Raw genomic sequence first — 57,671 nt, 5'->3', positions numbered from 1 at the left:
GGGTTTAATTCAAGCACAGGGGTAATTGTGCCAACATTGCATGGCTACATCGTGGATGCAGAGGCCCAACCAGAAAAAACTGCCGCAGCCCAAACTATGCTAGGCAAAACTATTTCAGCATGCCCTTGGCCTCCAGGTTGTAGTTAATGTAGTTACTTTGTACAATTAAAAACAACAAGGTTTTGAATTTTCTCGATTACCTCGACTCCATTGCCCCCTTCTCCGTTTTGGTTTACCTTATCTTTAGGAAATCCAAAATGGAAGGGGCTTTTTTATGGTTTATTTTCTTTATTGTGGCATTGCTTTTTTTTAATGTTACTGCAAACTTGCTGGTGAAAGTGCAGTTCTATTTTAAAAAAGAAAGGAACAACTTAATTGTTTACCACATAGCATGTATTGCCTATTTCCTGTTGCTATTAAAATTTTTTTCTTTTTTGCTCAGGTCGGTGTATTCGAGGATAGTTGATGGGCTTTTTATTGTACTATTTTTTATTGCTGTTGCATTCGATTTTAGCAACTGGATTAAAACGCCCACATTCAACAGCGATACATTTGGGCTGGCATCGCTTTGGGTTATTATCAAATGCTTGTCTTACTACGCACAGAAACTTATAGGGCCTGCCTATGAGGACATATTGAAAAACAGGATGTTCTGGATAATATCTGGCTTGTTTTTGTATTTTTCAGTGTCATTTTTCATTTTTATTTCCTATAGTTTGTTAAGCAATAGCTATAATCCAAATTATAATGCGCCTATTTCTTATTTATGGTATTTGCAAAATATAATTCTTGCCTTATCTTGTAGCTTTTTCATTAAGGCTATAAGATGCAAACCATAAGTCAGGACATAAAAATAGTATTTGCGGGTACCGCACTGCTGCTGTGCATATTTGGCTTTGTTTTTTTCTTTGTTATTGCCTACAACAGGCGCTACAGGAAATACGAGGCAGAAAAAGCCGACATTTTAAAAAGGTTTGCCATGGAAAAATTGCAGGCACAACTAGAAATAAGGGAACAAACCTTGAAAAATATAAGCGGCGAGATACACGACAATATAGGGCAGATACTAAGCCTTGCCGGCTTGCAGCTAAGCACCATACCTACAACCGAAAAAGAAAGGCTAGACCAAGGCATTGATTTGATAGACAAAGCGATTGAAGATTTAAGGGACATCAGCAAAAGCCTAGACCCAGACAGGGTGCAGGCCGTAGGTATTATAGAATCTATTGGCCATGAACTAAATCTTTTGGAAAAAACAGGGAAATACACAACTGAATTTAGCGCAGAGGCAGATTTTATTTATCTGTCGGCAGACAAAACCATTATCCTTTACCGGATAGTACAGGAAACACTGAACAATATTATTAAACATGCACAGGCAAACCATATTAACATTACTGTAACTGGATCAGAGCAAGAGAATATATTGGCCATACATGACAATGGTTGTGGTTTTGAGTTGAGCACAGATAGTAAAAAAGGCCTCGGATTGAAAAACATAACCAATCGTGCGGCAATGATTGGCGGCAAAGCCGCTATAACAAGCATATTGAACAAAGGCACATCCATTGTGCTAAACATACCAAGGCAATAACCAAAAAAATAAAAAACATGTACAGCGTAGTTTTAGTAGATGACCATTCATTGCTTAGAAGTGGGCTAGCCACTTTGATAAATACTTATGATGATTACAAAGTGATGTTTGAAGCAGATCATGGCAAAGATTTTATACAGCTACTGATGCACCAGAAAAAGCTGCCAGACTTGGTTTTACTAGATATAACCATGCCTGTGATGGATGGTTTTTTAACTGCCCGGTGGATTAAAGAAAACCACCCCGAGATTAAAATACTTGCACTTAGCATGATGGACGATGAAACCACCATTATTAAAATGCTAAGGAGCGGTGCCACCGGATATATATTAAAGAATACAAAAGGGAAAGAGCTGCTTGCAGCCTTGGACTCAATAATGGCAAAAGGGGTGTATTACAACGAGCAGGTAACCAATAATGTTTTTAAATATGCGCTACGAAGCAATGAGGGCGAAGAAACGTTGCCCAGCCTCACTATTAAAGAAACAGAATTTTTGATATTGGCCTGCAGCGAAAAAACATACAAGCAAATAGCCGAGGAAATGCACATAAGCATCAGGACTATTGAAGACTACCGAGGTTCGGTATGTGCAAAGCTCGGTATTAAAACCAGGGTAGAACTTGCTTTGTATGCAATAAAACAGGGGTATGTGAAATGGTGAGTGGGCTTATTCCCTATTGGCGCAAGCCGCAAGCACTTCATAAAATTCCTCGCCATATTTTCTTATTATGGGTTCTTTTAGAAAAACATACACAGGTATTTTCAATTTTTGGCCAAAGGTGCAGGCGGCTGCACATAAATCTTGCCTAGGTTCGTAATTTATATATTCCATGTCAGGATCCAACGTGCTTTTGCTAACCCTTATAGGGAAAAGGTGGCAGCTCAATGGCTTTTTCCAGCCAATTTTTCCTTCATTGTATGCTTTTTCAAAACTGCATTGTATCACGCCCGTTTTGTCTTTAAAGCCGTAAGCGCACAGGGCATTGTTTATGGTGGGGGTTACCCAGCCAAATTCATTGTCGTATGTATAGTTGCCTTGGTTTTTTATTGCTTTCAACCCTTTTGGTGTTAGGTATGGCTTCACTATTTCCAGGGCGTTGTCCACCTCTGCTTTTTCCCAGTCTTCCAGTGGGGCACCAGCATCGCCGTCTTCGCAGCAGCCGCCCTTGCAACTGTGCAGGTCGCACACAAATTGCTCTTCCAGCACTTCGTCGCTTATTAATTTATTGTCAATTACTATCATAAAATTATACCCCAATACCCTAAACGGGGCTATTTCCATTTAAAACTATTAATAATATGCTTCATATCTAGCAATAAATAATCATCTACAATGCCTAATGAATCGGCATTGGGCGTGGCATCAAAATACAATGCCCCCCGCAAGAAATTTTTTACCGAGTCTGTTACAAAAAACTGGTTGGCTGTAGCTACATTGCCGCCTACCTTAAACAACATGCCATGCACATTATTGGGTGTATTAATCAAAGAGTCGTCAATAGAACTTGCCTTGCTGGTATGCTTGTTGGTGAGTGTAAAAGCATCGTTGATCAGCTTGTCCAATTTCCTTTTTTCACTAATTTGTATATAGCTTACATAAATGCGGCTATTGAACTGCGGGAAGTTGATATTTATCCACCAAGGGTTCTCGGTTGTGCCGCCAAAAAAAGTAGTGTCTTTTACAATGCTGGCATACACTGGGTATTCAAATGTGTAAGGGTAGCCCGGCTGGTCAAATACCTGGTATTCTTTTTTTGGTAAATCTATTGCAAAATAGCCTTTGGGTTTAGGTACAAAATTACTGTTGCACGATAAACAAGCAATGAATGCTAATGTAAAATACCAATTCCTTTTTATTTGTTTGTTTATCCCTGTACCTTCCATTGTCCTTGTATCGTTCACGCAATCCTTCATTTCCTTTACTCGCTTTGTGGCTTGATGGTTACTTTTATTTTTATAAGGCGGTTTTTTTCTACTTGCAAAATTGTAAACTCAAAATCGCCACTGCTGATAACTTGCTGGGTATTGGGTATTGCTCCTGTAATTTCCAAAACCAGCCCAGCAAGCGAGTCGCTTTCGCCTTTTACATCATCAAAAGTATCGGCATTTAGCGACATTGCCTTGCAAACATCGTTTAGCATTGTTTTGCCATCAAAAATATAGTTGTTGTCGTCTATTTTTTCATAATTGGTTTCTTCCTCGTCAAACTCATCTTTTATTTCGCCTATTACTTCTTCTAGGATGTCTTCCATGGTTACAATGCCGCTTGTACCGCCAAACTCATCCACCACTATGGCAAAATGGATATGCTTGTTTTGAAATTCTTTTAGCAAGTCTTCTATCAGCCTTTGCTCATGCACAAAAAATGCAACACGAAGCAATTGGTGCCAGTTGAAATCGTCGCCTTTTTCTAAATGCGGTATCAAATCTTTGGTGTGCACCATGCCTATTACCTTGTCTAAGTCTTCCTCATACACAGGCAGGCGGCTATAGTGAAAGTCGCCTAGCTGGCTAATAAGGCTTGTGAAGCTGGTAGTAGAGTCTATGCCATCCACATCAATCCTAGTTTTCATCACCTGTTTCACGGTAATGTTGCCAAACTTAATGATGCCTTTTAGTATGTTTTTTTCTTCTATCGATGCGCTATTATCGGTAGTAAGGTCTATTGCATGGTCTAGTTCTTCCAAGCTATAGCTACTTTTTCGGCTTAGTTTTTTTTCTATAACATCGCTGTATTTCACCAGCCAAATACTAGATCTTTTGCATACTAGGAATACAAATTCTATGATGGGACCTGCATCTTTGGCAAAACGGATATTGTTTTGTGCGGCCAGTACCTTGGGCATTACTTCGCAAAAAAGTAGCAGCACCGCCGTTACAATTATTATTTTCAGTAAAAATTCAAGCCACAAAGCATTTATTTTTTCTAGGCTAAACAAATCGCCCAGTAAAATATTAGAGATAATAATAATGGCAATATTGATAAAGCTATTGGCAATCAATAGGCAGCCTAGCAGTACTTTGGGCTCTTCTGTCAGGTTGATAATGCGTTTGTAGGCGGGCTGCTGCTTGGTTTTAAGCAGGTTAATGTCTTTATGGGTAAGTGAAAAATAAGCTACCTCGGCACCGCTGATAACAAATGAAAAGAACAATAAGCAGCATAGGACAATCATTAACACGGTAGTGCCTTGCGTGTTGATAGCTGCTAGGCTATGCACCTGCAAAAACAATAGATGTGTAAAGCCCGAGTGGTATTCCAAGGTTGTTGGTTTAAGTGAACAATTGCATTTCGATGCCTTACAAAATTATCCGTTATGTGATAAAAATAAACAATCAATATTTATTTTTTCACCACGAAGACACAAAGGCTCAAAGTGGCATAAAGGAAATAAAGAAGAAGTAAAGAAAAAAGTATCTACTTTATGTTATATAAATACCTTTTAAACTTCTTCTTCTTTGTGCTTATATGTGGTGAAATTATATTTGAGTAGTGGAATGTAATTAAAACGGGAACCCTTCCTCGACATCGTTTACAGGGGGCAGCGCATCGCCATTAAAATTGCCAAACCCCTCAGGTTGTTGGAAACTACTCCCCTCGCCTTTTTTGTCAAGCATCACTAGGTTGTCACCCACAATTTCGGTGGCAAACTTACGGTTGCCATCTTTGTCTTGCCAGCTCCGGGTGCGCAGCTTGCCTTCTATATATACAAGGCTGCCCTTGTGCAGGTATTTGCTGGCAAGCTCTGCTAATCCACGCCACAAAACTACGGTGTGCCACTCGGTCTGTGCTATCAGCTTGCCCGTTTTGTCTTTGTACGATTCTGTAGTGGCCAATGGAAACTTTGCTACGCCAATATTGCCTTCTAAATATTGCATATCTGGGTCTTTCCCTAAATTTCCAATCAGCATTACTTTATTAATCCCGCGCATATAAAACGATTTTAGGTTAGCCTGCCCATATTTATCTATTTACCTGCCTAAAAATAGTTTTTTTTAAATAAAGAAATGAAATATCGGCAAAAAATATAGTTTTTGAGTGTTTATAACACTGATTAGATGATTTTTTATTGCACACTACTTATTTTTCCACAAAGGCACGAAAGCTTGAAATAGCACCATAATAAGGGGTGCATAAAAGTTTTTAGCTTTTTTATTCAAAAATCAACCTAGCCCAACCTCAACCCTCACAAAAGACGGGGACAAGTTACCCAAAGGAAAAGGTAAAAGGAACACCGCAAGGAGACAATGTTTGCATTTTTTTAATAATATTAATATTTCCTAGTGTTATATTAAAATAGTTTCAGTTTTGCCATGTTTGTGGGATTTTTACGCTGTTTCTTTTTTTGAAAAATCTTAACCACCCTTGTAAGTCATTGATTATCAACAAAAAACATCAAATTTTTGTGCGTAATTCGTGCTTATTTTGTGCTTATTTTTTGAGTGATTTATGCGTATTTTATGCTTATTTTTCAGTGATTTGTGCGCATTTTACAGCCATAAATACAAGATCAAATTTTGAGATTACAACTATCTTAATATTAGTAAAAAAAGAGCTACGATTAGAATGCCAAGACGCTAGTTTTGTAAATTGTTTGTATCACGTGCATTTCTAACACAAAGATAAAGTTTTTATAGATTGGGGGGGGGGGTATCAGGACAAAGCGAAAAAGTTTTATTCACCCCCCTTTATAGGCTGTTCAGCATAGGCTCACATATCTTCGTTCCCTTTCCCATGGGTTTCAACCCTTTGTTTTCACGGTGCTAAAACCCCATGGAGTATCTGAGAACTGGACGTAAATGCCCCCTTATTCTGAACAACCTAGCAACAAGAGTATAAGGAAAAATGAGTATATGCTGTTAATTGTTTCACCTCCTTTAAAACTTTGTGCCTCTTTGTGTTTTTGTGCCTTTGTGGCAACATAAGCCCTATGCACAAAATTTTTTTCTCCCCGTTTCCAACCTTTTAGCCAACTTGTACTCTTTTATATAGCAACAACATTATTTGGAAACAACGCAACACTCGCTTACGGTAATTATTATGCAAGCCCAAAAGGGAGACAGTGCTGCCATGCAGGCATTGTACCAGCAATATAGCAAGGCGATGTTCAGCACCTGCACAAGGATGATGGGTACAAAGGAGGATGCGGAAGATGTGTTGCAAGAGGCGTTCATTATGACTTTTAAAAACCTGCACCAGTTGAAAGAAGCCGCACAGTTTGGCGGGTGGCTAAAAAGGATAGTGGTTAACGAGTGCATCAGGCATTGCAAAAAGAAGATAGCCACAAGCGGATGGGAGGAATATGGTGAGCAACATGAACAACCAATGGACGATAGCATTCATTGGTGGGAGCAAGTAGGCATGGAACAGATACATACCCAGATAAAAACCTTGCCCGATGGCTGCCGGCAAATATTTACGCTGTATGCAGTAGAAAATTACAGCCATAGGGACATTGCAGAAAGCCTTGGCGTGTCGGAAAGCACAAGCAAAAGCCAATACCACAGGGCAAAACAATTGCTTCGGGAAAGGATTTTATTAGTCGTAAGTGGTAAGTCGTAAGTCATCCGTGGTCAGTAGGGGTAGCCGCAAAGCTACCATTGTACAAAATGCTTAATAATAAAAGTATAAAGTTTGCTAAAATCATTTAATCAGTGGTGTATGGACGAGTTTAAAAAATATATCCAGCAAAAAGCCTCGGAAATGGACGTGGACGAGCCAAGTGGCCGTGTTTGGGAACAAATAGCAAAGCAAACCAGCAAACCCAAGGCACGTGTTTTCAGCATGGCAGCACGCTGGGCAGTAGCAGCCTGTGTTATATTCCTAGCAGGAATTGGCTTTTTGTTATTGCAAGGCGGGAAGGAAACGCCTATTGCCAAAATTGCTAGACCCGTAAAAAAAGAGATAAAAGCAATCACTGCTCCCCGTATAGACAGCCCCACTATTGCTACTATAGTGCCGCAGAAAGAAAAAGCTATTGAGGCAATTGCAACAACTAGGAAACTGCTACCCTCAAGCCATAATAATAATAAAGCGAAGCTAAAGCCGCAAACAAAGGCTGCCGACAATACAGGCCTAGCGGAGCTTGAAAATATAGAAAGCAGCTTTACGCAGTTCATCAACCTGCAAAAAGCTAGGGTAAATACCATGCCCCTGAATGCAGAAAGCCCTGCCTTTTTTGTAGAATTTAGCCAGCAAATGCATAGGATGGAAAAAGACGAAGTCACCGTGAAAAAAGAAATTAAAAAACACGGCATCAACAATGAACTATTAGGCCAACTAATTAATGTTTACCAGCAAAAGCTAAACGTGTTGAAGCAATTGCAAAACGAAATGCAAAAAACAAACAACCGCTACAAGCAAGGCCGTAGCCCTGTGGATCCATCTAAAATTTATTTTTTAAACATTTAACAAGCATATACAATGAAAACAAGTAACAGTAAAACAATAGCAACGGGCATTTTAGCGATAGCTTTATTATCAACAGGCATAATAGCTCCACGGGTAATTGCTCAGCCAATGCCTGTACCACCCCCACTGCCAGCCCTTGCCCCCTTGGCTCCTACAGAACCAGTAGAAATGAGGAACAATTTGAAAGACGACGACCCCAACCTGAAAAGCAAAGAAGTAAGCGTGGAAGTAAAAGCTGGTCGTGGGGGCGATGTATATATAGACAATACCAGCCGCACGCTGGAAATAAAAACTTGGGACCAACCGAAGGTAAAAGTAGTAACGACTATTTTTTATGAAGGGGACGCAAGCAAGCTAACCGACGAGGAATGGTTTGAAAAATTAAACTTAAGCGTAAAAACCCTTGGCAGTTCCGTGCGCATCAGGTCTGGCACTGTAAGCAGTGGTGGTTCTTACGAAGTATTGGGCAATACTTATAGCTGGAGTAGCGGCATGGGGGGGGCAAGCAGTGTAGCCATTTTTAATGGCGATGGCGAAACCATCCGCACAAAGGGCAATACCAAGCGGCTGGTTACCATTTACCTCCCCAAAGACAACAAAGTAGATCTGGAAAGCAAATATTCAGACATTACCGTAACAGATAACCTGAATAAGCTTTCTGCCGACATTACCAATGGCAATATGGAGATGCAGGATGTAAACACTTTTACGTTGCGTTCTAAATATGCCAACGTTACTACAGGCAACATGCAAACCGCTGAAATTGATTTTATCAATGGCCGCTTTAGCACAAAAGATATTGAAGACTTGGATATTGATACCAAGTACAGCACCGTGGAAATAGGCTCGGTAAAAAAAATAAACATGATTAGCACCAATGATGAATACGAGATAGAAGAAGCAGGTAGCCTGCAAGGCCGCAAAAGCTATGGTAATATACGTATAAACAAGCTAAACAAGCGCATAGAAATGGATGGTACCAATGCAGACGTAAAAATCCGCAATATTGCACCCGGTGTAGAAGTGATAAAATTTGACAACAAATATGCCGACATGCGGCTTCCTTTGCGTAGCGTGAAAAGCTATACTGTAAACTACAATGGGCCATATAGCACCATTTATGCAAGTTTTGACAAGAAGCCATTTACAGGCAAAGAACAGAAAAGTACTGTTAAGGATGGGCTTGCCGATCAAATACGGGCTATAAACCTATCTGTAGAACGCTCGGCTAGCAGTGACAACTGCAATTGCAACGATAAGTTCACCGCCATCGTAGGCGATGGCAAGGGTGCAGCCATAGACATTAAATGCCAAAATTGCACGGTTGATTTTAAATAGTTGACAGTTAACGGTCGACCGTCAACTGTCAACAGGTCTTGCGAGTAAGGGTTGAGAGGGATTTAACTCAAATAGATAGCTGCAAGGGAAATTTATCATAAAATCTCTTGCTTTTTGTCAAGCTTTGGCTCCCCCTCGCCTTCGGAGAGGGGGTTGGGGGGGGTGAGGTTTACATGCGGCTATTAACGGGATTTTGAAATGCATCCAAGAAGGGTGCATTTCAAATTCTCGTTTTTTGTTGTTTTATATTTAGCAGAAACAGGTTGTTTTTAAAAGAAAGTCCCTTGGGGTTTGCGGTTAAACAAGCATCCTATATGGGGGAATTTTGGGCTACTCATGGGGGCATATTTCCCCCATATAGGATTTTTATTTTGGCCTATATAGCTATTCATATCAATTTTACAATAAAACAGGAACTAGGGTATCTTTACCTTGCCTCCCGTATCGGATATTAGTTGGCTTAGGAAAATGATAATCCACCATCAAAATCTTATCAGTTTCTTATCAATAAATTATTATTCCATTATCAATAAACTATCATTTTACTATCAATAAACTATCATAAAATTTACTTAAATTATAATAAAAAATGAGGCCAAAAAAAACATAAACAACTGAATATCAATTAATTACAAACAAAAAAATGGACTCTATAAAAAATAAATCACGGAAAAAGAAGAAAAAAATTCATTTCAAATCTTCACTTAGTTCTTCAATTTCCTTTGCCTGTTAGGGTTTGTGGGGCTATTAGCAGCAACCTATCAACTCCTTAAAACCTTATTGATTTCCTCTTGGAGTGAAAGCTTTTTGCGGTAGTGCTAAAAAAATGGTTTGTGAAAATTATTTCAATAAAATCCTTTATAGGCAAAAGGGATTTAATCAGGAGAATCATCCTAATCATTTAATCAGTGGTCTAAAATCAATTGGTAAATTATTCCTGCCAATAGCTACATTTGTGCATTGCTTTGCCTATTTCTATAGTCCGGAAAAATAAATGATGCCATGTTACAAAAGAATAAGGCCACCCTTACTAATTATGACGAAGCAAAACAACTGGAATGGCTGGAAACCAATGGCCTTGGCGGTTGGGCTAGTTCTAGTATTATAGGCTGCAACACACGCCGCTACCATGGGTTGCTGGTTGCTGCCACCAAGCCGCCAACTGGGCGGATGGTGATGGTGTCTAAAATAGACGAGAAAATTATTTACAACGGCCAAGTAGCCGAGCTGGGCACCAACAATTTTGGCGATGCAATAAACCCAGCAGGATACCATTTCCTTGCCCAATTTACAAAAGATTTATTTCCAGAGTGGGTATATGAGGTAAATGGCATTACCCTGAAAAAAACCATTGCCATGGTGCATGGCGAAAACACTACACTTATTGTTTATACTGCCGTGAAAGCCGCTAAAGCATTCACGCTGCAACTGCAACCATTTATTGCTGCGAGGGATTATCACCAACTGCAAAACAACGAAAGCGGGCTTTGGTGGGATGTTGACTTTGAAAATGGCATTTTTAAAAACCAACCTTTTGCACATTCACCTTTTGTTTACATATCCGTGCCAGGCAGCACTTACGAGCATGAACCCAATTGGTTCAACCATTTTAACTATGACGAGGAAAAAGGCCGTGGGCTAGACTATAAAGAAGATTTGCTAAACCATGGCACTATTTCAGTAACCCTGAAAAAGGGGCAGTCAATAGGCATAATTGTATCTACCGAAAACCCAGCAGGAAAAGACGCCTTTGCATTGCTGGAAAAAGAAACAGCACTCCGAAAAGCCCTGCTGCACAAACAACCAGAAAATGAAACGATAAAACAACTGCTACTAGCGGCAGACCAGTTTATTGTTCAGCGGGGCGACAATTTAAAAACAGTAATTGCGGGTTACCATTGGTTTACCGATTGGGGCAGGGATACCATGATTTCGCTTCCTGGCTTGTGTTTGTGTACCGGTAGGTTTGACGATGCAAAAAAAATTATTGCTGCTTTTGCAAACTCGGTAAGCGAAGGCATGTTGCCCAACCGTTTTCAAGACCATGACGAACCGCCACAGTACAACAACGTGGATGGTACACTTTGGTTTTTTATTGCTGTATATAAATATTTAGCAGCCACAAAAGACACTGCTTTTGTTTTTGAAGAAATATTACCTATGTTGGCTGATATAATGGATTGGCACTTTAAAGGCACGCGCTACCAGATACATGCTACAGCAGACGGCCTTTTGTATGCAGGTGAGCAAGGGCAGCAGCTAACATGGATGGATGCCAAAATAGCCGATTGGGTGGTTACGCCCCGCATGGGCAAGCCAGTAGAAGTGCAGGCGTTGTGGTATAATGCACTGCGCATATACAGCGAATTGCTGCATTCGTCCCACCAAATGGAAGCAGCAGCCCACTTTGCTGCCCAGGCCACATTGGCGAAGGTGAGCTTTAAAAAATTGTTTTGGTACGCAGAAGGCAAGTATTTGTACGATGTGATAGACAAAAACAATGTGCCAGACACAAGCCTAAGACCTAATCAATTGTTTGCCATTTGCTTGCCCTTTCCATTATTAGAAGGCGAAGATGCAAAAGCTGTTTTAAAAATAGTAGAGGAAAAATTATACACGCCCATAGGGCTACGTACATTGCCCACTTCTGACTTGAGGTATGTAGGCGTTTATGCTGGCAGTGTTATTAAGCGAGACTCTTGTTACCATCAAGGAACTGCCTGGAGCTGGCTGCTAGGCGCATATATAGATGCCTTGATAAAAGTAAGGGGTACAAAAGGCAAGGCACAAGCAAAAGAAGTGGTAAAAGAATTTACCTATCACTTGGAAGAAGGCTGTATAGGCAGCGTGTCTGAGATTTTTGATGCCGACATTCCGCACCAGCCCAAAGGCTGCATTGCCCAGGCATGGGGCGTGGCTGAATGGCTTAGAGTAATGAAGGAATATAAATTGTATTAAATTGAGGAAAAAGGGGGATGCAATGATTGTGTCCTGAAGCTTTAGATAATCCCGATAATAAGAAGTATAAGAACAATAAAAATTGTTCTTCCCTTTGTGTTTTTTATTCTATGCAGCCACATAGTTTGCAAACAAAGCAAAAATAATTTACCAATAATAGCTTTTGGAGTTTTCATGGTTTATCATAATAAGGCCTAATAAGCCGTAAATATTTTTAGCAGTTTTTTTGCTTAAAATAATAAACCTGACCAAGCCTAGGCTTGGTTTTCTTTCCTCGCCTTGATTAGCAATACAGGCAGGTCGGTTAAGTTCAATACCTTTTCTGCAACATGCCCTATAAAGAAATGCTCATGGATATTGTGTCCTTTATTGCCCAAGACAACTAGGTCTGGCTTTAGGTAATTGATGGCCTCTAATATCTCGGTGTAAGGGATGCCAAATAAGATATCTTGTTTAATGGTAATTTTTTCAGGGTTCTTTGCTGCTACCCAATTCGATAATTCTTCCTCTAGTTGTTTAAACGAAGTGGAAGATATTTCCGCATTGGTATTAACAACATGTATTACCGTTAAAGATGCGTTTCGGGTAACTGCCGTGTCGTAGGCATATTCAAAAGCATACCAAGACGTACGAGAATAATCTACTGCGCAAAGGATGTGGTTTATTGGCAACATAAAATGTGTTTGTTAATTTGTTGAAAACAATAATATACCCAAAAGCTAATACCAAATGTATGGAGATATGTGCAGAAGTAGGAACGTAAACTAAAAATTAGCACTATAACTATATCTTGGTTTCATTACCTAGCTTTTTAGCTCCCATCCATCCATCAATTGCCTGAAATTGTGCGTTTTACCCTCCCGAAAAAGGCGGCAACAAAGCTACCACAGCCCCATCTTGCAAAACAGTATTGGTATTAACCAAATGCTTGTTTACGGCCAAAGCGTATTTCATCCCGGCAAGAGCAGGGTATTGCTGTTGAAGCCATTGGTTCAAACTGTGGGTATCGGGCAGGGCTTCCTGCAATGTAAGCTCAGCACCAGTAACCGGTGCAACCTGCCCAAATGCTTTAATGGTAATGCTCATGGTACTACTATTATATCAATGATTAAAGATATGAATAATCCTACTGCTAAAAGCACTTGGCTTTAAAGGTTTTTGGTGTAAACCATTTTACTTACTTTATAAATAAAACAAATCCCCCACCTAGCATTAAGCCACCTGGGGGATTTGTAATTTTGTGGCCTCGCCAAGAATCGAACTTGGATCTGGAGCTTCGGAAACTCTTATCCTATCCATTGGACTACGAGGCCATTTGCTGCAAAAGTAGAAAAAGCAATTGACAATTAATAATTGATAATTGACTTACCACTTTTAAACCTAAACCGTACAACTTACAAAGTATAATGTACTACTTACAACTTCTCCGGCCTCATCTGTGGGAACAACAGCACATCTTGGATAGATGGGCTATTGGTCATGAGCATACATAGCCTATCTATACCAATGCCGATGCCGCTTGTTGGTGGCATACCATACTCCAAAGAACGAAGGAAGTCGTTGTCTATAAACATGGCTTCATCGTCGCCACGCTCCATTAGCTGGGCTTGGTCCTCAAAGCGCTGGCGTTGGTCAATCGGGTCGTTTAGCTCGCTGTAGGCGTTAGCTATTTCCTTGCCGTTTACCATCAGTTCAAAACGCTCTACTAGGCCTTCCTTGCTGCGGTGCTTTTTGGTAAGTGGGCTCATTTCTACTGGGTAGTCTATGATGAACGTAGGCTGTATATAGGTATGCTCGCTTGTGGCACCAAAAATCTCGTCAATTAGTTTGCCCTTGCCAATATTTAGTGGCACACCTATTTCCAGTTGCTTGCACACTTCCCGCAGGCCAGCTTCGTCTTTGTCGCTCACATCAATGCCTGTGTTTTCCTTGATGGCATCCAATATGCTGATGCGTTTGAAGGGGGCTTTGAAGCTAATGGTTTTATCGCCCACCAATACTTCTGTAGTGCCGTGCAGGGCAATGGCTATCTGCTCAAACAACTGCTCGGTTATTTCCATCATCCAGAAATAATCCTTGTAGGCAGTGTACCATTCAAGCACAGTAAATTCTGGGTTGTGCGTCCTGTCCATCCCTTCGTTGCGGAAGTTGCGGCTAAACTCATATACCCAATCGAAGCCACCCACAATCAGACGTTTTAGGTATAACTCATTGGCAATACGCAGGTACAATGGTATATCCAGCGCATTGTGGTGGGTAATAAATGGCCTTGCCGCAGCACCGCCCGGTATGCTTTGCAGCACAGGGGTATCTACCTCCAATGCGCCTTGGTTATTTAGGAAAGTGCGTATAGTGTTCATCAGCGTAGTACGTTTTACAAACGTATCCCTAACGGATGGGTTAATGATTAAATCTACATAGCGCTGGCGATAGCGGAACTCTGGGTCTGTAACCTCGTCAAAGGCATTGCCCTCCTCGTCCCTTTTTACCACAGGCAAAGGTTTTAACGACTTTGCCAGTAAGGTAATGGTTTGGGTATGGATGGAGGTTTCACCTGTTTTGGTGATGAACACATAGCCTGTGGCACCAATAATATCTCCTAAATCAAGACCGTGCTTGATAAGATTATCCCAAAAAGATTTGTCTTCGCCGGGGCATATTTCATCACGCTTTACATATAACTGGATAATGCCTTTGCTGTCCTGCACTTTTATAAAAAAAACCTTGCCCTTATCGTTGATGCTCATAATGCGGCCTGCAATGCAAACTGCCGCAAAATCGTCCTTAGTTTCTTCTGTGTATGCCTCTTTTATAGGCGTGGAATAATGCGATACAGGGTATAGTGCCGCCGGGTAGGCATCAATGCCTGCAGCTTGTAGTTTAGCTAGTTTTTCCCTTCTTACTATTTCCTGTTCACTTAAATGTGTACTCATTCACCATTTTTTTGAGCGGCAAAGATATAGGGAAACACACTAAGGCAAAGGGGCAATGAGTGGGGTAAAATAGAGTGCGTTTCAAACCTTAGCTTTTTATTCCCCTTTTTTATTTATCAGCAACATGAATAATTGATGGCAATAGCCCTACAAACCCTTTTAGGCAAAGAAAATTGAAGAACTAAGCAAAGATTTGAAATGGATTTTTCTTCTTCTTTTTCCGTGATTTATTTTTTTTCTACATCCCTTTTTTGCTTCTAACTCATTGATATTCAGTTTTTTATGTTTTTTAGGTCTCATTTTTTATGATAATATAAGTAAATTTTATGATAGTTTACTGATAGGAAAATGATAGTTTTATTATAGTAGAATGATAATGTATTGATAAGAAACTGATAAGATTTTGATAGTGAATTATCATTTTCCTAAGCCAACCTTCCATTGCAGGAGGAAAGGGCAAGATGCCCTAGTTGCTCCTTTAATGTAAAATTCGTAAGCATAGCTATATAGCCCAAAATAAAAATCCTATATGGGAGAAATATGCCCCCATGAGCATCCAAAATTTCCCCCATATAGGATACTTGTTGAACCGCAAATAGCAACGCATTGACTTAGATTATTTACTGCTTCTGCCAAATAGAGAACAACAAAAAACGAAATTTTGTAATGCACCCGAGGCAATAAAACACAAAACAACAATCCTGAAAAAAGATTATTTTTGGGTTATAAAATTAAACATGGTAACAAAAGACTCCATCATCAATATACTAAAAATGCACAAGCCTGAATTATTGGAGTTGGGCGTGGAGGATATTGGGTTGTTTGGTTCCTATTTAAGGAACGAGGAATCTGCCAATAGCGATATTGATTTATTGATAACCTTTGCCCCCGATAAAGAGAACTTTGATAATTACAGGGCGGGGTATGATTTTTTAGAAGATATTTTTAACAATGAAAAGATAGAAGTGATAACTAGAAACGGTTTAAGCAAATATATTGACCCCAAAATACTAAAAGAGGTATTGTATGTATAAAGAGCCTTTTGAGTATTTAAGGCATATTGCTGACGAATAACTACCATAACTTGCTAGAAAATTTTTGTACAAAAGCAAGCATTAACGCTCTTCCTGTAACTTGCACCCCGAATATTAAACAATCCATTTATGACAATAGGCACTTTTGTATATCCAATACCAGCTAACGAACCCATTTTGCAATATGCACCCGGCAGCCCAGAAAAGCCATTGTTGAAAAAGACATTAGCAGAGCTAAAAAATACGCCTGTGGACATACCCATGTATATAGGCAACGAAACCATAACCACAGGCAAGAAAATAGCCATACACCCACCTTATGAAAAAGATTTTTTGTTGGGCTATTTCAACGAAGGGGAAGAAAAGCATGTGCAGCAAGCCATAGACACAGCCCTAGCCACAAAGGAAAGCTGGGAAGCAGTAAGCTGGGAAAACAAGGCGCATATATTTTTAAAAGCGGCCGAATTGTTGGCTACGAAGTACCGCCCGCATATAGTGGCGGCTACCATGCTGGGGCAGGGCAAAAATGTATATCAAGCAGAAATAGACGCGGCCTGCGAACTTATTGACTTCCTGCGGTTTAATGTGCATTTTCTTAGCGAAATATACAAGAACCAGCCTATTTCTTCACCCGGTATGAACAATCGCTCTGAATGGCGGCCTTTGGAAGGTTTTGTACTGGCTGTTAGCCCCTTCAACTTCACGGCTATTGGTGCCAACCTGCCCGCAAGTGCTGCCATGTGTGGCAATGTGGTGGTTTGGAAACCAGCCTACCCGCAAATATATTCTGCCAATATTTTTATGCAGGTAATGAAAGAAGCGGGTTTGCCAGATGGCGTTATCAACCTGATATATGTAGATGGCCCTGTGTTGGGCAAAGTTTGCTTTAGTCACCCAGATTTTGCGGGGGTGCACTTTACAGGTAGCACGGGCGTGTTCAACACAATGTGGAAGACGATTGGTGAGAATATTGGCAAATACAAAAGTTACCCTCGCATTGTGGGCGAAACGGGAGGGAAGGATTTTGTGATGATACATAAAAGTGCAGATGTGGATGTGGCAGTAACGGCATTGATCCGTGGGGCATTCGAATACCAAGGGCAAAAATGCAGTGCTGCATCAAGGGCTTATCTACCAAGCAATTTGGCTGCTGCCATTAAAGAAAAACTGATAGCTACCCTTTCTGCCATGAAAATGGGTTCGGCGGAAGACTTTACCAATTTCATTAATGCGGTGATAGACGAAAGGGCTTTTGATAAGATTGCAGGTTTTATTGATGGCATTAAAAATAGCCCCGATGCTAGCATCATTGTTGGGGGCAACTACGATAAATCCATAGGTTATTTTATAGAGCCTACGGTGGTAGAAACCACCAACCCTAAGTACAAAACCATGTGCGAGGAAATTTTTGGCCCAGTGCTCACCATCTATGTGTATGATGCAGAACAATTTGAAGAAGCATTGCATTTGGTAGATACCACTTCGCCGTATGCCTTAACGGGTGCGGTGATAGCCCAAGACCGTTTTGCCGTGGAACTGGCTACTAACAAGCTTCGCAACTCGGCTGGTAATTTTTATGTGAACGACAAGCCGACTGGTGCTGTGGTTGGCCAACAACCTTTTGGCGGTGCAAGGGGCAGCGGCACCAACGACAAGGCGGGCAGTATTTTAAACCTATACCGCTGGTTAAGCTCCAGGACTATCAAGGAAGTATATGTGCCTGCCACGGATTATAAATATGCTTTTTTGCAGGAAGCGTAATTTTAATTATGAGTTATGAATGGCTTTGTTTCGTGAATAAAAACAAAAAATAAAATATCCAAATGGCTAAATCGTTGATAATCAACAATATATTTTTTACTGCTAATGCAAATTATTGGATTAGCAGTAAAAAATGAAAAAAAGGAAGTCGATTTTCTCATCAAATGACGAATGAATTTGAAAATATTCAAAGTAAATATAAAATTATTGAATATTTTTCAATTTATACTTCTAAATATTTGATATATTCACGAAACAAAGCCGTTATGAATTATAAATTATGAGTTAAAAATTGCTTTCAGAATAGTATAGTTCAATTATTAAAAGTTAGAAAAGGGAAAATGGATGATTTAGTTTCACCAAGATACCAAATGCAGCTTGTAACTTCAGTTGAGAAAGCAATTTGGGAAGAATACAAATCGTATAAACTGGTTCGTCTTTATATAAATAAATGGCATAAGGACAATCTCGAATCCAAAGATTTTAATGATAATTATTGGGAGAATTTCAATATTGTTGAAAAACCAAACAAAGACATAGACTTGACAGCAACGCTTCATTCTATGACAGGGGAAGATTTGCTAAAAATTGCTATTGATTTAGGCGTTGATACTCCGGACTTTATCCCTTCAATTCCTACTTTTAAGAACGAGTTAAAATCAGACTATAAAACTGCTTATGACACTTTTACAAAAGCATATAAACAAATTGAGATAGATCCTAGTACAGCCATCGGACTAGCAAACTCTGCACTTGAAAGCATCATAAAGGAAATTTTAAAAGACGAGCGAATTTCAAGTAAAATGAGCGGTGGGGAAACTCTTTATAAACTCACTTTGATTATTTTAAAGGAATTCGGATTAATTGGGGAGGAACATCCAAAAGAAATAAAAACAATCGGTAATTCTCTGTTAGCAATTAATCAAGCTATAGAAAAAATAAGGAGCGAAAAGACGAACTTCCACGGAAAAACTGATGACGATTATTTAATCAACGATAGTATTTACACGTATTTTATAATAAACACAGTAACAACAGTTGGACTATTCCTAAATTCTTTTTATAGGACAAAGTGTCCCAAGAAGCCAGTTGAACAAGTTAATAATTATTATGATGACTTGCCATTTTAGAAAGTTAAGCTATAATTCATAATTCAAAACTCATAACTAAAACTCCAGCCTTTTCATTTGTATCTCGTCTATTTTTTTGTAGAGATGATAGGGCTTGTAGGTACGCCAGTCTTCTATTTCCATTAGTTCTATGTAGTAATTCAGTTTGCGTTTCCTAAAGTCATATTGGGTTTGCTCGGGCATATTCAGGGAAACAATCCAGCCGTTTTCGTCTGTTACGTTTTCAAACCATTCTTCGTAGTAATCTTTGTCGCCGCTGTGAAAATTAAGGACATTTTCTGTTATCAATATAAATTTGGAAATCCCCTGCCCAAGCAATAAATCAATCACATCCCTTTTCAGGGTCATGATGTCGTTTTCAATGGCATCGTTCCATTCGCCAATCATTTCTATAATGGCAAAGTTTAGTTCATAGTCAACATAAATGATTTTGAGGTAAAGGGTGTTGCTGCCAAAGTCTTCCCATTGGGGATGTATATAATAATTGTAAACAGTAGAGGTAAACTGAAACTCACTATGCACAACACCATAAAAAGGAGACTTTTTGTCTTCCTCGGCATTGTACATATACCGCCAATTGAAATGAGGCTCTAAATAATGCATGGCTTGTAAATGATTGGAGCTATAAATTCCTTCACCCAATCAATTACAAAAGTCGTGATTTATTGGTTTAAAAAACAACGAAAGTGATGGTAGGCGTATAAATTTTAGCTAATGGTACTAAATGCCGTAGGGATTTCAATGTGGAAATGCTCCTTTTCGTAGTTGTCAATTAAAATACCTAATATCTCCAATTCATCGCCTTCCGCAGAGCCAATTGTTGCATCAAATATTAATTCTAGCCTAGCTATTGCCAGTTGGTAATCATTTTCTGTTTTAATGGATTTTATTGTCATATTCAAATTTTTGTAGCATCAATTTTATCATATTCAGCATGAGTACCAAATTAAACAATAGTTCCCAATTCGGAATATTTATTTTAAGGTTTCTTCCAATACTTTTTTCACGCTGCCATATTGCTCTAGCAAGCCTTTTGCTTTTTCATAATCGTTTATATCCAGTGCTTCCACTATCATGCTTACCCCACGGTTGAGCAGTTTTTCATTGCTTATTTGCATATTAACCATGCGGTTACCCTCTACATTGCCTAGTAAAATCATGGCGGTGGTGGAAATCATGTTCAGCACCATTTTCTGTGCTGTGCCGCTTTTCATACGGGTGCTGCCTGAAACAAATTCAGGGCCTACTATTACTTCTACTGGGTATAAAGCTATTGAGCTAACAGGGCTATTAGGGTTGCAACAAATGCTGCCAGTAGCAATGCCTTTACTATTGCATTCTGCCAAGGCACCTAAAATGTATGGTGCTGTGCCACTAGCAGTTAAGCCAATTACAATGTCTTTTTCATTAACTGCATAGGCTTGCAGGTCTTTAAACCCTTGTTCCTTATCGTCCTCAGAAAACTCTACGGCTTGCCGCATGGCTTTTTCGCCCCCGGCAATAATGCCTATTACCTGCCCTTGAGGAATACCAAATGTTGGTGGGCATTCGCTTGCATCCACAATACCTAGCCTGCCGCTGGTGCCAGCACCTATATAAAACAAACGCCCGCCCGTTTTTAAGCTATTGGCCACGGCAATGGCTAGTTTTTCTATTTGAGGCAGGGCGAGCGATACGGCTGTGGCTACTTTCTGGTCTTCCTGGTTAATATGGTATAGGATTTCAGATGCCGTCATTTTTTCCAAATGGTTGTATAAAGATGCCTGCTCCGTAACCTTAATAAAATTATCCATGTAGCTTTTTTTTTGCCGCGAAGGCACTAAATTTTTCTCGCCACAAAGACACGAAGACTCAAAGTGGCACGAAGGAAAGAAGAAAATAAGTAAAACCTTTTGGTTACCTGATAACCTTGTTTTCTTTTTCTTTGTGCTTCTTCGTGTCTTCGAGACTTCGTGGCTAGCTGAAACTATGCAGTTTGCGTGTGGAAATCAACCAAGCCATCCATCGGGCTTTTGAATACGTTGCCCAGTTCCAATTCGTAGGTATCGCACAATTCTTGCAACACGTCTTTAAAGCCATAAGCAATGCTGCCTGTGAAATTGATGGGCAATGTCCAGCTTTGGGCGTATTTGTACAAATGGTTGAAAAAGAAATCATTTAGTCCGTCCTCTATAATATTCTCTATCATGTAATGCCCCCTGTTTTCTGCGAGGAAAATAGCATAGCTGGCCAAATATCGGTTTGCCAAGGGCTGCTTATACACACGGGTTAAAATATCGTCTTTGCTTACACCAAATTGCTTGTTGAACCTATGTGCCAAATCCTCGTCAAATGTGCCGTAGAGGTAATACTGTATTACTTTTTTGCCCAAGTATGCCCCACTGCCTTCATCGCCCAAAACATAACCAAGGGCAGGGCTATTTTTCAGGATTTTTTCACCATCATAGTAGCATGAATTAGACCCCGTACCCAATATGCAGGCAATGCCTTCCTTTTTGCCGCACAATGCACGGGCTGCGCCCAGCAAGTCATCGTTCAGCACTATTTCTGTATTAGGGAACAATTCTTTCAAAGCTATCCTCACAATTTTTACGTTGGCAGGGTTGGTAAGCCCAGTGCCATAAAAATGAAGGGTATCAATATCCGCATTTTTCAAATCGGGCATCAGTTCTTGCTGCAACAACGTTACAATCTGGTCTCGGGTCAAGAAATAAGGGCTGATACCTTGTGTAAGTATTATTTTCTTTTTGCCGTTACTTAGCAGGCACCATTGGCATTTCGTGGCGCCACTATCGGCAATTAATTGTACAGGCATGTTGTTTGTTTAACAATGACTTCTTGTAAGAAAAACTAAAAATAACAATAGTTTATTAATCGCTCATTTAAATTAAACTATTTTTTCGTGTCTCTGGTATAAATGCCTTTGTAGCAAAACAATATTTTAAATAAATTTTTGCAACAACGTTGTATTTTTTTAAAACAACGCGCAATACATTTGCAACAATGTATCATATTTTGAACATGAAAAAAAACATTTACACTTTTTTATTATTAGTAGCAAGTTGCATCACCATTGTTTTTGCACAGAATGGGAAGCCAAAAGCATCCTTTTCTGGCAAAATAACAGATAGCCACAACAAGCCGCTGGAAGGCGCAACCGTGTATATCCTAGACTTGAAGCTAGGCGCATCCAGCACGGCAAGCGGCAATTTCCAGTTTGCCAACCTGCCAGGTGGCAAGTATTTGGTAGAAGTGAAGCTGATTGGCTACAAATCGGTTTCGCAAACTATTGCTTTTAGTGCAGATACCAAATTCAACTTTCAATTAACAGAAAGCTATGCCGAGACTGGCGAAGTAGTAGTAACAGGCGTTTCTAAAGCCACGCTTATTAAAAGAAACCCTGTACCCATTGTTTCAGTAAGCCATGATTACCTAACGACCAACCTTTCCACAAACGCCATTGACGCTATTGCCAAAATACCTGGCGTGAGGGCAGTAACCACTGGGCCAAATGTATCTAAGCCATTTATCCGTGGGTTGGGCTACAACCGCATCCTTACCCTGTATGATGGCATCAGGCAGGAAGACCAGCAGTGGGGCGATGAGCATGGCATAGAAGTGGACCAATACAGCATCGACAAAATAGAAATCATCAAAGGGCCAGCGAGTTTAAGCTATGGTTCTGATGCCTTGGCGGGCGTAGTAAACATTATACCCACGCAGCCCGCCCCCGAAGGCAAGATTATTGGTGACGTGGTGATGGACTACCAAACCAACAACAAATACTTAGGCGGCTCTGCCATGCTGAGTGGCTCTAAAAATGGTATAGAATGGCTAGGCAGGTTTTCGCACAAGGAAGCAACCAACTACCAAAACAAATACGATGGAAGGGTGTTTGGTACTGCGTTTAAGGAAACCGATGCTGCAGCATCGGTAGGCATACACCGAAAATGGGGCTATTCGCACATCAACTTCCTCTTATACGATGATTTGCAGGAAATACCCGATGGCAGCAGGGATAGTGCCACGCACAAATTTACTAGACAAATAAATGAAGCAGACACAGTCAGGGAAATAGTATCGGACGCAGACCTTGGCTGCTATAAAATAGAAAAACTGCACCAGCACGTGCAGCACTATAGGATGTATTGGAGCAACAACTTTATAGTGGGCAACAGCAACCACCTAGCTGTGAACTTTGGCTACCAAAACAGTACTCGAAGGGAGTATAGCCATCCGGTTTTGTACACCATACCGGGTTTGTACTTGCAGCTTAGTTCCTTTACTTATGATATTAAATACTCTTTTCGTGAGTTTAACAACTGGGACATTACCGCAGGTATCAATGGTATGTACCAACAAAACAAAGTTACCAATGGTACGGAATTTATTATTCCCGATTACCATCAATTCGATATTGGACCTTTTGTAACGGCCAAGAAAACTTATGGGAAACTGGACATTGCCGGGGGGGTAAGGTTCGACACAAGGTCGTTTAAAAACGATGAGTTATATACCAAGCCCAACCCTGTTACAGGTTTTGACATGCCGGTATATGGTGCAGACACAGTGGGTGCAAGCAAGCCTTTCTCCAATTTCAGCAAAACGTTTTCTGGTTTTTCGGGCAGCGTAGGGGCTACTTACAATTTCTCTGACAAATTTTCCATGAAAGCCAATATTGGCCGTGGCTTCCGGGCACCAAACATTTCAGAAATTTCTGCCAATGGCGTACACCCCGGTACCAATATTTACCAGATTGGCAACCCCGACTTTAAGCCGGAGTTTAGCCTTCAGGAAGATATTGGCTTTCTATACTCAGCCCAATATGTAATTGCCACGCTGAACGTGTTTAACAATGTGATTAATAATTATATTTATAACCAAAAACTAACCAATCCCGATGGCACTGATTTGGTATTGGTACCGGGCAACCAAACATTCCAGTTCCAAGCAGCCAAAGCACATTTGTATGGGGGAGAGTTTAGCCTTGACCTCCACCCTTTAAAACCCTTGCACTTTGAAAACAGCATATCGCTGGTGTATGGCCAAAACAAAGGCGTAGCGGGTAAACGTGTAACCGACAGTGCCAAGTACCTGCCATTTATACCCCCAACACATGGCATTTCTGAACTACGTTTAGATTTTGCAATCAAGAATGCCCACGTCATCAAAGGGTTTGTAAAAGTGCAAGGCGAGTTTTATGCTGCGCAAAACAGGGCATACTTGGCTTATAATACAGAAACGCCTACACCAGGCTATACACTGTTTAATGCCGGCTTGGGCGGTACTTTTACTAGCAAGCAAAACAAACCATTGTTCAGCGTGTACATAATGGGAAACAACCTGTTTGACGTGGCCTATCAAGACCACCTTAGCCGCTTGAAATACTTTACATCGTACCCCAACCCAAAAACAGGCGTGGATGGCATTTACAACTTGGGCAGGAACATTAGTTTTAAAATAGAAGTGCCTATTGGGGCTAGTTTGTAAGGAGTGCAAAATTGCCACGAAGGCACGAAGTCTCTAAGGTACACTCAGAAAAAAAGGAAAGAAAAAGTCCTGTTTTCCTTCGTCGCTTTAAAACTTTGTACCTCTTCGTGTCTTTGTGCCTTCGTGGCTAATTGCTTAAAATTATCCCTAAATAGCAACAAACAGTTCAATCAGCACCCACGCAACGGGTGTTGCTAGTAACAACGAATCGAAACGGTCCAAAAACCCGCCATGCCCCGGCATTATCTGCCCACTGTCTTTTACGCCAGCCATGCGTTTTAGCTTGCTCTCCAGCAAGTCGCCAAATGTTCCAACAATGGCTGCGGTTGAAGATACAATTAATAATAGTTTGATATTTTGGATATGGAATAGGAAATAGCAGGAAGCGGTAACTACTACTATTGCCAGCACCGCCCCGCCCGCAGTGCCTTCCCAAGTTTTTTTGGGGGAGATAGAGGAAAGCGGCGTTTTGCCAATAAACGATCCTACTATATAAGCCATGGTATCGTTTATCCAGATAGAAGCAATTAAAATAACAGGCAGTTCCCAGGCTTTTGCATCGAAAACGCCCAAGACCGTTATTGATTCATTGTACAAGCCTAGCATGAAACTCCAGCTTACAGAAATGTACAACAACCCTAGCAAGGAATAGCCAATAACTTTTAGGTTCAATTGTTTTTTTAGCACAATTTCGTTCAGGCAAAAAACAATGGTCAGCAACATCACCCCATACCAACCAATGCCAAGCAAGCTAATACGGCCTATATGAAGCTGGGGGCTAGCGTTTAGCAACATCAAACCCCAGCCCAGTAGCATGATGATGTTTCTGTGGACGGAAGAAATTGCTTTATAAGCCGGGTCTATTAGTGCTATCAGCTTTTGGTACTCTATCCAGCAGCCAAAATGGATGAGGGAAAACAAAGCAAAGAAGCTCCATTGGTTCCACAATAGCCCTGCAAGCATTACCGCTACAAATATTAATGCCGTTAAAGCACGGGTTTTAAAAACTTGAATGTTGAGTGCCATGCGAAAAATATATGGGTTAGGTGCTGACTTGCACCGAATAATGAAAAAATTGTACCGCCAACAAAGTAAACAGGATTTTGGTTCTTATGGGAAAATATGTTGTTATGGCCGTTAGGGTGGCTTTCAAATCTTCGCCAATTGCCTTGCCCAAAAATAGCTAACACACCACAGTAGGTCTAAAGACGAGGCAAAGCAAAAACTTTTATGACTCATTTTCAGGGGCATTACCCGCTTAGTTTGGCGGGCTTTTGGCGCCCTGAATTTATTTTTTAGGCCTTTTCGCATCACAACTCATTGAAATACAGTACTTTTGTGTTTTTTAAGATGAGTGTTTTGTGAGTGAAAAGTGAGTGATTTTTGAGTGATTTTTGAGTGATTTACGAGGAAAAGTGAGTGATTTATGGGTGTTTTTTGAGCATGGATGTAAACTATCATGACGTTTTTTTTGTATATTAAAAAATAGTCGCAACGGGCAGCGAGCTAAGGTTAGGCTAACCACAGGGTTGTGCTAATGAAAACAATGGGGCCATATACTACAAAGTTGGTATTATTTTTAGACCTGTGCAAAAGGACAATCCTATATGGGGGAAATATGCCCCCATGAGTGTCCCAAAATGCCCCCATGGTGGGGGAATTAGGAATTAGGAATTAGGAATTATGGAGGCAGTGGCAGGGTGAAAGTACAGTTGGCAATGCAAGCATAGTAGGCAACAACCGAGTAATATTCAATATCAAAAGCAATGATTTTAGGCTTATCGTTTCAGTAAATTTTATCCAAAAGGCTTGTTATGTAATTTGGTTTGGCACACATAAAGAATATGATAAAATAAACGCTGAAACAATTTCTTTTGATATAGATATACAAAACTTTAAAATGAAATGATGAACTGGAAAGTATTAAAAACAGAAAAGGATTATACCCATGCAACCAATAGGCTGATGGATATTTTTCATGCGGCAGAAGGCACACCCGAAGCAGAAGAACTGGAATTGTTGCTGGTATTGGTAAAGGATTATGACGACAAGCATTATGTATTGCCATCGGTAAACCCACTTGATGCCATCAAATATAAAATGGAGGAAAGGGGAATAAAAGCAAAGGATTTGGAACCGTTAATAGGTAGCAAAGGCCATGTTTCCTCCATTCTTTCTGGGCGCAGGGAAATAACACTTAAGGTTGCCCAAAAGCTTAAAAATTATTTTCAGTTACCTGCCGAGATATTTCTGTTTCAATAGAGGTTTAATATGTTGTTTTATTTGCGCTGTGCTAATATTTCGAACAGCGTTGTTTTAGTACCCTGCCAATCCTAAAAAAAGTAACAAGCAGGAACAGGCTGAAGGCCATGCGCCAGAATGCACCTGCGGTAGTGGCCTTGGGGATATTTCGGCTAGCTATTCATACAACATCATTTTCTTCAATTCCTCCAAGGCAACATTTATTTCCCTCACCCTTCCCACCCGCAGTACATCTACCAACGCCAATAATTTATAAAAGGTATCGTTTTCTTTTGCGGCTATTGATTGTTTTGGATAAAAAGGTTCTATTTCCAAGCCCAATATTTCGCCATCGGCATCTACCCAAACGTAGTTTAGCTCGCTACTGAAAAATTCACTCATAAAAGGATGCGAATGGGCTGTAGCCACACCTCGCACCATTGCCCCAGGCTTTTGTGGGAATACATAGCGTACGCCATATTGCAAAAACTCCAACAGGCTTTGCCTGTTCACCCTTTTTTTGTTAAAATCAATTAAACCTGCTATCTGGCTCCTGTTCAAAGATTCTGAAATTTCGGATAAACTAATGTACAAGGTTTTAGACAAAGCAGCTAGTTGGAAAGTTTCACTATCCAATGCTACGATTTTCAATAAATAGCAACATCCTGCGGCCGCATCCCATTGGGCTTTCTCATTTATCAAAAGTATGGAGTATTTCGCATTTTGCGAAATGAGAAATTGTTTATAATATTAAAGCATAAATTAGTCAGGATTGCCTTAATAAAAAATATTTTAATCCATTTTATTAACTATCAGTAATATTTCTATATATTTGCTCCATAATAGTTCTTTGAAAGGTGATTCGATGTTTATGGCCTAAGTGGAGTTCCTTTGACTGCCCGAGAGGGCAAACCGTAATAGGTAAAATAACAGTAACAATCATGATTACCTCTAGCCGTTAACTCCGTGGTGGCAATTATCAATAATACGATAAAGGCAGCAATAAAGTAGCAAAAGAGACATTATGGTATAATTGAATTTGTTATTATGTGATATTAGATAATTAAATTAATACGCAGGAATTTTAAGCGAGTGTATGAGAACATTGCCAACGCATTTAGGACATAGACATTTAACTGTACATATATGACATTATTGGTTAGCAGGACAATAATGTTGTTGTCTTTATTTAAAAATAAATAAATATGTCCAGATTAAAGCAAATTCGAATCATTGATAATGCAATAAAAAGTATTGTATCTATCACACAGAACCAGTGTTCTCTTTCGGAATCAGACTTGACTGTCTTAAACGAAACATTAGAAAGGCTTCAGTTTTTAAAGCGGAAAAAAGGTAAGACCAATGTACAAATACGCGAACAAATCGTGAAAATATTTGAACTGCTTATTGAATTTTTCGCAAAATAATAAAATGACACCTTTGCAATGCCAAGTTTGTAATCCGAACACTCCTTAAATTTTTTCAAAAACAAAAAATGAACTTAGGTAATATAATAAAAAATATCAGGAAGCAAAGAGGACAAACTCAAGCTGAATTTGCCCTTTCGTGTGATATTACACAAACTTATCTTTCTCAAATAGAAAACAATTTGAAAGAACCCAATCTCTCAACCTTAAAATTAATTAGTGACAATTTAAATATGCCTTTGCCAATATTATTCTTTCTGTCAATGACAGAGGATGATGTACAGCCTAATAAAAGAGAAGCATTTCAGATTGTCAGCCCTTCTGTAAAATCTTTAGTCAATGAATTCTTCGCAGTCTAAAACTGAAGCGTATAAAAATTATGAGTTTAAAAAACTATGTCATATCATAGGATTTAATGAAAGTGAGATTAATCCTTTACTTGATTCTATAGAAAGCAATTACAAAGAGTGGTCAGAAACTAAACTTGACAAAGCTGGAAATGCAAAAACTTATTTAGATGGCACAATTAAAACTAGAACATTTAGAAACCCATCACAACTATTAAAAGTTGTTCAGAAACGGATACAAAGAAATATTATTGATATAGTTTCTCTCCCAGATAATGTGCATGGCGGTGTTAAGGGTAAAAGCAATATAACTAATGCCAAAGCTCATCAAGGAAATAAATATCTTTTTGAAACGGATTTACAAGAATTTTATCCAAATATTAAAATGAGGCGTGTTCATAAGATTTTTAAGAATCTTGGATATTCAGAACATATTGCTCATTGGTTGACTAAATTAACAACAAGAAAAAATGAGGTGCCACAAGGTAGTCCAACTAGTACTGGTATATCAAATCTTGTATTTTTAGAAACGGATTACAAACTAATTGAAATTTGCAAAAAGAATAATATAAAATACACTAGATATATTGATGATTTGACATTTTCTTCTCAACAGGATTTTGGTCATTTAATTTCTGAAATACTTGAAATTGTTATAGGTGGTGATTTTAAAATTAGTCGTAGAAAAACAAAATATAGTGGAGGACAAACTATTACAGGCGTACATGTTTTTTTGAATAAGATTGATGCCCCTAAAAAAATTATTGATAAGGCACATTTGGAGAAAGAAAGCAATACTGTAATGAAACCATACACTAACTATTTGAATAGTATAAGAAAGACTAATAAGTGAGTATTCTTAGTATCCTCTCATTTGCATTATAATTTTCCACAAAAGAATACACTAAATGCCCCACTTCCGTATCTTTGCATTAAATAAGCATCAACAAATCGGATGCACTATTTTCAACGCTAATATTTCATTTTTTGCCAATATTAATATAGTTTATGTCAGTCCAAAATATAATCACCATAAAATCAATCTCAATCCAAATGCAATCCAAATTGATACAAGATAAATCACCATTCAATCACTATTAAATCCCCATCAATCACCATAAAATGAGTACATTTTATTTCCTAAAATAGAATAATATAATTGAAAATCAATGCGTTATAAATAAAAAAGCAAACTTCCAAAAGCGCAATTTTTTTTTCTGAAAGCAAAATCACTCAAAATCGGGCAAAACTGAAACTATTTTAATAAAAAAGGTTCATCCTTTTCCTAGGCAAGCAATTGAAATTGAACCTATAAGTAGCCGCTTTGCCTAAAATTTGCGGCTTCTTTGCGTGAAAACCTTAGCGGTCTCTGTTGTTAAACTCATCAAAAACCTTTCTGTCCCATCTTCCCGTTCAAAGCTATCTTTGCGGCTTAGATACCGGAGCAGTATATGAATTTGAATGTGTTGTTAGGGCAGTACCAGGCATCGCCACAGTTGGGCCAACTGGCGGAACAATTGTTGTATCACGACCCGCAAAAAATATTCCTCAAAAATTTACAAGGCAGCAGTGCCGAGTTTGTGGTAAGCAGTGTGTTTACCCACGAAAAAACACAGGGCCTGAACCACCTGGTGGTACTAAACGACCCAGAGGAAGCTGCCTATTTCCACAATACATTAGAAAACCTGACCAGTGCGCTGGACTTGTTTTATTTCCCTTCCTCATTTAAGGCGAGAAAGAATTTCAGGGTATTGAATTCGTCCAACGTGATGCTTCGCACAGAGGCATTGACCAAACTGGCGAATGGCGGTAACAAAAAGATAATTGTTACCTATCCCGAAGCTTTGTTTGAAAAAGTGGTGCTGCCCAAAACCTTGAGTGGCAATATCATCCTCGTTAAAACCAATGACACCATCAACCTGGATAGCCTGATGGAATTGTTTGTGATGTATGGTTTTGTGCGTACAGACTTTGTGTATGAACCAGGGCAGTTTGCCCTGCGTGGTGGCATATTGGATATTTATTCCTTCGGCAATGAAAAGCCATACAGGGTAGAGCTGTTTGGCAACGAGGTGGACAGTATTCGCATCTTTGACCCGGAAACCCAATTAAGCGAACGGAAGATTTTGCAGGTAAGCATCATCCCCAATGTAGAAACCCAATTTGAAACCGGCGACAAAGTATCCCTACTCGAATTCTTGCCCGAGAACATGGTCGTTTGGCTAAAAGACTGGGATGTTATCAAGGAAAAGCTGGAGGAATCTGAATTGGACTTGGGCATCTTTCTGGAAAAGATGGAAGCACAGAAAGCCGCTTTCAATACACCCATTGTTACTACGAGCAAAAAAGGCAAGGTAACCACTACCATGCCCGTAGCAGAAGAGGAAGATGACGAGGATGAAACCAAAATATTAAAAGAAATAAGCCTGCAGGATTTTACGCCTGTGGCCACCATTGAGCGACAAATACAGCAACGCCATATTGTAGAGTTTGGATATAAGCAGCACTTTGGTAATGAATCGAACATTACTTTTTTTACAAGAGCGCAGCCATCTTTCAATCGTCAATTCAATTTGCTAATTGAAGACTTAAAAGGACATGAGGCCACTAATTATAGTATCTACATTTTTGCGGAGCAGGTAAAGCAACTGGAACGCTTACATAGCATTTTTAAGGACCTGAACACGGAAATTAATTTTGTTCCGGTACCTACGTCTATCCATGAAGGGTTTATTGATGAAAAGCTGAAAATTGTTTGCTATACAGACCACCAGATTTTCCAGCGTTACCATAAATACAAGGTAAAACAGGCCTATAATAAAAACAAAGCCATAACCCTAAAAACCCTGCGGGACTTGCAGCCGGGTGATTATGTTACCCATATAGACCATGGCGTGGGTACATACAGCGGATTGCAAAAAATAGAAGTAAACGGCAGGTTGCAGGAAGCAGTGCGGATTATTTATAAAGACACAGATATTTTGTATGTGAACATCAACTCTCTACACAAAATATCCAAATACACGGGCAAGGAAGGCACGGTGCCTAAAATAAACAAGCTGGGCAGCGATGTTTGGAACAAACTGAAGGAAAAAACCAAGGTGAAGGTGAAGGAAATAGCCTTCGACCTCATCAAACTATACGCCGAACGCAAGGCACAGCATGGGTTTGCTTTTACACCAGATACCTACATGCAAACAGAACTGGAAGCCAGTTTTATGTACGAGGACACACCCGACCAAGCAAAAGCCGTGGCCGATGTGAAAAAAGACATGGAAAGCCCTAGCCCAATGGACAGACTTGTTTGTGGGGATGTAGGCTTTGGCAAAACCGAAGTGGCCATTCGTGCCGCCTTTAAAAGCGTGATTGATGGCAAACAGGCTGCTGTATTGGTGCCTACCACCATCCTTGCCTTCCAGCATTATAAAACATTTAAGGAACGGTTGAAAGACTTCCCGGTAACGGTAGATTATATTAACCGCTTTAAATCTGCCAAAGAGAAAAAGGAAACGCTGGAAAAAGTAGCACAGGGCAAAGTAGATATTATCATAGGCACACATGGCTTGCTAGGGAAAGAGGTAAAATTCAAAGACCTCGGCATGATGATCATTGACGAAGAGCAGAAATTTGGCGTAGCCCACAAGGAAAAATTAAAAACGCTGAAAACCAATGTGGACTGCCTTACACTTACTGCCACGCCTATACCCCGAACACTCCATTTTAGTTTGATGGGTGCGAGAGATTTAAGCATTATCAATACGCCACCGCCCAACCGCCAGCCGATACAAACGGAAATACAAGTATTTAACGACGAGTTTATACGGGAAGCCATTTATTATGAGACCAACCGTGGCGGCCAGGTTTTCTTTATCCATAACCGGGTAAATGGCTTGAGCGAAATGGCGGCATTAATACAAGCACAATGTCCGGACATAAGCATTGGTTTTGCCCACGGCCAATTGGAAGGTAACGAACTGGAAGAAAGGATATTAGATTTTATAGACAGAAAATATGATGTGCTGGTTTGTACAAACATTGTAGAAAGCGGGGTGGACATTGCCAATGTAAACACCATCATCATCAACAACGCACACCATTTTGGGCTAAGCGATTTGCACCAGTTGCGTGGGCGTGTAGGGCGTAGCAATAAAAAAGCATTCTGCTATTTATTGGCACCGCCAATGAGTACTTTGCCGACAGACAGCCGTAAACGCCTGCAAACCCTAGAGCAATTCAGCGATTTGGGCAGCGGTTTCCAGATAGCCATGCGGGATTTAGACATCCGTGGTGCAGGTAACTTGCTAGGCGGCGAGCAAAGTGGCTTTATGGCCGAGATTGGTTTTGAAATGTACCAAAAAATATTGGAAGAAGCCGTACGGGAACTGAAACGTACATCCTTCAAGGATTTGTTTAAAGACGAAATAGCCAAGCAAGACGATTATGTAAGCGACTGTACCATAGACACCGACCTGGAAATATTGATACCAGATAGCTATGTAGAAAGCATTACCGAGCGTTTGTCTCTCTACACTAGGTTAGACAATTGCGAGGACGAAGAAGCCCTGCTGGCTTTCCATACGGAATTGGTAGACCGTTTTGGTGCCATCCCATCGCAGGTGGAAGATTTATTTACCACCGTCCGCTGCCGGTGGGCAGCCGTAACCCTCGGCTTTGAAAAAATGAGCCTGAAAGAAAACACAATGCGCTGCTATTTCATCAACAAAAACGACTCGCCCTATTTTGAATCGGATTTGTTTAAAAATATCCTCGGTTACCTGCAAACCGGCACCAACAAAGCCCGCCTAAAACAGGCTGGAAAAAACTTCTTGCTGGTGGTGGATGATATTAAGGATATGGAAGCGATGTTGCGGTTTTTAGTGTTGATGAAGAAAGGGGTGATAGTAGCGAATGAGGGGGTGAAGGCGGCGTAGTTGTAAGTCAATCTATTTTTTAGTTTCAATCTTCGTATTTGTTTTGATTCTCGAATACAAGTGTGGTTAGGTGTTCGGTTTAAAACAAAAGCGGCCACTTCGAGAAAATCGAGGTGACCGCTTTTGTTTTAAACCGAACATTTTCTTATGCTTTCAATTTCCTTAAATATTCGCCATAGCCGCTTTTTGCGTAGCGTGCGGCCAATTCCAAAAGTTGCTCATGGTTGATAAAGCCCATGCGGAACGCTACTTCTTCTATACAGCCAATTTTTTGGCCTTGGCGTTTTTCAATTACTCTAACAAATTCGCTGGCATCTGCTAATGAATCGAAAGTACCCGTGTCTAGCCAAGCTGTGCCACGGTTCATCACGCCTACATGGAGTTTTTTATTTTCGAGGTAAACTTTGTTTACATCTGTTATCTCGTATTCTCCCCTTGGGGATGCTGGGATATTTTTTGCTATTTCAACTACCTCATTATCGTAAAAATACAAGCCTGGCACTGCATAGTTCGACTTTGGGGCCACGGGTTTTTCCTCGATAGACAAAGCTTTAAAATTTTTGTCAAATTCTACTACGCCATACCTTTCGGGGTCGCCTACTTCATACGCAAAAATGGCTGCACCCGAAACATCATTGAAAGATTGCACGAGTTTGCTAAAACCAGCACCATGAAAAATATTATCGCCTAGCACCAGAGCTACTTTATCGGTACCAATGAAATCGGCACCAATTACAAAAGCCTGAGCAAGCCCGTTTGGTTTTTCTTGTACAGCATAATTGAAGCTACACCCCAACTCGTGTCCATTGCCCAGCAGGCGTTGGAATTGGGCGGAATCCTCCGGGGTAGTTATGATAAGCACTTCTTTAATACCTGCCAGCATTAGTACAGACAAGGGATAATAAATCATCGGCTTATCGTAAATAGGCATTATTTGCTTGCTGATACCCTTGGTAATAGGGTAGAGCCTTGTGCCGCTTCCACCTGCTAAAATAATCCCTTTCATTAGAAGTATGATTTAAAAATGGTTCTTGTAAAGTTTTACTATAAACAAATAAGTGGGTACCATGGGTAGGGTTGCAAACCTTTTGAAAGTTGGCAATCCTTACGCCCTACCAGTAAACCGTTTCCTTTATTTGCTCAAAATTAGGCAATATGCTGTCTTTTTCTGAAATCTGTATTTCGCTTGCAGGTATTTGCCAGTCGATGTTTACAGTTGGGTCATTATATATCAAGCCGCCTTCGCTGGCTTTGTTATAAAAATTATCGCATTTATAAAAAAAAGTTGCTGTTTCACTAAGTACAACAAAGCCGTGGCCAAAACCACGCGGCACAAAAAACTGTACATGGTTATCGCCCGTTAATTCTACTACAACATATTCACCAAATGTGGGCGACTCTTTGCGTAGGTCAACAGCCACATCCAATACTACCCCTTCAAATACCCTTACTAGCTTTGCCTGTGCATGTTCACCCTGCTGAAAATGAATACCCCGCAGTACGCCGCGGGTAGATTTTGATTGGTTGTCTTGCACAAAATTTATTTGTGCGCCAGTAAGCGATTCAAATTTCTGTTTGTTGAAACTCTCAAAGAAATAACCCCTGCTATCGGCAAACACCGTGTCGTGGATAATATAACAGCCTTTCAATTTTGTTTCCTCTACCCTCATCTTTTACCTGTTTGAATACATAGATGAATAATAATTTTGATAAGCACCGCTGGTTACATTGCTCAGCCAAGTTGTGTTTTCCAAATACCAGTCAATGGTTTGGGCAAGCCCTTGCTCAAAAGTAACAGATGGTGCCCAACCTAGTTCTTTATTCAGCTTGGTAGCATCAATGGCATAGCGGCGGTCGTGTCCCGGACGGTCTTTTACATAAGTAATCAGTTCCTCGCTTTCGCCTGCTTGCCTGCCTAGCTTTTCATCCATTAGCTTGCAAAGTATTTTTACTAGGTCTATGTTCTTCCATTCGTTGAACCCACCAATATTATAAGTATCGTCTATTTTGCCATTATGGAAAATAACATCAATAGCTGTTGCGTGGTCTTTTACAAACAACCAATCCCTTGTATATAGGCCATCCCCATAAACTGGCAAAGGTTTTTTGTGGATGATGTTATTGATAAACAAAGGGATTAACTTTTCAGGGAAATGAAAAGGCCCGTAATTGTTGGAGCAATTGGAAATAATGGTACGGATGTGATAGGTTTCTGCATAAGCCCTTACAAAATGATCGGAAGCAGCCTTGCTGGCGGAATAGGGTGAATTTGGGTGATAAGGCGTGGTTTCTGTAAACAGCCCTTCTGCACCCAATGCACCATAAACCTCATCGGTAGAGATATGGTAAAAGAGGTGCTTGCTAAAATCTGCCCCCCATTTTGTTTTGGCAATGTTCAATAGGTTTACGGTACCTACAATATTGGTATGCACAAAATCGAGCGGGCTTTCAATGCTCCTGTCCACATGGCTTTCAGCGGCTAAATGGATAACATCGGTAATATTATGCCGCTCAAAAACACTGCTAAGGCCAGCTACATCTAAAAGGTTTACTTTTTCAAATGTATAGTTGGGGCTTTGGTCAATGTCTTTCAGGTTTTCCAAGTTGCCCGCATAGGTAAGTGCATCTAGGTTTATAATATTGTAACTTGGGTATTTTGTTACAAACAAACGCACTACATGGCTGCCTATAAAACCTGCACCCCCCGTAATTAATATATTTTTCATTGCTGTTATTAAATTTTGAACAGTTTGATTTTTAGGTATGTGAAAACCTGCTTGAGGTTGGCCTGTAAAGAAAAGTGTTTTTGGGCAAATTGGCAAGGTATTGACAAAATATTTTCTTGGTTCTTTGCCAAAACTTACTGTTCTAATAGTTTTATATACAATTGCGTAAGGCTTTCAATTTCTTTTTTCTTGGCAAATTTTTCGCGTGCAAATATCATTGCTGCATTGCCCATTTGCCGCCTCAGTGCTCTGTCCTCTATTAAGCATAATAATTTTTCTGCAAAAGCGCCAGCGTTAGCAGGTGGCACAAGAAAACCTGTTTTGCCATCAATCAATGTGTCTGGCACACCGCCTACATTGGTGGCTACAACAGGCTTGCCACAGTATTGGCTTTCGGCAAGGGACAGGCCTGTGCCTTCATTGTTTGAGGTTAGCACCACAATGTCTAACGCTGCCAATGCTTCGCCAATTTGCGAAACCCATGAGGTGAATATTACTGGTGCATTTGGCAAAGGGTTTTCGTCACTGCTAAAGCCAATACCATGCCCTGTAAGTTGTTGTTGAACATCTTTTTTCAAGTATCCATCGCCAATTACAAAAAAAATTACCTTTTGATTTGTTTTATGCAAAACCTTGTTTACTACAGCCACAAAAAGATTGAAGTTCTTTACCTGTACAATCCTTGCAATAATGCCAATGGCAACGGTATCGCTATCAACTTGGTATTTGGCTGCAAAATTGTTTGCCAAATCAGTGTTTTTTGAAGCCAGAAAGCCTTCATCTATCCCTAAGCCAATAATGGTTACTTTATTTTTCGGGGCAATTTTGTAAGTGTACACCAAATCGTCCATTTGCCGGCTACTAGTAGCTATGATGGCACTGCTGATACGGGTAAGTATTTTCTCTGTTGCAATAATGCCGCTGGAAAAAAACCTGTTGAAGTATGAATGGAAAAAATGCCCATGGAATGTGTGCACAATAACTGGCACTTTGTTGTAAAAACCAGCTAAACGACCAATAACACCACACTTGGCAGCATTGGTGTGTATAATATGGGGCTTAAAATACTTTATTTCCCTATTTAAATCAATGCACGCCTTAATATTAGTTACAAGGTTGAGCGTTTTTTTGAGCGATGGTATTTTTATGGCATCTATGCCAGGATACAAATCCAACAAGTACGTTGCCTCGGTATCATCTGGTTTTTTTTCACCGTATATGAGCTTTACCTCAAATGCTTGTTTAAAATAAAAGGCAAGCGGTATAACATCTACCGCTTGCCCTCCTACTACTAATCGGTCCAAAAGTATCAATAACCTTGGTTTTTCTTTAGCAACCATTATTGCCACTCCGTGTCTTTTATTTCATTATAAACCATGCCTATCCCTTGTTCCAATGTTATGGAAGCTTTCCAGCCAAAGCTTTCCAGCTTGCTTACATCCATCAACTTGCGTGGGGTGCCATCGGGCTTGGTGGTGTCAAACTTTAGTTCGCCTTCGTAGCCAACTATTTTTTTCACCAGTTGCGCCAGTTCCAGGATGGTAACATCATCCCCCCAGCCTACATTCACTAATCCTTTTTCATTGTAACTGCTCATTAAATACAAACAAGCATCTGCCAAATCATCTACATGTAAAAATTCACGCTTAGGCGTGCCAGTTCCCCACAATTCTACTGATGGCGTACCGTTTTTCTTTGCCGTGATAAATTTCCTTAGCATAGCCGGCAACACATGCGATTTCTGCAGGTCGTAATTGTCATTTGGCCCATACAAATTGGTGGGCATAGCCGAAATGAAATTGCAGCCATACTGCGCCCTGTAGCCATCGCACAACTCTATGCCTGCTATTTTGGCAATGGCATAGGGCTGGTTTGTTTGTTCTAAAAAGCCACTGAGCAGGTACTCCTCTTTCAAAGGCTGCGGGGCTAGTTTAGGATAAATGCAAGACGAACCCAAGAACAATAACTTTGTTACTTTATTAACGTAGGAAGCATGGATGATGTTGCTTTCCATCATCAAATTTTCATAAATAAAATCCGCCCTGTAGGTATTGTTGGCAACTATGCCACCAACTTTTGCAGCCGCTAAAAACACATAATCGGGCTTTTCTGTTTCAAAAAAGCTGTTCACGGCCTGTTGGTTGCGCAAGTCTAACTCTTTTGATGTCCTAGTTATGATGTTGTCATAACCATCTTTCTGAAGCCTTCTTATGATAGCACTGCCTACCATTCCACGATGGCCAGCTATGTATATTTTAGAACGCTTTTCCATTATTCTGCTACGTTTTTAGGTGCAAAACCATGTTCCCTTAAATGTTTCTCTTCTTTAAAGAGTTTCACATCGCTGGCTACCATTTCTTTTACCAGTGCAGCAAGGTCGTACTTCGGTTTCCAGCCAAGTTTTGTATTTGCTTTAGTAGGGTCGCCAATTAGCAATTCTACTTCTGTAGGACGGTAATAACGTGGATCTACTTTTACCACTACTTTACCTATTTTCAAATGGTAGTCGCCATGTATTGCCGTGATATAACCTTCTTCGCTTTCTGCTTCGCCACGGAAAGCTACTTCTATACCCACTTCGGCAAAAGCCATTTTTACAAATTCACGGATTTCTGTTGTAATGCCCGTAGCCAATACATAATCCTCTGGTGTTTCTTGCTGCAATATCAGGTACATGCCTTCTACATAGTCTTTTGCATGGCCCCAGTCGCGCCTTGCATTCAGGTTGCCTAGGAATATGGTGTCCTGCATACCCAACGCAATCTTGGCAACTGCACGGGTTATTTTGCGTGTTACGAAGGTTTCGCCACGTTGTGGGCTTTCGTGGTTGAACAAAATGCCATTGCAAGCAAAAATGCCATAAGCCTCACGATAGTTTACCGTGATCCAGTAAGCATACATTTTAGCAACAGCATAAGGGCTGCGTGGATAAAATGGCGTGGTTTCGCTTTGAGGCACTGCTTGAACCAAGCCATATAGCTCGGAAGTAGATGCTTGGTACACTTTTGTTTTCTTTACCAAGCCTAATAAACGAACGGCTTCCAGTATCCTTAATGTACCAATACCATCTGCGTTAGCAGTGTATTCTGGTTCTTCAAAACTTACATGCACATGGCTCATGGCAGCAAGGTTGTATATTTCATCGGGCTGTACTTCTTGTATAATCCTGATTAAATTGGTGCTATCTGTTAAATCGCCGTGGTGCAATACTAAGTGGCGGTCTGGAATGTGAGGATCCTCATAGAAATGGTCTATACGGCCCGTATTAAATAAAGAGCTACGACGTTTGATACCGTGTACTTCGTAACCTTTTTTTAGCAATAATTCAGCTAAATAAGAACCATCCTGTCCTGTAATACCTGTAATGAGCGCTTTTTTCATTTAATGTGTTTTGTTTAGTACTGTGCAAGGATAAGAAATTTGGCTAACTTAAAAAAAATAATAGTTGTTTTGTTGCTTGCATTGGGATAAATAACCTTCCGGGTCCGTTATTTCTATGGGATTACTTAAAGACAATCAATTTGGTATAAAAAAAATTGACACACAAAAAAGCAAAACATAAAGCAACAGTAGCTAGGGCAACTATTTTTGTTTCCTTTATTGCGTAGATGGCCATTGGCAGCATGATAATTTCTACCACGCCAAGCAACTCGCTAGACCTGATGGCAAATGTAGGGATATCGGCAAAAAGCGGGATGGCAAAAACTGCGATAAAATATATTTTTAGCAGGATAAAAGCATACTTGTTCTGCTCAAAAATCAAATCTTTTTTCCATAATAAAAACAAGCATAACCCAATGCGAGCTACCTGCAAGGGCTTGAAAACGTTTAATTTTTCCTGCAGGCTAAATTCAACTAGGTTTTTATATGATTCTAATTTAAACTGTAAATTTTCTGCTGGGATGAGATAAAAGATTGTAGTGGCATGTATGTTTACAAAATGCAACAAATAAGTGCCAATTAAAAGCAAAACATATACCAAGCTATCCATTTTTTTGGGTAGTAGGAAATAGAATGGCAAAAAAATGATAGCAGAATAATGAAAAAGGAAAGCAAGGAGGTTGAAAAAGAAAAAAGAGGCAAAGTCCCTATTGTAAATAGGCTTGATGCAAAGCAGCAAAAAACCCGCAGCCACGCCAGCCCTAATCTGAGTCATTTCATGTAATAGAAAATAATTTGAAAAATAAAAAAGCACAGACAAATAATAAAATTGTGACAATTGCCTGATAGCACAAAATTTAACCGAAACCCCAATAATTCCATATAAGACAAACAAAACAATTACTTTATCAAAAAAAACATACTTTACTATTGCCGACAGCAGTATAAAAGTTGGCTCGAAAGCCAATAAACTAATTTTTTGGTAGTTAGTATACATTAATTCATAAATAGAGTAGTCCCTAAAAGCCGTGCCGTCCCTGAAGCCTGCTGTTACAATTAGGAGAGCCGCAATGGATATAAAAATAACCATTGGCTGATCCTTCCCCAAAGTAGCTAGGCTAAAAAGGGCAATCAGCGCAAAAATGCCAAATAATATTAGGTAACTTATCAAGCTATTTTAGGTATTTAAAATATAATTCATCAAGCTGTTTCCACAATCCATTTTTTTATCAGTAGGAAAACAGATGTTATAATAGCCCCAAGGATAGCCCCAAGCAAACCCATTAAAAACCTGCCTTTTTTCTCATTTTTCAATGGGAGTTTTGGCACGTCTATTACCTGTATCAATGGGGTTTCTTTGCGAAGCGTAAGCTTAGAAATTTCTAAATTCTTCAATAACTCAGTGTATAAAGCAGTGTTTACCTGCAAGTCTATCTGGCGTTTCTGTCCATTTGTGCGCAGGGTTTGTTTAATGGGGTTCACGTTTAAGTCAACAATGGAAGCTATGTCGCTAATATCGCCAAACAACATCCTTTTTACAGAGTCGGTTTGCCTTTGCAGGATGGCTACGTTGGCTAGGTTTTTCCTTGTTTTGTAGTCAGTATAAAATAAGATGGCGTTACTGGCAAGCATTTCTACAAATTTTTTAGCAAAAAGCATATCTATATCTGTCATTTTGATATAAATAATATCCAATTTCTTATCTATTCTATCAACGTCAATTTGCGACTTTATAATGCCATTTGCAATTGCATTAAATACACTATCTGTAGCCCTGTTGTATTTGCCCGCGGCAATAGTTGCAAAATTAATTTTACTAAGCGCCGTGTCGGTAGCCAATTTTTCATTTATTTTATGATTGGCAATATATTTATCTATTAACAAGCCATCGCCAAAAGGAGAAAGCAATGTCTTGTCTATCAGCAACCTGCTTTTTAATAGTTCTACCAAGTTGTCTTCGGAGAAAGCACTGCTGGAGCTGCCACCAACATCTACCCCGAACTGTGCTGCTAAGCTAGCATAGCCCCCCAAGCCAGAAGAGGTTTCGCTTTCGGCAACAAAAGTCATAGTGGCTGAATATTTAGGGTCTTGCCGCCATGTGTAAACAATTGCTGCTACTGCCGCCAACAAAGAAACAGCTAGGATTAATGCCCATTTAGACAGCAGGAAGAAGAAAAAGTCCTTGCTTTTTTTGACAATATCTACAACTACAATTTGAGAACTCATTTTATACTAAACTAAAGTAAAAATAAACGTGTTTTTATTAATTAAACTGCCCTAAAGTAGCTTTATTAATGCTTCTTTTTTCAGTATCATTAAACCAGCCCCACTTGTTAAAATACTTGATGATGTTCACGGTATGTATCCAAAGCATTTTCATGCTTTTGTAGGACCCTTTGCCATGTTCGTGGTAAACATAAACAGCAGGGTAAAAAACGGTCTTGAATTTTTTATGTATGCGCCGGGTAAGGTCTATATCTTCGGGGTACATAAAAAAACGTTCGTCAAATAGGCCAACTTCGTTCAACGCAGCCATCCTTAAAAACATGAAACAGCCTGAAAGATAAGGGGCTTCAAAAACTTGGTTGTAGCCAGAGCATTCCAGTTGCAACGTTTTATTCCGCTTCTTGAAAACAAAACTTGGCAAAAACCGCCTTGCCAGAAGATCTATAGGTGAGGGAATTAACTTGGCCACATATTGTACCGTATTGTCTGGGTACAGAATCTTAGGCATTACATGCCCCACCTCTTTATTTATTTCCATGTACGCATACAAGGCTTCCACAACTCCCTCCTCAAAATAAATATCGGGGTTTATTACCAAGTGGTATTTTGCAAAAGGGATACTTTTTTTTATGGCAATATTATGGGCAGCCCCAAAACCTACATTTGCATTGTTGTATATATACTCAACCTGTGGGTTATTTATAAAGGCTGCGAGTTTAGTTTCCAAAGCCCTTGTAGGCGAATTGTCCACCAAGAAAAGCTTCAGCCCAATTTTTGCTTTTAATAAAGAGGCTATTGCTTTACACACAACATCGTCGCTGTTATATAAAACTATTGATGCCGAAACGATAACTTCCATATTTAAAGATTAGCCGATATTCCTTTTGTATAGCTGCAATATTAGGCAACATATTTATGCCAAAATATTTAACGTTGTATATGCTTGAAAAATTACTATTAAAATATAGCTGTTATATAGTAATTGATGTATCAGCTTTACTCCTTCAGCCATAGTTTCCGCCACAACAAAAGCGGCAAGTATTGTATTACCCGTAGCCTAAACCCTAATTGCCGGGTAAGCCCAAAAGGTGATTTGCCTGCTGATGTGGCTGAGACATTGCCACTATGCTCCCTATAAAGCAGCAAAGCTTTTGGTATAAATATTGGCTTGAAAAACAAATCGGCTATGGTACCTAGCAATATATCGTGCATGGGCATTTTTTTTGGGAAAGGCATTGCCACTTGCAACAACTGTTTTTTAAACGCCATGCAGCAGCCTATATAGGTATTTTGCTTTAAATTTTTGAAAAAGCCAGTGCCAGATTCCCTTATTTTAAAATAAGAACTTTCTAATACCTCTCCTGCTTCGCTTGTAAGGGAGCAATCTGTTACCACTAGGTCGTATTTTTGAAGATAATTCAAACAAACGTGCACTTTATTTTCCTTCCAAACATCGTCTTGGTCCGACAAAAAAACAATATCGCCATTGCAATGCTTTAGGGCATTCTCGAAATTGAAATAACAGTTTGTGCTGCCTTTGGCAGAAACCTGTTGCTTGAAAAATATTTTCACCCTCCTGTCGCCAATTTCCTTGATGATGGCAATGGTATTATCTGTAGAGTAATTGTCGGATATTATTACTTCGTCCCCCTCGCCTATTTGACCAAGTATTGAAAGCAGTTGCAGCTTTATGTATTTTGCACCGTTGTAAGTGGCAAGGGCAACTGAAATTTTTTGATTTGGGATAGCCATTGTTTAGTTGTTACTACATCAAGGTGGATTTTAATAAAGTTTTGAGCGAATATTAAACCACAAAGCACACAAAGTTTTTCGCAAAGAAACACAAAGAAAGCTCCATCTTAGGTAAAACGTTGCACTTAAAGGACACAAAGAATGGCGCAGATGGTTTAATAAACAGTAAATGTACTTATGCTTATAGTAGCTGAAATTTGTACTAAAAAAAACGTGATTCTATACAGCAATCCTGACAGGGCGTTGCAAGCAACGGCTTCGGAAACGAGGAAAGTTATTTTGAAAATGTTACTCATTTCAAAAGCCCACCAACAGCATATTTTATAAAAGAAGCCCGCTTAAACACAACCGACAATTTGAAAGCCCTTAATAACGACCAGAACAAGGGGGCTTTTGTATTTGTTTTCTGTGCAAAAAGCAAGGATGCGGCAAAATAAGTTGCAAACCTGCCAAACACTTTTGTGTAATCAGTATCGAAAAAAGTAGATAACTCGTGGTTGATGCTTATCGGCAATACAAAAAAACTTGCAAATGCCGTTTTGTACTTATAGAAAAAATAGTGGTCGCTATAATCTAACGACAAAGCCTCATCATAGCCGCCAAGTTTATTAAATGCCGCAAGGCGGATGATGATGCCGCTATTGATAATGGAGCTGTTTTTTGATGCGGTAATGCCTGGTTTCGCTTCTTTTTTTGCCCAAGCCCTACCAAACAAAAACTGGGAGGGCGAAATAATAATGCCTTTGGACACGATTGCGGGGCTAAACAAATTTATAGCAGGGTTATTGGCAAGGGCTAGCAAGGCAACATTGAAATATTCGGGCGGCACAGTGCTGTCTTGGTCAAACAAGACAAGCGTGTCTTTCTGTAACTGCGCAGCAATGGCTGCCGCATGGTTATATGCCACAGCCAAGCCGGGGTTTGCTGCATTATGCGTATAAAGTAATTGGATGTTAGAGTATGCCGATTTAATGATTTCAATAGCGCTATCTGCTTCCAAGCTATTGTCGTACACAAGCACGGTTAGCAACACATTGGGTGGCAAATGCTGCGCCAGCGAAACAAATGTTTCGGATGCGCTTAGTTTTTTGTTGTACAGCACTATGCAAACAAGCAAACTGGCAAAACCAGCGGCCTTATTTTCCATTGCCAATATATATTTTATAAATAGAGGACGGTTTATGAAAACGGGATACCCTGCGAGTAAATACCTGCTTTAGCACCGATGTATTTTTTAATTTAATGAAAAAAGAAAGCGTAGCCTTGTCTGCATCGGTAAGCAAATGGTTGTAAACCTTCAAAAAAGCCTCGCCTTGGGCAATTTTTTTAATAAATAACCCCTTGTGACTTTTTAAGTAAAACTGAAATAATTGTATTTTGTTTTTCTTGTCTTTGTTGGTTACGCTGCTGCCATGCACCCTGTATAAAATCGTAGGGCTGTAACATACATCAAATTTGCCAAAGCTATAAACAATTAGGGCAACCCAATGGTCGTGCATCAATACATCCATGGGCATATCGTGCAGCTTGTTTACCATAAGTTTGTTTACCATAACGGTGCAGCCTGTTACAACATTGTCGAACAAAATATCTAAAAAAGACAAGTCATGGGGCTGTATATTGAAATGCTGGAAAAAAGAAGCCTGTAGCTTATTGCCCGCCTGGTCTATGGTGGCCAAATCGGTAAAAATGGCTATTGGCGTATTGGGGTGCTTGTTTTCGGTGGCCAGCATTTTTTCGGCCGAGATGCTTATTTTATGATTTTCCCAAATATCGTCCTGGTCGCAAAAGGCTATATAATCCCCCTTGCAAAGGGTTATTAGTTTCTTAAACGTATAAATAACCCCTTGGTTGGTATCGTTTTTATAGCAACGGACAGGAAATAAATTGGAAGGGATTGAAGAAACAATGTCCCAAGAATTGTCGGTAGAACAATCGTCAACTATTACCAGCTCGTAAGGCAGCGTATCCTGATGCCGCAGCGATTCCAGCAAAAGTGGCAAATATTGCCCCCCGTTATAAACAGCCAATGCTATGGAAATGCGCATACGATGGATGGATGATTAAATTTATTTGCCACAAAGGCTCGAATACACAAATATGCACAAAAGTTATAAGGTGAAGAGAAGGGCAAAGTATATAATACTTTATTTTATTAGTACCACTTCTAGCTTTCATGCCTTTCTGGCAATCCTAGAATTGCTTTTTAAAAATGCCATCCCTTGCATATTTTGCCAGCAGGCCTACCACTATCAGCTCGGTTGCCAGCAATGCCCAAGCAGTGCCAACTTCTTTAAACATATAGGTAAGCACAAATACAAGCACTATGGAGCAAGCCCCCGTGATAAGGTATGCTTTTGCATACATTTCCTTCTCGCCAAAAGCCAGCAGGCCAAGCTGCCCCAGCACACCGCCCAAGCCAATAAGCAGTGGTACAAGGCACATTATTTTGAGTAGATAAATGCAATTGTGGTAGCTTTCCCCTAGTAGTTTAGTAACCAGCCCACCTAAGAAGAAAAGGCAAACGGCAACAGCTGACATGGACAAGATGGTAATTTTTAATACTACCCATAGCATGTCTATTGCCTTGCTTCGGTTGCTAACAACTAGCTCGCTGATTTTTGGGAAAAATGCTTGGCTTAGTGGCGCAGCAATTAAATAGCACGAAACACGCATCACCCGCTCAGCCGCCGTGTAATAGCCAATGGCAGTTGTAGTGGCAAAAAAACCAAGGATAACCACAAAGGAAGACGTATAAACATTGATAGCGGCACTGGACACAAACACCAGCCAGCTTTCCTTGGCCTCGGCAAGCATGGTTTTTATGCTAATGGGGCTAAATTTTACATATTTAAACCAAAAAATGAAGATAAAAGAAAGCAAGCCCGACAATAAATAAACCATCGACTGCAACTGCGCTGCTAACACATAATCGGATGGCTTTTTTACATACACAAGGATGATGGGCAGGATAGACAATCTCACTAAAAAATTGACCACCGCCAGCAGGCGCATTTTGCCTATGCCCTGAAAAAACCAGATAGGGAACAGCACATTGCCAATAACCATTAAAAAAAACACATTCAATACTTGGCTATGTACCTGAAATAGCGGCACTGTATGCACTAGCAGCATGTGCAGTAAAAAACAAAAGGCACATAATATACATTTTGCCCCAAGGGTAGACCAGAATATGACACTTAGCTTTTCAGGGTCGTACCTGTGGAGGGCTACCCGTTTCACGGCGCTTAGGTTGAAACCAAACTCTACAATTAAAATAAAGTATTGCACAAAAGCCTGTCCCAGGCCAATAATGCCATATTTTTCTGGCCCCAGCACCTTTAACAGGTAGGGCAAAATAATTAAAGGTATGAGGTAGTTTACACCTTGTACCAACAAAAGGTATAAAGCGTTTGAAATACTATTTTTGTATTCAGTTTTCATTTGTGCCAGTTGGTTATAGCCACGAAGACACCAAGACAGTAAGATGCACAAAAAAAGTTCTATTTTGAACCTTCGTGTCTTTGTGGCAAAAAAAAGCGAAAATTTATAGCTAACTAGCGCCTTAATATAGCTATCACCACGCCTGCTAAGCTGGCTATTGCGCTTGTAAGGCCGATGACTTCGGCAGTTGATAAGCCATTTGCTTTTCTTTCAGGTATTTTAGGCACTAAAATTTCTGACCCGGGCGTAATTACGGGGTATGTTTTAAAAAATAAGAAATGTTTTATCCTGTTGGCATCGCCATTTGCATATAGTACATATACTTTTTTCTCCCTTGCATTGTCTGTATATCCGCCCGCTTTATTGATGTAATATTTTAAAGACTCGCCTTTTTTATATACTACTTCCGAAGGCACCATTACTTCGCCATTTACTTTTATTTCATTCTTTTGTTTTGGTATGCTTAGCACGTCGCCTTCTTGTAGCAAAATATCATCTAGGCCCCTGGGATTGCTTAGTATCTTGCTCAAGTCGAGGCCAACCTTTATAGTGGGTTTTGTATAGCCTTCTACCAAATTGCTGCTCGTATCTTTTAGTTGTTGCTGTATTTTTTTTACTTTTTCTTCGGCCATGTCGTTGTTTTTCAGCAAAGTATTATTTACCCGTATCAGGCTGGCTGCTTCTATAAATGCTTCATTGGTAATGCCGCCTGCCCGTTTTAGCAAATTGCTTACATGTTCATCTTTTTCAGACAATATATAATTGCCAGGGTATTTTACTTCTCCTTCTACTTTCACGCTTACTTGCTCCCTGTAATCTTTCTTGCGCCTCACGGCAATTACGTCCCAAGGTTGCAATTGTGTTTCATTGCCAATTACGCTCAGGTCTTTTTGTGCAGCTACGTCTATTATGATAGCCATTTCATCTTTTTTTGTATTGTTGTCGCTTTTTACCCGGCGTGCAATTTCTATATGATCAATTGCAGACGCATCGGTTAGCCCTTCTGCCAAAAACAATAAATCGTTTAAAGTTATCCCATCAAAATAGGGGTAAAGCCCTGGTTTTTTCACTTCTCCTTCCAGCGATATGGTATATTTTTCCTTGTAAGCCCCCGCCTCGCCAATAATTACCTCATCATTTTTTTGAAGAGGTATGTCGGTAGCGGTTTTAGCCACAACAGCCTGCACATTGAATGGTATAATTTTTTTAGTAAGGTCTGTATCGTTTATCCGCACAATTTCGCCACGTTCTTTAAAGGCGTCTTGTTTCAGCCCATCTGCTTTTTCTATCAATTGCGCAAGTGTATAGCCTTTTTTCAATTCATAGGTCCCTGGCCTGTAAACAGCACCAGAGATGGTTACTTTGTTGTCGTATCGGTTTAGGATTTTATTTACTTGAATAGAATCCCCTTTTGCAGGCACATAGGTAGAAAAATCATTTTTCAACACGTCTTTTATACGGCGTTCCTTTTCAGTAACTTGTTTTATCTGCACAGATGCAGTATAAGCCTCGTTTCCAAAACCTCCAGAGAAACCAATCAGTTTTTGTAAGCTTTCGTTTGGTAATATTTCAAATATACCCTCCCTTTTTACTTCCCCAAGCAAACTAACTTGGACGTCTGCCGGAGGGATTCTAATCACGTCTTGATCGCTCAAGCGAACGTTATTGGTTTGGTCGCCTTTTAGCAAAAAATCGTAAGCGTCTAGTTTCACGATTATTTTGTTGTTCCGTATCAATTCAATTTGCCTGAAAGATCCTTTGCCACTAGGCCCACCTGCGGCATACAAGGCATTGAAAAGCGTGGATAAGGAAGATATATTATACGAACCAGGTTTTTTTGCATCGCCAATCACTGTTACTTTAATGCTGCGTATTTTACCAATGCTTACTTGCAACTCTGTTTGCCCAGTGGCCATGCTTGCATAGCCACTGCCCATCATTTTTGTTTTGATGCGCTTGGTTGCCTGCTCTATGGTTAGGCCAGTTACAGGCACAATGCCAATAAAGGGAATATTGATACTGCCTTCGGGCGATACGGTTAACCGGTAGTTTGCCTCCTGGTAGCCAAACACGTCAATGATTAACTCGTCGTCAGGGCCAAGTGAGTAATTTTTTGGGGTAGCTATTCGGAGGTTGGGTTCAAAAATAGGCGTGGGATTGTTGAACAATTCGCTGCCAAAAACTGTATTCCTTGTTTCCTTTTCATACGTTGTAGTTGATGCTACAAAATCGGTAGTATCGAGTGCCCTGCTAATCGCCTTGCTAGTAATACTTGTATTTTTATTATTGCTTGTAGAAGCTAGCCTTGCCCTCAACTTGCTTAGTTCAGATGTAGGCAAGCCCCTTTGCAACGCCAACTGCTCTGCTTGTGTTTCTGTAAGGCCGCTTTGCTGTATTTGCTGCTTAAACTTATTGATGTCATCATCAGTAAGCACATCTACTTTAAAGGTGCTTAAATCTTTGCTTTTTAAAATATCCTGTGCACAAAGCATTTTTGTAGAAATGACACAACACAAAAAGGCAGCAAAAACCTTATACAAAAACATCTTATTCATGTGTACACCAAACATTTAAAGTAAACTAATCCTTAATAAAAAACTGGCTGATTTTCCTTAGTGGTTTCAGCAGCAACGTGTACCAATATGGCTTTAGCCCATTTAACCGCCAAGCCTTCCTGTCTTCCCTATTTGCCCGCAGGCGGTTAAATAGGGAATGGTTGCTTTGCCCACCAGCACGCATATGCACCAGCACTTTTGGCAAATATGCCACGCTGATACTGTGTTTATATAAAAACCGCAGCATCAATTCGTAGTCGGCAGCGCCCCACAAAGAAATATTAAATAACCCATATTGGTAATAAACTTCTTTTTTTACAAAAAAAGTGGGGTGCGGCGGCATCCAGCCATACAAAAAATTATCCCGCTTATATGCCCCAGAAACCCAATTTCTTTTTATTTTGGCTGTATCAATTGCATCTACATATACCAAATCGCCATATACGGCATCGCAACCGGTTTCCTTAAATAAAGCAACTACTTTTTCAATAACAGTAGCATCTGGGTAAAAGTCGTCTGAATTTAAAATACCCACTATTTCCCCGTTTGCCAAGCCAATGCCTTTGTTCATGGCATCGTAAATGCCAGCATCTTTTCCTTCAGTAATGATGCCTTTATGGTTGCTGGATTTTACCAACTGAATAGTGTTGTCTGTAGACAAACCATCGACAATAATATGTTCTATATGCGGGTAGGTTTGGCTTTGCACGGCGTGCAATGTATCTGCAATAGTTGCAGCACTATTGTAGGTTGCAGTGATGATGGACACGGTTATATAATTACTACCTGTGGACACTATTTTATTGGGTTGAAATTAAAAAAAGAAAGGTTGCCACAAGGGCAGCAACTTGCTTAATTGGGTGCATAAAAGTTTTTCGCTTTTTAGTGAAAAAACACCCTAGTACCACCCTGCCCGCCACTTATCCCAAAAAGCCGGAACAAACACCCCACAGGCAAGAAGATGGGATGCAAAACGAGAACACTTATACAATTTCTACACTATTCCTTTTTCTGGGGTTTTTATTAAAATAGTTTCAGTTTTGCCAATTTTCGGCCTTTTTTCCTATTCGCGATTTTTTGAAAAATCGTTCCATCGCCTTTAAATCATTGATTATCAACAATAACGGAAAAGTTTTATGCGTATTTTGTGCCTATTTTGTGCCTATTTTGTGCCTATTTTTTGAGTGATTTGTGCATACTTTTTGCGTATTTTATGCTCATTTTGTGAGTAATTTTTGCGTATTTTACAGCCATAAAAACGAGGCTATTTTTTAGCTAAAACTATCTTAATATTAACAAAAAAACAACTTTGATGCAAGTACTAGTTGACAGCATCTAAAATGCATTTAACTTGGTTTTTAGTAAGTGCATTTCTGGCACAAAGATAAGGTTTTTAAAGATTAGGGAATATCGCCACAAAGCGAAAAACTTTTTATGCACCCGCTTAACCTGGCACGAAGGTATGAAGACACAAAGAGGCACAAAGTTTTAAGAGAAAAGAAGAAAAGAAAAATGCAGAAAAAAGATAGTATCAATAACCTTTAACCTTCATATTCTTCGAACTTTTTAGCCTTTGTGGCATAAATTATAGGTGTCCAATTTTACGCACCCTCACTTTTACAGCTGGGTTGCCTTGGTAAATGCTGTATGCCTCTAGGCTTTTGTTGGCTACCGATGCTGCTGCCAAAACTGAATGGCTATAACAGGTAATGCCAGGGCAAACAATGGCTTTTGCCCCAATCCACACGCCGTCTTCCAGTTTTATCTCGCCAATAATTAAATCGAAACTTTGTTTTGAATAATTATGGTTGCCAGTGAGCAACATTGCCCCTTGCGAAAGGCAAACATTGTTGCCGATAATTACATGGGTTAAATTATCTATCCATACTGCCTCGCCTATCCATACATTGTTGCCAATAGTTAAAAACCAAGGGTATTTTATATTCACAGAGGGCTTTATTACTACGCCAGTGCCTACTGATGCACCAAACGCTTTCAGCAGTAGGAGTTTCAATTTATTGAATCCTGCCAACCCATTGTTAAAGAAAAATACATTCACCAAAAACCAAAGCCCCCTTTTTAAGGTACCGCTGGGCTGGTACCAGCTATTGTTGTATTTATTAAAATCGGTTGTCATGATTGCTTTTGCCCTTTTTTCAGCTCATCAATTTTAATGTCTACCACCAACCTAAACCAAAATGCTTGCAAAAAATGGAACACAAACCCTTGCTTCCCGTCTAATATACCTAATTGTATAAAATATCGATGAAAAAAGTATATAAATGGCCGCACATACAGAGGCATTTTCCACCAAATACTTTTTAGGAATGCTTTTTTTTCATCTGGGTTGCCCAGCAAGTTGGGCTTGATGGTCTGCGACCTCATTTTCAGCATCCTTTCCCACTCTTCAGCCGCTACCAAATCGCTGTAGCGGTTGTGCTTGCTTATCCAGAAAGCTATGTGGTTCTCTTTAAAATTTTCTTCTATTAAATAGCCTTCTTTCCAGATAACGGTTTTGCCCGGCACTACAAAACGGTGGTCCATGTTTTCGTTAAGGTCGGAATAACCCACGCCAAAGCGGATCATTTTTAGCAGGTAGAACGGCGAATAGCCACCATGCCGAAGCCACTTGCCTTTAAATATATTCTTCCGGTTGAAATAGATGCCATTCACATCTTCAAAGCCTTTGCCAGTAAACCCAGCCAGCAATGCTACTAATTCGGGCGATGCGGTATGGTCTGCATCTAGGCATACCACCCATGGTGTTTGAATGTTAAAAGCAGCCAATGCAGCGTGCCACTGCTTGGGATGGTTAACAAAAGCATTTGTTTTTACAGTGCACCCAAAACCATTGGCAATAACCACAGTGCCATCTGTGCTGCCAGAATCTAGTATATAAGTTGCGGCATATAATGATTGGATAGAACTTAACAGCCTTGGTAAGTGAAATTCTTCGTTGTAAGTTAAAATAATAAAGCTAAAATAGGAGTTGGGCAATTACTTATACTTTGAAATATGTTTTATAATTATCGATATATGCTTCTGCTAATTTTGTTATAGCAAAATCTGCCTGTATTTGGTTGTGCATTTGCAAAGACTTTGACTGCCAGTATTGTTTTTGTTCGCTGAACTGTTTTACGGCATTTACAATGCTTCCGGTATCTGCTTCTATCACCCAGCCCATTTTTTGGGCTTCTACATAATCGCTAAGGCCTACATGTTTGCTAACAATAACAGGCCGTCCGGCATACAGGGTTTCCAGTACGATATTGGCAAAATTTTCGTTGTACGATGGCAGTACCAACACATCACAGGCCAATATGTCGTCAAACTTAGCCCTCCATTCCACGCTTCCTTTCCATGTTACTACCGACTCGATTGACAGCGAACGAGCCAACTTTTTTAATTCATTCTCATACGCATGGCTGCCCGAGCCAATGATCGTAAGATGAATTGGCATTGCTGCTTTGTGTAATTGCTGCATTGCATGAAGCAACAATTCTATACCCTTTTTAGGGTCGACCCTGGAAATGAATAATAGCTTAATGGTATTGCGTTGGTTGTGCTGCCCAATATCAAAAGGTAATAAATTGGGGAACTGCAGCAAATTAGGAAGGGTAAACACTTTTGCACCAGCACCAAACAAGTCATGTATTTCGGATTGCTCAGACGCCGCAGTGGCATGAAAAACTTGTTTTTGAAGTATAGGCTTGGAAAACCAATCGAAAAAAATCCTTTTCTTTAAAGTAGTTGCATTATTACCAAAAGAATATGTTGAAAACATGCCCCTAGGCGATAGTATAAAAGGAATATTTTTCCATTTTAATACCCATGCGCAGCCTATCATCAAAATACTCCACCAGCTATGCAAGTGCACAACATCGTAGTTTTTGGCATTTTTGGCTAAATACTTCCACAAGCTGTGCGACACGTGCGTATGGTCGCCAGTAATACGTGGAAAATAATAAACGCCTACTCTATTTACCCATTGGATTTTTTTTAGAGGAACAGATAGATTGCTTTTACCATTTGCATCGGTAGCAAATACAAAAACCTGATGCCCTAGGGCAGCCTGGGCTTCGCATAAAGTACTTACCGAATAAATAGGCCCACCATATATAAATGCTGGCTTATACGACGGTATTATGTGCAGGATCTTCATGTATTTTTTCTAGATAACCGTAAGTGTATAAAAGCCATCGTATAACATACATTGAAAAGAATGAGTATAAAACAGAGTTTAATATAAACTCGAAAGACAGGCCGCGCCAAAAAATAGAGAACAACCCATTGAAAATAATAGCCGTGCCAAAGAAATAGCCTCCAAACCATTTTTCTGCTATCCCTGCTATCCACTGCACTGCAAACCCATATACAAAAAGGCTTATCATAATGCCCAATAGCCCTCCGCTTAAATAACCATCTACTATATACATGGGCTTGGCAGATACTTTTGCAATATTACTTACTACCCCTGCATCATATACCCTTTGCATCACCAATACCTCTGTAATGGGTTTGTCGCGCCAAAAAACCCTAGGTACTAATACTGTTAAAGATTGCTCTACTATTTGGGTGCCATAATAGGGTATTTGCTTGGGTGTAGATGCAATATATGTTGTAAACATCCCAATTTCAGAAAGGCGGCCTGTTAAAAAATCCCAGTTGCTTTCTTTTCCCTCTAATGCAGTGCTTAATGCTTGGTCCCTTATTTCCGTTGCGTTCCCGCTATTGTCTTCATTTGCTAGCCCCCTGAATGCGCTAACATAAGCAGGTATAATAAAAAAAGCCACATACACGAAAGGTAATGCCGCATAAGTAACCACTTTCTTGTAAAAAGGGTACATGAAAATACCCACCAGCAGCAGGCTTACAATAATGGGTTCCTTAAAGCCGGACACAAGGGTATTAATAAAATTGTATCCGTAAAATGCCCCCGCCATTAGGATTAAATTCCTGTCTTTTTTTACGATTGCATAGCAAAACGCATAAGTGCCACACAAGAAACTGATATTACTGCATTGCTCCCTTATTTGTCCCATGCCTGGAATAAATCTTGTAACGACAGACCCCATAAAAGTAAAAAAAGTAAACCCTGTTAAAAAAACGCTCCAGTCTAAATCTTCCTTTATTTTATATGCAAATTTTACGTTTTGCAGTGGCCGACTAAGCAGCCCCAGCAGCAAAGAAATATGCCCAAGCAAATAGTAACGCTGGGCTTCTGCAATTTTTATTACCTTGGCTTTATCTACAAAATAATTTGACCGCCAAGCAAAGTCCTGCATGCCCAGCGTGTCTAAAAAATAGAAAATGGAAGAACAAAAATTGAACCCGCAAAAAATAACTTGTACTACAAACAAAGGCCGCATTAATTGCCCAGAAATAGGCAAATCATCGGGCAATGGTGCAATAAACCCTGTTAATGAAACATATAATAGAAAGAAACTACCTAACCAGGCGGTTAGGTATGATGCAACAGGGTTTGATTCCAAAAAAAACGCAATGAACAATGGAAGGAACATTGGTAAAATTTTTACATTCTTCATACTACTGTTGTTCCCATTCTTTTAGCATATTACTGGCCGTTACTGGCAATGCCCATTGTTCTATAATCTGTTTGCTGCGTGCCCCCATTTTTTCAAGGGCTTGCTTTGATGGCAATTGGGCAAAGATAGTTTGCAAGCGTGCTTCTGTTTCAAAAACCCACCCATTTACACTTTCTTTTACCAAATCTATGGCACATCCTACTTTGCTGCTAGTAATAATAGCTTTGCCACATGCCATCGCTTCGTTTACGGCCAACCCCCAAGTTTCTCCAGGCCCTTGTGAAGGCAGACAGAAGACATCGGCCAAATTGTACCACATTGGCATTAACGATTGGTTCTGGAAACCTACAAAATGTACTAATGCTTGCTTGCCAGCTTTTGCTGCTTGGACTTTTAATGCTTGTTCTAGAATGCCATTGCCAATGAATATCAAATGTGCATCTTTCATATCCGAGGCTAGAAAGACTTTCAACAATAATTGAGGGTTTTTCTTAGGCTCTAATTTGCCCGCAAACAAAATAACCTTTGCATTTTCAGGGATACCCAATTTTGCCCTTTTTGCCAATGCTTCAGACGTGCAATTTTGTTCAAACCTTACATTGTCTATGGCATGTGGGGCAAAAACCAATTGGTTTTCCTTTAGCCCAACCCATTTAAAATAGGCTTTGCTGGCACTACCTACATGAAAAACCTTGTCAACATGCCTATATACCGAATGCAAAAGAAGCTTCCTGCAAAAAAGTTTGACTTTGTCTGCAAGGGTAGTTTTTTTATTGTCGAGCAAGGTAGAATCGCCCCTGAAATAAACGGGTACTTTTCCTTTAAAATGCCTTAATACTTTTAAATGGCTGTTATAGCTCCATCCAAAAACCAAAATGGCAGAAGGGCTATAGGCTTCTATTGACTTGATAATATTAGGGTTAACAATGCCTTTAAAATTGTGGCTGCCTGGGCTAGGAGATGTATTTTCTAAAAAATCATATTCATAGCCATCTAGCAGCGGCACGTCCCAATTGATGGTTTTGCCAAACCCTGGGTCAAATTTTTCTATTGAATTTTTGCCCCATGTATAAAATACTTTTATACCTATTTCTTTTGCCAATAATTTAAAAAGAGGGGCATAATATTGTATAGGGTGCGTGGTAATTATTGCAATGCGTTTGCTCATTTGCTTGCTACCAAATTAAATAAAGCCACTTGTTTCTTTGTCATTGATGCTGCGCTATAGTTGCTAAAAGCTTTCCAATTGGTGGTGTTGATGTATGTTTTATTTACAAGGCTAGCCAATAAACTGCTAAGTGTATCATAAACAATTTCAGGCTCATCACCTATTGCACAGGTTTTACCAGCACTTGTATCTTCCAATATTTTCTTGGCACTGCTTTCTATATGGAAAATACCCAATATTGGTTTTTCTGTAAGTATATACGGGTATAGCTTAGATGCTGTGTATGCAGCAGAATCTGACCCGGGGATAAACAACATATCGGCATTTTGTAGTATTGATAACCCTTCGTAGTAGGCAACCCTCTCTGTGTATTCTGTTAAATAATTCCCAACACCTGCTTTTTCCGCCACTGGCAATATGGTTTTTGTGCCTTTTCCTTTAGGCGCATAGCTAGTGCCAATAAACACAAAGCGGAACTGCTTGAAAATATCGGGCTGCTTGGAAAGCCCTTCTTTAAAAGCAGCGAAAACCAGGGCCAAGGCTAGCTGCATGTCAAACCCTCCACGCCCTACATATACAATGTATTTCAAATGGTTGTCTTTCAAAAAAACGGTGCTTACGGTTTTTTTTTTTGCCACTTCCATGTCCTTTGAAAAAGCCCCAAAAGTAATGATGCTAGAAGGTTTATTTATTAATACTGGGTAACGCTGCTGCAATTCCTGGATATATGCAGCAGAAACGCTAATTAAGCCATCTACACCGTTCATGGCAATTGGTTCCAGCCATTTATTTAAGTAGAAGGAAAACCAGTATTTTTTTGGCCGCTCGGCCTTTGGCTTGTTTACATAATAAGTAGAATGCCAAGGATCCTGCATGTCTATGACATAAGGTACTTTAAACCGCCATTTCCAATAACGCCCTAGCACAAGTAAAGGGAATTGAGTGGTGGAAAAATAAACAAGGTCAAAATGCTTTTGCTTTAATAGCTTATTTATAGCGAAAAAGTAAAAAAATAACGATCTTAAAGCCAATGCGCCTAAGCCTATTTTCCTCGTCCATGAAGTGGCAAATGCTTTTACTTTTATTATTTCTAAGCCAGTAGGCTGGGTTTCTAAAAGCATAGGTTCTACAATGTTTTCTATAAACTGCTCATCTACGCTAACTACTGTCGGCTTCCAACCAAATTGTTCAAAATACCACACGCTTTGCCTGACACGGTGCATGTCAGCGGCATTGATAGGGGGGAAGTGTGGGGAGATGATGAGTAGTTTTTTCAAAT

General features: G+C 39.8%; 50 protein-coding genes, 1 tRNA gene and 1 pseudogene (1 of these 52 running past the window's edge). 17 read left to right on the top strand and 35 right to left on the bottom strand.

The features are described 5' to 3' along the window. The 4 genes in view from ACHFIY_RS07055 to ACHFIY_RS07040 are tightly spaced (at most 35 nt apart) and all read left to right on the top strand, a layout consistent with a single transcriptional unit that may run on beyond the window. Positions 1–147 carry the 3' portion of a hypothetical protein gene (locus ACHFIY_RS07055; protein ID WP_410845368.1) on the top strand. It extends 90 nt beyond the left edge of the window, so 147 of the gene's 237 nt are visible here — the last part of the coding sequence; its start codon lies off the left edge, out of view; the stop codon is at positions 145–147. 35 nt (positions 148–182) lie between these two features. Next, positions 183–839, top strand: coding sequence for a hypothetical protein (locus ACHFIY_RS07050; protein ID WP_410845367.1), 657 nt, complete (start codon positions 183–185; stop codon positions 837–839). Then, positions 827–1,594, top strand: coding sequence for a sensor histidine kinase (locus tag ACHFIY_RS07045; RefSeq protein ID WP_410845366.1), 768 nt, complete (start codon positions 827–829; stop codon positions 1,592–1,594). Before ACHFIY_RS07050 ends, ACHFIY_RS07045 begins: the two co-directional genes overlap by 13 nt. 17 nt (positions 1,595–1,611) lie before the next feature. Then, positions 1,612–2,256 (top strand): response regulator, encoded by a 645-nt coding sequence (locus ACHFIY_RS07040; RefSeq protein WP_410845365.1) that lies wholly within the window; start codon positions 1,612–1,614, stop codon positions 2,254–2,256. Positions 2,257–2,262: 6 nt separating this feature from the next. On the opposite strand, the gene ACHFIY_RS07035 is transcribed toward ACHFIY_RS07040, so the two are convergent. The 4 genes from ACHFIY_RS07035 to ACHFIY_RS07020 all read right to left on the bottom strand — a co-directional run bounded on the left by ACHFIY_RS07035 (position 2,263) and on the right by ACHFIY_RS07020 (position 5,525). Next, entirely contained in the window at positions 2,263–2,877 is a 615-nt protein-coding gene (locus ACHFIY_RS07035) for a DUF3109 family protein (protein WP_410845364.1), read from the bottom strand. Continuing rightward, on the bottom strand, positions 2,868–3,509 hold the full coding sequence (gene gldD / locus ACHFIY_RS07030) for a gliding motility lipoprotein GldD (RefSeq protein WP_410845363.1): 642 nt from the start codon (positions 3,507–3,509) through the stop codon (positions 2,868–2,870). The genes ACHFIY_RS07035 and gldD overlap by 10 nt, the downstream gene beginning before the upstream one ends. Before the next feature lie 5 nt (positions 3,510–3,514). Beyond that, a complete protein-coding gene (gldE, locus tag ACHFIY_RS07025) occupies positions 3,515–4,855 on the bottom strand; it encodes a gliding motility-associated protein GldE (RefSeq protein ID WP_410845362.1) in 1,341 nt (446 codons plus the stop codon). A gap of 241 nt (positions 4,856–5,096) precedes the next feature. Next, on the bottom strand, positions 5,097–5,525 hold the full coding sequence (locus ACHFIY_RS07020) for a single-stranded DNA-binding protein (RefSeq protein ID WP_410845361.1): 429 nt from the start codon (positions 5,523–5,525) through the stop codon (positions 5,097–5,099). 1,072 nt (positions 5,526–6,597) lie between these two features. On the opposite strand from ACHFIY_RS07020, the gene ACHFIY_RS07015 reads away from it, so the two are divergent. From ACHFIY_RS07015 to ACHFIY_RS07000, 4 genes are all read left to right on the top strand, one after another. Continuing rightward, positions 6,598–7,155 carry an RNA polymerase sigma factor gene (locus ACHFIY_RS07015; protein WP_410845360.1) on the top strand — a complete coding sequence of 186 codons (558 nt, stop codon included), beginning with the start codon at positions 6,598–6,600 and terminating at the stop codon, positions 7,153–7,155. A gap of 99 nt (positions 7,156–7,254) precedes the next feature. Next, positions 7,255–8,004, top strand: a complete 750-nt coding sequence (locus tag ACHFIY_RS07010) for a hypothetical protein (protein ID WP_410845359.1) — start codon at positions 7,255–7,257, stop codon at positions 8,002–8,004. Between the two features lie 12 nt (positions 8,005–8,016). Continuing rightward, positions 8,017–9,342: a hypothetical protein gene (locus ACHFIY_RS07005; RefSeq protein WP_410845358.1), complete on the top strand. Its 1,326-nt coding sequence runs from the start codon at positions 8,017–8,019 to the stop codon at positions 9,340–9,342. A gap of 1,002 nt (positions 9,343–10,344) precedes the next feature. Continuing rightward, complete coding sequence (locus tag ACHFIY_RS07000; protein WP_410845357.1) at positions 10,345–12,300, top strand: amylo-alpha-1,6-glucosidase; 1,956 nt, start codon at positions 10,345–10,347, stop codon at positions 12,298–12,300. Between the two features lie 254 nt (positions 12,301–12,554). On the opposite strand, the gene ACHFIY_RS06995 is transcribed toward ACHFIY_RS07000, so the two are convergent. The 4 genes from ACHFIY_RS06995 to lysS all read right to left on the bottom strand — a co-directional run bounded on the left by ACHFIY_RS06995 (position 12,555) and on the right by lysS (position 15,233). Then, complete coding sequence (locus tag ACHFIY_RS06995; protein WP_410845356.1) at positions 12,555–12,974, bottom strand: universal stress protein; 420 nt, start codon at positions 12,972–12,974, stop codon at positions 12,555–12,557. 178 nt (positions 12,975–13,152) lie between these two features. Continuing rightward, positions 13,153–13,386 carry a MoaD/ThiS family protein gene (locus tag ACHFIY_RS06990; protein ID WP_410845355.1) on the bottom strand — a complete coding sequence of 78 codons (234 nt, stop codon included), beginning with the start codon at positions 13,384–13,386 and terminating at the stop codon, positions 13,153–13,155. 155 nt (positions 13,387–13,541) lie between these two features. Further along, positions 13,542–13,613 (bottom strand) — tRNA-Arg (locus ACHFIY_RS06985). 102 nt (positions 13,614–13,715) lie between these two features. Beyond that, positions 13,716–15,233 (bottom strand): lysine--tRNA ligase, encoded by a 1,518-nt coding sequence (lysS, locus tag ACHFIY_RS06980; RefSeq protein ID WP_410845354.1) that lies wholly within the window; start codon positions 15,231–15,233, stop codon positions 13,716–13,718. 737 nt (positions 15,234–15,970) lie between these two features. On the opposite strand from lysS, the gene ACHFIY_RS06975 reads away from it, so the two are divergent. The 3 genes from ACHFIY_RS06975 to ACHFIY_RS06965 all read left to right on the top strand — a co-directional run bounded on the left by ACHFIY_RS06975 (position 15,971) and on the right by ACHFIY_RS06965 (position 19,158). Continuing rightward, positions 15,971–16,267 (top strand): nucleotidyltransferase family protein, encoded by a 297-nt coding sequence (locus ACHFIY_RS06975; RefSeq protein WP_410845353.1) that lies wholly within the window; start codon positions 15,971–15,973, stop codon positions 16,265–16,267. Positions 16,268–16,396: 129 nt separating this feature from the next. Further along, positions 16,397–18,028, top strand: a complete 1,632-nt coding sequence (gene pruA / locus ACHFIY_RS06970; protein ID WP_410845352.1) for an L-glutamate gamma-semialdehyde dehydrogenase — start codon at positions 16,397–16,399, stop codon at positions 18,026–18,028. 341 nt (positions 18,029–18,369) lie between these two features. Then, on the top strand, positions 18,370–19,158 hold the full coding sequence (locus tag ACHFIY_RS06965) for an abortive infection family protein (RefSeq protein WP_410845351.1): 789 nt from the start codon (positions 18,370–18,372) through the stop codon (positions 19,156–19,158). A 36-nt stretch (positions 19,159–19,194) separates the two neighbouring features. Here the strand turns inward: ACHFIY_RS06965 and ACHFIY_RS06960 are convergent, their stop codons facing one another. The 4 genes from ACHFIY_RS06960 to ACHFIY_RS06945 all read right to left on the bottom strand — a co-directional run bounded on the left by ACHFIY_RS06960 (position 19,195) and on the right by ACHFIY_RS06945 (position 21,973). Continuing rightward, entirely contained in the window at positions 19,195–19,761 is a 567-nt protein-coding gene (locus ACHFIY_RS06960; protein ID WP_410845350.1) for a hypothetical protein, read from the bottom strand. Positions 19,762–19,865: 104 nt separating this feature from the next. Continuing rightward, positions 19,866–20,054, bottom strand: coding sequence for a hypothetical protein (locus ACHFIY_RS06955; RefSeq protein WP_410845349.1), 189 nt, complete (start codon positions 20,052–20,054; stop codon positions 19,866–19,868). Between the two features lie 78 nt (positions 20,055–20,132). Next, positions 20,133–20,951: an N-acetylmuramic acid 6-phosphate etherase gene (locus ACHFIY_RS06950; protein ID WP_410845348.1), complete on the bottom strand. Its 819-nt coding sequence runs from the start codon at positions 20,949–20,951 to the stop codon at positions 20,133–20,135. Positions 20,952–21,124: 173 nt separating this feature from the next. After that, positions 21,125–21,973 (bottom strand): N-acetylglucosamine kinase, encoded by an 849-nt coding sequence (locus ACHFIY_RS06945; protein WP_410845347.1) that lies wholly within the window; start codon positions 21,971–21,973, stop codon positions 21,125–21,127. 206 nt (positions 21,974–22,179) lie between these two features. On the opposite strand from ACHFIY_RS06945, the gene ACHFIY_RS06940 reads away from it, so the two are divergent. Further along, complete coding sequence (locus tag ACHFIY_RS06940; protein ID WP_410845346.1) at positions 22,180–24,648, top strand: TonB-dependent receptor; 2,469 nt, start codon at positions 22,180–22,182, stop codon at positions 24,646–24,648. A 147-nt stretch (positions 24,649–24,795) separates the two neighbouring features. Here ACHFIY_RS06940 and ACHFIY_RS06935 read toward each other — a convergent pair whose 3' ends face one another. Then, complete coding sequence (locus ACHFIY_RS06935) at positions 24,796–25,674, bottom strand: phosphatidate cytidylyltransferase (RefSeq protein ID WP_410845345.1); 879 nt, start codon at positions 25,672–25,674, stop codon at positions 24,796–24,798. A 694-nt stretch (positions 25,675–26,368) separates the two neighbouring features. Between ACHFIY_RS06935 and ACHFIY_RS06930 the strand changes: the two are divergent. Both ACHFIY_RS06930 and ACHFIY_RS06925 read left to right on the top strand, forming a co-directional pair. Beyond that, positions 26,369–26,557: pseudogene (locus ACHFIY_RS06930) on the top strand (type II toxin-antitoxin system HigB family toxin); the annotation flags it as partial. Further along, positions 26,554–26,910, top strand: coding sequence for a helix-turn-helix domain-containing protein (locus ACHFIY_RS06925; protein ID WP_410845344.1), 357 nt, complete (start codon positions 26,554–26,556; stop codon positions 26,908–26,910). The pseudogene ACHFIY_RS06930 and the gene ACHFIY_RS06925, both read left to right, overlap by 4 nt. Before the next feature lie 156 nt (positions 26,911–27,066). Here the strand turns inward: ACHFIY_RS06925 and ACHFIY_RS06920 are convergent, their stop codons facing one another. Further along, positions 27,067–27,591: a hypothetical protein gene (locus ACHFIY_RS06920; protein WP_410845343.1), complete on the bottom strand. Its 525-nt coding sequence runs from the start codon at positions 27,589–27,591 to the stop codon at positions 27,067–27,069. A gap of 793 nt (positions 27,592–28,384) precedes the next feature. Between ACHFIY_RS06920 and ACHFIY_RS06915 the strand changes: the two genes are divergently transcribed. The 3 genes from ACHFIY_RS06915 (at position 28,385) to mfd (ending at position 33,594) form a co-directional block, all read left to right on the top strand. Continuing rightward, entirely contained in the window at positions 28,385–28,675 is a 291-nt protein-coding gene (locus ACHFIY_RS06915; RefSeq protein ID WP_410845342.1) for a helix-turn-helix domain-containing protein, read from the top strand. Continuing rightward, positions 28,656–29,516, top strand: a complete 861-nt coding sequence (locus tag ACHFIY_RS06910; protein ID WP_410845341.1) for a reverse transcriptase family protein — start codon at positions 28,656–28,658, stop codon at positions 29,514–29,516. The genes ACHFIY_RS06915 and ACHFIY_RS06910 overlap by 20 nt, the downstream gene beginning before the upstream one ends. Positions 29,517–30,114: 598 nt before the next feature. Next, positions 30,115–33,594: a transcription-repair coupling factor gene (gene mfd / locus ACHFIY_RS06905; RefSeq protein ID WP_410845340.1), complete on the top strand. Its 3,480-nt coding sequence runs from the start codon at positions 30,115–30,117 to the stop codon at positions 33,592–33,594. 145 nt (positions 33,595–33,739) lie between these two features. On the opposite strand, the gene rfbA is transcribed toward mfd, so the two are convergent. The 21 genes from rfbA to ACHFIY_RS06800 form a co-directional block, all read right to left on the bottom strand. Further along, positions 33,740–34,600 carry a glucose-1-phosphate thymidylyltransferase RfbA gene (gene rfbA, locus ACHFIY_RS06900; protein WP_410845339.1) on the bottom strand — a complete coding sequence of 287 codons (861 nt, stop codon included), beginning with the start codon at positions 34,598–34,600 and terminating at the stop codon, positions 33,740–33,742. A gap of 106 nt (positions 34,601–34,706) precedes the next feature. After that, a complete protein-coding gene (gene rfbC, locus ACHFIY_RS06895) occupies positions 34,707–35,264 on the bottom strand; it encodes a dTDP-4-dehydrorhamnose 3,5-epimerase (RefSeq protein WP_410845338.1) in 558 nt (185 codons plus the stop codon). A gap of 3 nt (positions 35,265–35,267) precedes the next feature. Next, entirely contained in the window at positions 35,268–36,320 is a 1,053-nt protein-coding gene (rfbB, locus tag ACHFIY_RS06890; protein ID WP_410845337.1) for a dTDP-glucose 4,6-dehydratase, read from the bottom strand. Positions 36,321–36,454: 134 nt separating this feature from the next. Next, on the bottom strand, positions 36,455–37,660 hold the full coding sequence (locus ACHFIY_RS06885; protein WP_410845437.1) for a glycosyltransferase: 1,206 nt from the start codon (positions 37,658–37,660) through the stop codon (positions 36,455–36,457). Continuing rightward, the gene (locus ACHFIY_RS06880; protein WP_410845336.1) at positions 37,660–38,592 is read right to left on the bottom strand and encodes a GDP-L-fucose synthase family protein; all 933 of its coding nucleotides are present in this window, start codon (positions 38,590–38,592) and stop codon (positions 37,660–37,662) included. Before ACHFIY_RS06880 ends, ACHFIY_RS06885 begins: the two co-directional genes overlap by 1 nt. Continuing rightward, on the bottom strand, positions 38,592–39,701 hold the full coding sequence (gene gmd / locus ACHFIY_RS06875) for a GDP-mannose 4,6-dehydratase (RefSeq protein WP_410845335.1): 1,110 nt from the start codon (positions 39,699–39,701) through the stop codon (positions 38,592–38,594). Before gmd ends, ACHFIY_RS06880 begins: the two co-directional genes overlap by 1 nt. A gap of 121 nt (positions 39,702–39,822) precedes the next feature. Continuing rightward, positions 39,823–40,872 carry an EpsG family protein gene (locus ACHFIY_RS06870; protein WP_410845334.1) on the bottom strand — a complete coding sequence of 350 codons (1,050 nt, stop codon included), beginning with the start codon at positions 40,870–40,872 and terminating at the stop codon, positions 39,823–39,825. A 29-nt stretch (positions 40,873–40,901) separates the two neighbouring features. Further along, positions 40,902–41,927: a hypothetical protein gene (locus ACHFIY_RS06865; RefSeq protein WP_410845333.1), complete on the bottom strand. Its 1,026-nt coding sequence runs from the start codon at positions 41,925–41,927 to the stop codon at positions 40,902–40,904. Between the two features lie 37 nt (positions 41,928–41,964). After that, positions 41,965–42,786, bottom strand: coding sequence for a glycosyltransferase family 2 protein (locus ACHFIY_RS06860; RefSeq protein WP_410845332.1), 822 nt, complete (start codon positions 42,784–42,786; stop codon positions 41,965–41,967). A gap of 137 nt (positions 42,787–42,923) precedes the next feature. Next, positions 42,924–43,679 (bottom strand): glycosyltransferase family 2 protein, encoded by a 756-nt coding sequence (locus tag ACHFIY_RS06855; RefSeq protein WP_410845331.1) that lies wholly within the window; start codon positions 43,677–43,679, stop codon positions 42,924–42,926. A 292-nt stretch (positions 43,680–43,971) separates the two neighbouring features. Further along, the gene (locus tag ACHFIY_RS06850; RefSeq protein ID WP_410845330.1) at positions 43,972–44,826 is read right to left on the bottom strand and encodes a glycosyltransferase; all 855 of its coding nucleotides are present in this window, start codon (positions 44,824–44,826) and stop codon (positions 43,972–43,974) included. Continuing rightward, a complete protein-coding gene (locus ACHFIY_RS06845) occupies positions 44,816–45,727 on the bottom strand; it encodes a glycosyltransferase (protein WP_410845329.1) in 912 nt (303 codons plus the stop codon). The genes ACHFIY_RS06850 and ACHFIY_RS06845 overlap by 11 nt, the downstream gene beginning before the upstream one ends. Before the next feature lie 145 nt (positions 45,728–45,872). Next, on the bottom strand, positions 45,873–47,123 hold the full coding sequence (locus tag ACHFIY_RS06840; RefSeq protein WP_410845328.1) for a flippase: 1,251 nt from the start codon (positions 47,121–47,123) through the stop codon (positions 45,873–45,875). Positions 47,124–47,236: 113 nt separating this feature from the next. Further along, a complete protein-coding gene (locus ACHFIY_RS06835; RefSeq protein ID WP_410845327.1) occupies positions 47,237–49,678 on the bottom strand; it encodes an SLBB domain-containing protein in 2,442 nt (813 codons plus the stop codon). A 25-nt stretch (positions 49,679–49,703) separates the two neighbouring features. After that, on the bottom strand, positions 49,704–50,474 hold the full coding sequence (locus ACHFIY_RS06830) for a glycosyltransferase family 2 protein (RefSeq protein WP_410845326.1): 771 nt from the start codon (positions 50,472–50,474) through the stop codon (positions 49,704–49,706). A 789-nt stretch (positions 50,475–51,263) separates the two neighbouring features. After that, on the bottom strand, positions 51,264–51,815 hold the full coding sequence (locus ACHFIY_RS06825; protein WP_410845325.1) for a WcaF family extracellular polysaccharide biosynthesis acetyltransferase: 552 nt from the start codon (positions 51,813–51,815) through the stop codon (positions 51,264–51,266). After that, positions 51,812–52,675, bottom strand: coding sequence for a glycosyltransferase family 2 protein (locus ACHFIY_RS06820; RefSeq protein WP_410845324.1), 864 nt, complete (start codon positions 52,673–52,675; stop codon positions 51,812–51,814). Before ACHFIY_RS06820 ends, ACHFIY_RS06825 begins: the two co-directional genes overlap by 4 nt. Positions 52,676–52,679: 4 nt before the next feature. After that, positions 52,680–53,840 carry a glycosyltransferase gene (locus tag ACHFIY_RS06815; protein ID WP_410845323.1) on the bottom strand — a complete coding sequence of 387 codons (1,161 nt, stop codon included), beginning with the start codon at positions 53,838–53,840 and terminating at the stop codon, positions 52,680–52,682. Next, complete coding sequence (locus tag ACHFIY_RS06810) at positions 53,809–55,224, bottom strand: exosortase Y-associated Wzy-like protein (protein WP_410845322.1); 1,416 nt, start codon at positions 55,222–55,224, stop codon at positions 53,809–53,811. The genes ACHFIY_RS06815 and ACHFIY_RS06810 overlap by 32 nt, the downstream gene beginning before the upstream one ends. 1 nt (position 55,225) lies before the next feature. Then, complete coding sequence (locus ACHFIY_RS06805; RefSeq protein ID WP_410845321.1) at positions 55,226–56,392, bottom strand: glycosyltransferase family 4 protein; 1,167 nt, start codon at positions 56,390–56,392, stop codon at positions 55,226–55,228. Continuing rightward, positions 56,389–57,671: glycosyltransferase (locus tag ACHFIY_RS06800; protein ID WP_410845320.1), on the bottom strand; the 1,283-nt coding region annotated here is incomplete at its 5' end. The genes ACHFIY_RS06805 and ACHFIY_RS06800, both read right to left, overlap by 4 nt.

Origin of the sequence: Parasediminibacterium schistidii (assembly GCF_046546515.1) — a bacterium.
Classification (GTDB): domain Bacteria; phylum Bacteroidota; class Bacteroidia; order Chitinophagales; family Chitinophagaceae; genus Parasediminibacterium.
The sequence above is the reverse complement of the archived record's forward strand: the minus strand, read 5'-3'. Positions and strand labels throughout refer to the sequence as shown.

What these genes read in the sequence shown, in the direction of transcription:
- ACHFIY_RS07045 (WP_410845366.1), top strand. Translation starts at nt 827, where the DNA reads ATGCAAACCATAAGTCAGGACATAAAAATAGTATTTGCGGGTACCGCA.
- ACHFIY_RS07040 (WP_410845365.1), top strand. Translation starts at nt 1,612, where the DNA reads ATGTACAGCGTAGTTTTAGTAGATGACCATTCATTGCTTAGAAGTGGG.
- ACHFIY_RS07035 (WP_410845364.1), bottom strand. Translation starts at nt 2,877, where the DNA reads ATGGAAATAGCCCCGTTTAGGGTATTGGGGTATAATTTTATGATAGTA.
- gldD (WP_410845363.1), bottom strand. Translation starts at nt 3,509, where the DNA reads ATGAAGGATTGCGTGAACGATACAAGGACAATGGAAGGTACAGGGATA.
- ACHFIY_RS07020 (WP_410845361.1), bottom strand. Translation starts at nt 5,525, where the DNA reads ATGCGCGGGATTAATAAAGTAATGCTGATTGGAAATTTAGGGAAAGAC.
- ACHFIY_RS07010 (WP_410845359.1), top strand. Translation starts at nt 7,255, where the DNA reads ATGGACGAGTTTAAAAAATATATCCAGCAAAAAGCCTCGGAAATGGAC.
- ACHFIY_RS07005 (WP_410845358.1), top strand. Translation starts at nt 8,017, where the DNA reads ATGAAAACAAGTAACAGTAAAACAATAGCAACGGGCATTTTAGCGATA.
- ACHFIY_RS07000 (WP_410845357.1), top strand. Translation starts at nt 10,345, where the DNA reads ATGTTACAAAAGAATAAGGCCACCCTTACTAATTATGACGAAGCAAAA.
- ACHFIY_RS06995 (WP_410845356.1), bottom strand. Translation starts at nt 12,974, where the DNA reads ATGTTGCCAATAAACCACATCCTTTGCGCAGTAGATTATTCTCGTACG.
- ACHFIY_RS06990 (WP_410845355.1), bottom strand. Translation starts at nt 13,386, where the DNA reads ATGAGCATTACCATTAAAGCATTTGGGCAGGTTGCACCGGTTACTGGT.
- lysS (WP_410845354.1), bottom strand. Translation starts at nt 15,233, where the DNA reads ATGAGTACACATTTAAGTGAACAGGAAATAGTAAGAAGGGAAAAACTA.
- ACHFIY_RS06975 (WP_410845353.1), top strand. Translation starts at nt 15,971, where the DNA reads ATGGTAACAAAAGACTCCATCATCAATATACTAAAAATGCACAAGCCT.
- pruA (WP_410845352.1), top strand. Translation starts at nt 16,397, where the DNA reads ATGACAATAGGCACTTTTGTATATCCAATACCAGCTAACGAACCCATT.
- ACHFIY_RS06965 (WP_410845351.1), top strand. Translation starts at nt 18,370, where the DNA reads ATGGATGATTTAGTTTCACCAAGATACCAAATGCAGCTTGTAACTTCA.
- ACHFIY_RS06960 (WP_410845350.1), bottom strand. Translation starts at nt 19,761, where the DNA reads ATGCATTATTTAGAGCCTCATTTCAATTGGCGGTATATGTACAATGCC.
- ACHFIY_RS06955 (WP_410845349.1), bottom strand. Translation starts at nt 20,054, where the DNA reads ATGACAATAAAATCCATTAAAACAGAAAATGATTACCAACTGGCAATA.
- ACHFIY_RS06950 (WP_410845348.1), bottom strand. Translation starts at nt 20,951, where the DNA reads ATGGATAATTTTATTAAGGTTACGGAGCAGGCATCTTTATACAACCAT.
- ACHFIY_RS06945 (WP_410845347.1), bottom strand. Translation starts at nt 21,973, where the DNA reads ATGCCTGTACAATTAATTGCCGATAGTGGCGCCACGAAATGCCAATGG.
- ACHFIY_RS06940 (WP_410845346.1), top strand. Translation starts at nt 22,180, where the DNA reads ATGAAAAAAAACATTTACACTTTTTTATTATTAGTAGCAAGTTGCATC.
- ACHFIY_RS06935 (WP_410845345.1), bottom strand. Translation starts at nt 25,674, where the DNA reads ATGGCACTCAACATTCAAGTTTTTAAAACCCGTGCTTTAACGGCATTA.
- ACHFIY_RS06925 (WP_410845344.1), top strand. Translation starts at nt 26,554, where the DNA reads ATGATGAACTGGAAAGTATTAAAAACAGAAAAGGATTATACCCATGCA.
- ACHFIY_RS06915 (WP_410845342.1), top strand. Translation starts at nt 28,385, where the DNA reads ATGAACTTAGGTAATATAATAAAAAATATCAGGAAGCAAAGAGGACAA.
- ACHFIY_RS06910 (WP_410845341.1), top strand. Translation starts at nt 28,656, where the DNA reads ATGAATTCTTCGCAGTCTAAAACTGAAGCGTATAAAAATTATGAGTTT.
- mfd (WP_410845340.1), top strand. Translation starts at nt 30,115, where the DNA reads ATGAATTTGAATGTGTTGTTAGGGCAGTACCAGGCATCGCCACAGTTG.
- rfbA (WP_410845339.1), bottom strand. Translation starts at nt 34,600, where the DNA reads ATGAAAGGGATTATTTTAGCAGGTGGAAGCGGCACAAGGCTCTACCCT.
- rfbC (WP_410845338.1), bottom strand. Translation starts at nt 35,264, where the DNA reads ATGAGGGTAGAGGAAACAAAATTGAAAGGCTGTTATATTATCCACGAC.
- rfbB (WP_410845337.1), bottom strand. Translation starts at nt 36,320, where the DNA reads ATGAAAAATATATTAATTACGGGGGGTGCAGGTTTTATAGGCAGCCAT.
- ACHFIY_RS06885 (WP_410845437.1), bottom strand. Translation starts at nt 37,660, where the DNA reads ATGGTTGCTAAAGAAAAACCAAGGTTATTGATACTTTTGGACCGATTA.
- ACHFIY_RS06880 (WP_410845336.1), bottom strand. Translation starts at nt 38,592, where the DNA reads ATGGAAAAGCGTTCTAAAATATACATAGCTGGCCATCGTGGAATGGTA.
- gmd (WP_410845335.1), bottom strand. Translation starts at nt 39,701, where the DNA reads ATGAAAAAAGCGCTCATTACAGGTATTACAGGACAGGATGGTTCTTAT.
- ACHFIY_RS06865 (WP_410845333.1), bottom strand. Translation starts at nt 41,927, where the DNA reads ATGAGTTCTCAAATTGTAGTTGTAGATATTGTCAAAAAAAGCAAGGAC.
- ACHFIY_RS06860 (WP_410845332.1), bottom strand. Translation starts at nt 42,786, where the DNA reads ATGGAAGTTATCGTTTCGGCATCAATAGTTTTATATAACAGCGACGAT.
- ACHFIY_RS06855 (WP_410845331.1), bottom strand. Translation starts at nt 43,679, where the DNA reads ATGGCTATCCCAAATCAAAAAATTTCAGTTGCCCTTGCCACTTACAAC.
- ACHFIY_RS06850 (WP_410845330.1), bottom strand. Translation starts at nt 44,826, where the DNA reads ATGGAAAATAAGGCCGCTGGTTTTGCCAGTTTGCTTGTTTGCATAGTG.
- ACHFIY_RS06845 (WP_410845329.1), bottom strand. Translation starts at nt 45,727, where the DNA reads ATGCGCATTTCCATAGCATTGGCTGTTTATAACGGGGGGCAATATTTG.
- ACHFIY_RS06840 (WP_410845328.1), bottom strand. Translation starts at nt 47,123, where the DNA reads ATGAAAACTGAATACAAAAATAGTATTTCAAACGCTTTATACCTTTTG.
- ACHFIY_RS06835 (WP_410845327.1), bottom strand. Translation starts at nt 49,678, where the DNA reads ATGAATAAGATGTTTTTGTATAAGGTTTTTGCTGCCTTTTTGTGTTGT.
- ACHFIY_RS06825 (WP_410845325.1), bottom strand. Translation starts at nt 51,815, where the DNA reads ATGACAACCGATTTTAATAAATACAACAATAGCTGGTACCAGCCCAGC.
- ACHFIY_RS06815 (WP_410845323.1), bottom strand. Translation starts at nt 53,840, where the DNA reads ATGAAGATCCTGCACATAATACCGTCGTATAAGCCAGCATTTATATAT.
- ACHFIY_RS06810 (WP_410845322.1), bottom strand. Translation starts at nt 55,224, where the DNA reads ATGAAGAATGTAAAAATTTTACCAATGTTCCTTCCATTGTTCATTGCG.
- ACHFIY_RS06805 (WP_410845321.1), bottom strand. Translation starts at nt 56,392, where the DNA reads ATGAGCAAACGCATTGCAATAATTACCACGCACCCTATACAATATTAT.